Origin of the sequence: Winslowiella toletana (assembly GCF_032164335.1) — a bacterium.
GTDB classification, from domain to species: domain Bacteria; phylum Pseudomonadota; class Gammaproteobacteria; order Enterobacterales; family Enterobacteriaceae; genus Erwinia; species Erwinia toletana_A.
On record NZ_CP134152.1, the window covers coordinates 1724330 to 1782000 of the forward strand.

The window sequence follows — 57671 nt, forward strand, 5'->3', positions numbered from 1 at the left end:
CATCAGCGAGGCGCACGAAGACCATATTGGTATCCTGACGCCTGACATCAACACCGATGGCTTTGAGCTGTTCGGCCAGCCAGCGGGCATTGTCATGATCCTCTTTCAAGCGCGCGATATTATGCTCAAAGGCATACAGCCCGGCCGCTGCCAGAATTCCCGCCTGGCGCATACCGCCACCGGTCATTTTGCGCCAGCGGCGGGCACGTTTGATATAATCTTCACTGCCGCACAGTAGCGATCCTACCGGCGCGCCAAGACCTTTCGACAGGCAGATTGTCAGGCTGTCGCAATAGCCTGCAATTGCTTCCAGCGTGGTATCCAGCTCCACCACCGCGTTGAAAATACGCGCGCCATCAATATGTAGCGCCAGCTGATGCTGACGGGTAAAGGCAAACGCTTCCTGTAAATAGGCCATCGGCAACACTTTGCCGTTATGGGTATTTTCCAGGCTTAATAATTTACTGCGGGCAAAGTGGGCATCATCCGGCTTGATGACCGATGCCACTACATCAAGCGGCAAGCTACCATCGGCGGCAGCAAGAATCGGTTGTGGCTGAATACTGCCCAGTACTGCAGCACCTCCCGCTTCATACTTATAGTTGTGTGCCAGTTGGCCGACGATATACTCATCGCCGCGCTCACAGTGGCTGAGTAACGCCACGAGGTTGGCCTGGGTGCCGGTTGGGAGCAACAGCGCCGCCGCTTTCCCGCTGAGTCGTGCCGCTTCAGCCTCCAGCGCATTGACGGTCGGATCGTCGCCGTAAACATCGTCGCCGGTTTCTGCAGACATCATTGCTGCCAGCATTGCGGCACCCGGGCGGGTGACCGTATCACTGCGTAAATCAATCACTGTTGCTCTCCTGATTAAAAACGGGCGCCGCAGCGCCCGTAACAAGTTCCCACCAATGTTTTACCGCAGCCAGTTGGTTTTCGCCAGTTCAACCACTTCATCACCCCGACCGCTGATGATTGCGCGCAGCATATACAGACTGAAGCCTTTCGCCTGCTCCATTTTAATCTGCGGCGGCATCGCCAGTTCATCGGTGGCGGTGACGACATCCACCAGTACCGGGCCGTCATGGGCAAACGCCTGCTCCAGCGCCGCGTCCACCTCCGAGGCTTTTTCCACCCGGATGCCTTTCACGCCACAGGCATTAGCAATCGCAGCAAAATTCGGATTTTCCAGCTCGGTGCCGTCGGTGAGATAGCCACCGGCTTTCATCTCCATCGCCACAAAACCCAGTACGCTGTTGTTAAATACCACGATTTTGATCGGCAATTTCAGCTGCGCCACTGACAGGAAGTCGCCCATCAGCATGCTAAAGCCACCATCACCGCTCATCGCCACCACCTGACGCTGTTTATTCAGTGATTGCGCACCCAGCGCCTGCGGCATGGCATTCGCCATTGAGCCGTGGCTGAATGAACCGAGCAGGCGGCGTTTGCCGTTCATTTCCAGATATCGCGCCGCCCAGACGGTCGGCGTACCGACATCGCAGGTAAAAATCGCGTCTTCACTGGCGTAATGGCTGATTTGTCGGGCAAGGTATTGCGGATGAATCGCCTGCTTATCATTGGCTGTAGCCAAATCGTCGAGGCTTTTCCGCGCATCCGCGTAGTGTTCCAGCGCCTTATCGAGGAAGTGACGGTCGGTCTTTTCTTCCAGCTGCGGCAGCAGCGCCGTCAGGGTGGATTTGATATCACCCAGCAGCGCCATGTCGACATGACTGTGCGCGCCAATGCTGCCTGGATTGATATCAATCTGAATAATTTTGGCGTCAGCCGGATAAAACGCGCGGTAAGGGAACTGCGTACCGAGCAGCACCAGGGTATCCGCATTCATCATCGCGTGATAACCGGAGGAGAAGCCGATCAGCCCGGTCATGCCAACGCTGTAGGGATTGTCATACTCGATATGTTCTTTGCCGCGCAGCGCGTGAACCACCGGCGCTTTCAACGTGGCGGCCAGTTGCACCACTTCCTGATGCGCACCGGCACAGCCGCTGCCACACATTAAGGTAATATTTTTCGCCTGATTCAGCGCCTCCACCAGCTTGGCCATTTCACCGGCTGGTGGTTGAATCACCGGATGCTGCGGTGGATACCAGTCAGCCGTCGCCCCTTCAGGGGCTGCCTGTAGCGCCACGTCGCCGGGCAACACCACCACAGAGACACCGCGATTGAGGATAGCTTTACGCATCGCGATCCCCAGTACCTGCGGCAGCTGCTCAGGATTTGATACCAGTTCACAGTAATGGCTGCATTCACGGAACAATTCCTGCGGATGGGTTTCCTGAAAATAACCGCTGCCGATTTCGCTGGAAGGAATGTGGGCGGCAATAGCCAGTACCGGTACCTGGTTACGGTGGCAGTCGAACAGGCCGTTTATCAGATGCAGGTTGCCCGGCCCGCAGGAACCGGCGCAAACCGCCAGCTCACCGCTGATTTGCGCTTCGGCACCGGCGGCAAAGGCGGCGACTTCCTCATGGCGCGTCGGCATCCACTCAATGGTGCCCATACGGTTCAGGCTGTCGCTAAGTCCGTTCAGTGAATCCCCGGTCACGCCCCAAATGCGTTTTACGCCGGCGCTTTCTAAAGTTTTTGCCAGCAGAGCGGCAACGCTTTGTTTCATCCTTTTCTCCTCATTATGGTCAACGGCTAACCTGCCAGTGACCTTTATTCACCAGAAAAGCATAGTCGAAGGAAATGAAACGGGAATTGCACCAGCAGGGGGAAAGTGTGAATTGATGTTGTCGCCACGGGGTTAGCAGGCCCCGTGGCAGATAGCGTATTACGAGGAAAACAGCGCGATTAACACCGGAGCCAGCAAACTCAGTGCAAAACCATGCACAATCGCTGCGGGTACAATCTCTGTTCCGCCGCTGCGTTGCAGCACCGGCAGGGTGAAATCCATTGAGGTGGCACCGCACAGACCCAGCGCGGTACTGCGATGGCGGCGAACCAGCGTCGGGATCAGCATAATTGCCAACAGCTCGCGCAGCAGATCATTAAAGAAGGCCGCGCTGCCGATGACGGGCCCAAACGCTTCCGTCATCAAAATTCCTGACAGAGAATACCAGCCGTAGCCGGAAGCCATTGCCAGCCCGGTTTTCAGCGGCAGATCGAGCAGCAGTGCGGCAATCATGCCTCCGACCAGCGCGCTGACCGCCACCACCAGCGCCACGATCATGCCGCGACGATTAAGTATGATCTGACGTAAGCTCATACCGCTGCCGCGCAGCTGGATGCCGACCAGAAACAGCAGCAGGATCAGCGCGTACTCGCTGGCCGCCGCGGCATAGTGCAACGGTGGCCACTCGCTTAATCCCAGAACAAAACCGAAAACCACCACGCCGCACAGCTTCAGTGACTCTAGCGCCATATGCAGACGCGACGGCAGCGCCTGCTGCTTGTGCTGGTGTACCCAAGGTTTACGCCGCTCCAGCAGCCACAGCGCCAGCAGATTACAGGCCATAATGCATACCACGCTGACCGCCGCGTAATGAAAAATCGACAGCAGATTACTGCTCAGGTTGTCGAGAAACGCCAGGCTGATACCCATAAAGAACAGAATGACGTACACCATGCCGCTCAGTAGTCGGTTGATCAGGCGCAACCACACCGGACGCGTTAACCGCAGTAAATATCCCAAAATCAAAGGTACAAGAATAATCAGTAGTCCCGAATACATAACGCCGGCTGGTCCTTATAAAAAAGTGGCAACACGCTATCCAAAAACCACCGTTGAGTAAAGCAATGTTCAGCAGCATCACTTGACCTGTCGCCAGCTGGCGGTCATTCTCAAATAAAAGCGGGATGAGGAGAGCCTATGATTCTGGAAAATATCGAAATTGTTGGATTCCGCGGCCTGAACCGATTATCGCTGGCGCTGGAAAATAATAATGTGCTGATCGGGGAAAATGCCTGGGGTAAATCCAGCCTGCTTGATGCGCTGACGCTATTGCTGTCACCGCAGGCCACGCTTTATCAGTTTGTGCTCAATGACTTTCACTTCCCGCCCGGCAATCTTAACCAGCGCACACGCCATGTACAGGTGACTTTCACCTTTCGTCAGCGGCACTCTTATCCGGCTCATGCGCCGCGCTATCGCTCGCTGCGCGATCTCTGGCAGCGCGGCTCAGACGGCGTACCGCGGCTGGTGTATCAGGTGAGCGGCGAACTTGATGACGATCAGCAGGCCACCACCCGCCGTCAGTTTCTTGACGCTCATCAGCAGGTCATTACCACAACGGATGAGGCCGCAGTGAAGACGCTGATGGCGCTGCATCCGGTGCTGCGGCTGCGTGATGCGCGTTTCAATCGTCGGCTGCGCCACGAGACACCCGCCACGCACACTGAGCCTGATTTGAGTGCGCTGGCCGGTCAGATCGACAGCCTGACGCGCGATTTAAATGTCCGTCCTGAACATCTTAGCGACAGCGCGCTGCGTGACGGGCTGAAAACCATGCAGCAACTGCTGGAACATTACTTTTCCGTTCAGTCGCCGGAGAACAGCGAGCAGCCGGGCAGGGTGCCGCACAGCGCGCGCGAATCTCATCAGGGATGGCGTCATCTGAATAATATTAATCAGCTGATTGCCGATGCTGACAGCCGCAGCCGACGGTTGATTATGCTGCGGATATTTACCTTACTGGCGCAGGCGCGCGGTGCGTGGCAGCTGGATGCCGATGCCCGCCCGTTGCTGCTGGTGGAGGATCCGGAAACCCGCCTGCATCCGATTATGCTGTCGGTGGCCTGGGGATTACTGGAACTGCTGCCACTGCAAAAAATCACCACCACTAACTCTTCAGAACTGCTGTCGCAGGTGCCAATGGAGCAGGTTTGCCGGCTGGTGCGCGAGCCGTCACGCGTTGCTGCCTGGCGGCTGGGCCCAGGCGGTATGAGCGCTGAAGACAGTCGACGCATCGCTTTTCATATTCGTTTCAGCCGCCCCTCGGCGCTGTTCGCACGCTGCTGGCTGCTGGTGGAGGGAGAAACCGAAGTCTGGGTGATGAATGAACTGGCGCGCCAGTGCGGCCATCACTTCGAAGCGGAAGGGGTGAAAGTGATAGAGTTTGCCCAATCCGGGCTGCGCCCGCTGCTGAAATTTGCCCAGCGAATGGGTATTGAATGGCACGTGCTGACTGACGGCGACGATGCCGGGAAAAAGTATGCTGCCACTGCACGCAGTATGTGCAGCGATCATCAGCTGCGCGAGCGCGATCGTCTGACCACGCTACCGGCGCTGGATATGGAGCATTTTCTGTATAAGCAGGGGTTTAACGAGGTTTATCACCGGATAGCACATTTGCCAGCCAATGTGCCGATGAACCTGCGGCGCATTATCGCTAAGGCGATTCAGCGCTCGTCGAAGCCGGAACTGGCGATTGCGGTGGCGATGGACGCCGCCGGGCGCGGAACTGAGTCAATTCCGCCAATCCTGCGGCAGATGTTTGCGCGCGTACTGTGGCTGGCACGCGGGCAGGCGGATTAGTTGCAGGGTTGAAAAGGCCAAAAGCGACCCAATTTTACTGGTAAGCGTGATGAGTCTGAGAAAAAAAAATGCCAGCATCTGTGGCTGGCATTTTTCGGTAGGGTTGTACAAAATACCTGAGAAAATGGTCAGGCACTGACGGTGGCCGCCACTTCTACTGGAACAATAAGGCTGGCATGATTGCCTTTAGGCCCTTCGTGTAAATCAAACTGGACTTGTTGCCCGGCTTTCAGCGTTCTGTAACCATCCATCTGAATCGTCGAGTAGTGCGCGAAAATATCCTCGCCGCCACCGACAGGACAGATAAAGCCGAAGCCTTTGGCGTTATTGAACCATTTAACAGTACCCGTCTCCATGCTTCTACATCCCTCGCAAGACATTTATAAGTAGTGAGGTGATCTGGCTTTCAGCCCAAGCTGCTTAAAACTCAATCAGCTTATGCCTGTACAATGTAGAGAAAACGGACTTAGCGTCAAGCTTATGGCCCTGTGAGACGGCGACCAAATCCTCAAAATTTGAGGCAGTTAACGCTATTGCGAATTTTGTGATGAAGGTCGCGCAACGGCAGTATCAGATAAAATTTCAACCGCGCTGGACAAATCGTCAGGCGTGTTAAACTTAATGCACGGCATGATAATCTGATGCCAGCACGTCACGAACAATAATCACGGATTACTATGGGAAACACTAACGACTGGCTTAACTTTGAACATCTTGCAGAAGATAAACTGCGTGAGGAGCTTAAGCCGCCCTCGATGTATAAAGTGATACTGCACAATGATGACTATACACCGATGGAATTTGTTATTGACGTACTGCAAAAGTTCTTTTCTTATGATGTTGAACGTGCAACGCAACTGATGCTTACGGTTCACTATCATGGTAAAGCTATTTGTGGTGTTTTCACCGCCGAAGTAGCTGAAACCAAGGCCGCACACGTGAACCAGTACGCCAAAGATAACGAGCATCCGTTGCTATGTACGCTGGAAAAAGCCTGATCGGTTTTCTGCTCCATTCGGGAGTGGTCTGTCAGGCGATAATTGGGGGAGGTGCCTAATGCTCAATCAAGAACTGGAACTCAGTTTAAACATGGCTTTCGCCAGAGCGCGCGAGCACCGTCATGAGTTTATGACCGTCGAGCATCTGTTGCTGGCACTGCTCAGCAACCCGTCGGCCAGAGAGGCACTGGAAGCCTGCACGGTGGATATTGTTGCTCTGCGTCTGGAGCTCGAAGCCTTCATCGAACAAACCACACCGGTGCTGCCAGCCAGCGAAGAGGAGCGCGACACTCAGCCGACGCTCAGCTTCCAGCGCGTGTTGCAGCGGGCGGTATTCCATGTTCAGTCATCCGGACGCAGTGAGGTTTCGGGCGCGAACGTGCTGGTGGCGATTTTCAGCGAACAGGAATCACAGGCGGCTTACCTGCTGCGTAAGCACGAAGTCAGCCGACTGGATGTGGTCAACTTTATCTCCCACGGTACGCGCAAAGATGAACCTGGCCAGGCGCCAGGGGCAGAAAATCCGGTTAACGAAGAGCAAGCAGGCGGGGAGGAACGTATGGAAAACTTCACCACCAACCTTAATCAGCTTGCTCGCGTTGGCGGTATCGATCCGCTGATCGGGCGCGATAAAGAGCTGGAACGCGCTATTCAGGTACTGTGCCGTCGCCGCAAAAATAACCCGCTGCTGGTGGGTGAGTCGGGCGTGGGTAAAACCGCCATTGCTGAAGGACTGGCCTGGCGCATTGTGCAGGGCGACGTGCCTGAAGTGATCAAGGACTGCACCATCTATTCGCTGGATATCGGTTCGCTGTTAGCCGGCACCAAATACCGTGGTGACTTTGAAAAACGTTTTAAAGCGTTGCTGAAACAGCTTGAGCAGGATACCAGCAGTATTCTGTTTATCGATGAGATCCACACCATTATTGGTGCGGGCGCGGCGTCAGGCGGGCAGGTCGATGCGGCCAACCTGATTAAACCGCTGCTGTCGAGCGGCAAAATCCGCGTGATGGGTTCGACGACTTATCAGGAATTCAGCAATATCTTCGAAAAAGATCGTGCGCTGGCGCGTCGTTTCCAGAAGATCGATATCACTGAGCCGTCGATCGATGAAACCGTGCAGATCCTCAATGGTCTGAAGCCGAAGTACGAAGCGCACCATGATGTACGCTATACCGCTAAAGCGGTGCGTGCAGCGGTTGAGCTGGCGGTGAAATATATCAATGACCGTCATTTGCCGGACAAAGCGATCGATGTGATCGATGAAGCCGGGGCGCGCAGCCGGTTGATGCCGGTGAGCAAGCGTAAGAAAACCGTTAATGTCGCCGATATCGAGTTAGTAGTGGCGCGCATTGCGCGTATTCCAGAGAAGAGTGTCTCGGCAACCGATCGTGATACGCTGAAAACGCTTGGCGACCGCCTGAAGATGCTGGTGTTCGGTCAGGATAATGCCATTGAGGCGTTAACCGAAGCGATTAAAATGAGTCGTGCTGGCCTGGGTCAGGATCGTAAACCGGTCGGTTCATTCCTGTTTGCTGGCCCAACTGGCGTTGGTAAAACCGAAGTGACCGTGCAGCTGGCGAAAGCGCTGGGGATTGAACTGCTGCGTTTTGATATGTCCGAATATATGGAACGTCACACCGTCAGCCGTTTAATTGGTGCGCCTCCGGGCTATGTCGGTTTCGATCAGGGCGGCCTGCTGACCGATGCGGTGATCAAACATCCGCATGCGGTTCTGCTGCTGGACGAAATTGAGAAAGCGCACCCGGATGTCTTTAACCTGCTGTTGCAGGTAATGGACAACGGTATGCTGACTGATAATAACGGTCGCAAAGCGGATTTCCGCAATGTGATTTTGGTGATGACCACTAACGCCGGCGTGCGTGAGACCGAGCGTAAGTCCATCGGCCTGATCCAGCAGGATAACAGTACCGATGCGATGGAAGAGATCAAAAAGATCTTTACCCCGGAATTCCGCAACCGTCTCGACAATATTATTTGGTTCAAACACCTGTCGGCAGAAGTCATCCATCAGGTGGTCGACAAGTTTATTGTTGAACTGCAGGCGCAGCTGGACGCGAAAGGCGTGTCGCTGGAAGTCAGTGATGAAGCCCGTGAATGGCTGGCAGTGAAGGGTTACGATAAAGCGATGGGCGCTCGTCCGATGGCGCGCACCGTGCAGGAGAGCCTGAAAAAACCGCTGGCTAACGAGCTGCTGTTTGGTTCGCTGGTAGATGGTGGGTCAGTGTCAGTGGCGCTGGATAAAGAGAATAACCAGCTCACTTATCACTTCCTGAGTGCGCAGAAGCGTAAAACCGAAGGTACGGTGCATTAACCGTATCATTATCACAGGGAGCCGTTTTCGGCTCCCACAAATAATAAAGGCCGGATAATAAATTATCCGGCCTTTTTTTACGGGTGTCGCTCGCTTAACGCATCGACACTGAATGGGGCAAATCAGCGACTACGGAAGACAATGCGGCCTTTGCTCAGGTCGTACGGGGTCAGCTCTACAGTGACTTTGTCGCCCGTCAGGATGCGGATATAGTTTTTGCGCATTTTACCGGAGATATGAGCGGTAACCACGTGCCCGTTTTCCAATTCAACGCGGAACATGGTGTTAGGTAACGTATCAAGTACGGTACCTTGCATTTCAATATTGTCTTCTTTGGCCATCGAATCCTCTAGGTAGACTACCTTAGTTTTGAACCGGCAAGATAATGCCGAATTTCAAGTATTATGTAAACAATTGTTGGTGATGTCACCAGCACTTGCTGCGATTGATGCGATTTACATCGTCAGCAGCAGGCGAATAAATATTGGGTGTGATGACGTCAGCGGGGGAATAGCGAGCTAAGAATCTGCTTTAAGTCTGCATCATTCGCACAATTAAAACAGTTCAGAAACGGTGCGTTGAGAGATTCCCAGCCTGGTAATTCCGGCTCGCTGATGGTGCAGCGAACGGCGGACGACATACCAAACGCGCATATTATAGCACTGTTATCTGCAATTGCGTGGAAAACCTCATTTTCAAGTATTAAAAAAGCCGTTGCCCTTGCCAGCAGCCGTTGCTCACCGGCTGTTGTGCCAGCGAATGCAGCCGTGCAAGCCAGTCTGCGCGTGAAATCTCTCTGGCGCCTAATGAGGCAGTGTGCGGATTTAATACCTGACAATCAATCAGTTCCCCGCCATGCTGGCTAAAGTGCTGGCTGAACACCAGTAACGCGGTTTTTGAGGCATTTTCGCTTCGACTGAACATCGATTCGCCGCAGAAAACTTTTCCCAGCGCCATCCCATACAGGCCACCGACTAAGCGATCCTCAAGCCACACCTCGACTGACTGGGCATTGCCCATGGTGAATAATTTCAGCCATGCCTGTTTTACCTGTGGCGTAATCCAGGTTCCCTCATGGCGTTCGCTGGCACAGCCCTCAATCACGGCCTCAAATGCCTGATTCAGGGTGACGTGATAGGGGGAGCGGCGATGAAAGCGTTTCATGCTGCGGCTGAGATGAAACTGCTCGGGAAACATTACCGCGCGCGGATCGGGCGACCACCAGAGAATCGGATCGCCGGGTGAGAACCACGGGAAAATTCCGCGCTGATAAGCATTAAGCAAGCGCGCAGGGCTGAGATCGCCGCCCATTGCCAGCAAGCCATTTGGTTCTTTCAGCGCCATTTCGGCTGGCGGAAAATTCAGCGAGTCACGTGAGAGTTGGATCAGTCGCATAGTCTGTTTTCACCGGGCAAGGAACTTACACTATAGCGCAAAGCGCTGGTGAAAATGCCAGTAACGACCACGTCTGGCAATCAATTCCGCATGATTCCCCTGTTCAAGAATCGCTCCCTGATCCATCACGTAAATACGGTCGAGTTTATCCAGCCCCTGCAAGCGGTGAGTGACCATTATCAGCGTTTTACTGCTGCCCAGTTGCCACAGCAGCTCAAGGATCTGACGCTCGGTTTCGGCATCCAGCCCTTCGGTCGGCTCATCCAGCAGCAGCAAATCGCTGTCATGAAGCAGCGCGCGGGCAATACCGAGACGGCGTAATTCACCGCCGGAGAGCTGACGTCCACCTTCACCAACCCAGGCATTCAGCCCTTCTTCGTTCTCCAGCAGCTTACCGAGGCCAACCTGCTGTAAAACCGCAGTCAGCGCATCATCACTGCTGGCGGGCGCGGCCAACAGCAGGTTATCGCGCAGTGTCTGGCTGAACAGATGCACGCGCTGGCTGACCACGCTGGTGCTGGCTCGCAGCGAGGCTTCATCCCAGTCGCGCAGCGGCAGGCCTGCCAGCAGTATGTCACCGGCTTGTGGATCCCATGCGCGGGTCAGCAGCTGCAACAGCGTCGACTTGCCACATCCGGTGCGGCCCAGTAGCGCAATCTTCTCTCCGCGGGCAACCGACAGCGACACGCCGTTAATCGCCGGACGAGTGGCGGAAGGGTAGCTGAAGCTGACGTTATTCAGCATCACAGACATGCCGTCCGGTCGGGCATGTTGCTGCTGCGGAAAACTGACGGCCGCTGGCTGGTCAATTATCTGGTTGACGCGCACGGCAGAGGCCACCACCTGGCCTAAATGCTGGAAGGCTGCACCTACCGGTGCCAGCGCTTCAAACGACGCCAGCGCGCAGAACACGAAAAGCGCAATCAGCGCGCCGGGCTGGGTCATTTCACCCACTCCGCCGGCGCTGAGCCACAGCAGTAATGTGACGGTCACGCCGCTAATCAGCAGAATCATCGCCTGTGATAATCCACCCAGACTGGCCTGTTGACGCTGCGCTTTTTGCCACTGGCGTTCGGTCTCATCCAGACGCGCACGATAGGTGCTGGCGGCACCGTAGATTTTCAGTTCTGCGCTGCCCTGCAGCCAGCGAATCAGCTGCAGACGATACTGACCGCGCAGCAGCGTAATAGCTTCACCTGCCGGACGACCGGCGCGATAAAATAGCGGCGGCATCACCAGCAGCGTCAGCAGCATAATCAGCCCAAGCGTCGTGGCCAGTTGACTGTCCAGAAAGCTCAGGCCAAAGGTCACCAGCAGGATGACCATCAATGCGCCGACCAGCGGTGAAATGACCCGTAAATAGAGATGATCGAGCGTATCGACGTCCGCGACCAGGAGATTGAGTAATTCCCCCTGACGAAAGCGCGCAATACCGGCAGGGGAGAGCGGCAGCAATTTGCTGAAAGTGAACACCCGCAAATGTTGCAGCACGCGGAAAGTACCGTCGTGACTGACCAGCCGCTCAAAATAACGCGCCGCGGTGCGGGTAATCGCCGCGCCGCGCACGCCAGCAGCCGGCAGCATATAATTAAAGGTGTACAGGCCAGCAAAGCCCGCCAGCGACGAGGCGGCGAGAAACCAGCCCGATAGCGTCAGCAAACCGATGCTTGCCAGCAGGGTGATGATCGCCAGCAGTACGCCCAGCGTTAAGCGAACAAAGTGTCGACGATAGAGCTTCAGAAAAGGCAGAAGGGCTTTCATTATTCAATGGCTCCCTGGCGCTGAGATAACAGTTCGGCAAATGGCCCATTCTGCGCCACCAGCGCATCCCAGCTGCCTTGCTGAATCAGCTGGCCATCGCGCATTACCCAGATTTCATCCCACTGTGACAGCTGATTCAGCTGATGAGTGACCAGCAGCGTGGTTTGTTGTTGTGAAGCCTGCAACAGTGTGCGCATCACCTGATGTTCACTGTCACTGTCGAGGCTGGCGCCTGGCTCATCGAGCAGCATCAGCCTCGACGGTTTCAGCAGTGCACGTGCTACCGCCACGCGCTGCGCCTGTCCCACTGACAGGCGGGCAGCATGATCGCCAATTTCAGTATCCAGCCCCTGCGGCAGTTGCGCCAGAAACTCACCGACGCCAGCCTGCTGGATAGCGTGCTGCAGTTGCGCCGTATCGCCCGACTCACCTGACAGCAGATTGCCGCGCAGCGTCGTTGCCGGTAACTGTGGATTTTGCCCAACCCACGCCAGCTGCTGCTGCCAGTGCCCGGCGCTGAGTTCACGCAGTTCAATACCGTTTACCGTCAACGAACCCTGATAGGGCAGAAAACCAGACAGAACATTCAGCAGCGAGCTTTTACCCGCGCCGCTTTGCCCGACCAGCGCCACCCGCTGCCCGGGTTGCAGGGTAAAAGTAAGCGGCCCGGCCAGCACTGAGCCAGCAGGTGACAGGATAACCAGCTGGCTGGCGATCAGCGTCAGCGCGTCATCGGCGTTAAGCATCCGCTCGCCTTGTGCCACGGTGATTTCATCAGTCTCGCTGAGGAAGGTATGCAGCGAATCGGCAGCCCCTACCGCCTGCGCTTTAGCATGATAAAAAGTACCGAGGTCGCGCAGCGGCTGGAAAAACTCCGGTGCGAGGATCAGCACCAGAAAACCGGCAAACAGCGTAACGCCGGTGCCGTAATGACCGAAGTTAAGTTCACCCAGATAGGAGAAACCAAAGTAGACCGCCACAATAGCAATAGAGAGTGACGCGAAAAATTCCAGAACCGCCGAGGAGAGGAAGGCAAGGCGCAATACTTCCATAGTGCGCTGGCGAAAACTCTCTGAGGCAGTATTAATATTGTCGGTTTCAGCGGCGGCGCGGTGGAACAGGCGTAAAGTTTCCAGACCCCGTAATCGATCAAGAAAATGGCCGCTCAGACGCGATAACGCCAGAAAGTTGCGGCGATTAGCATCCGCTGCCCCCATGCCTACCAGCGCCATAAACAGCGGGATTAGCGGGGCGGTAGCCAACAGAATAACCCCAGATGCCCAGTTGATCGGGAAGATGGCAATCAAAATAAAGCAGGGGATTAATACTGCCAGCGACATCTGCGGCAGATAGCGGGCATAGTAATCCTGCATCTCTTCTATCTGTTCCAGCAGCAGGCTTGCCCAGCTACCGGCCGGTTTACCCTGAATCCACGCCGGGCCTAACTTATCCAGACGATCTAATACCGTTTTACGCAGCGTGCGCCGTATTGCCAGCCCACAGTAAAAGCCAACACGTTCACGCAGCCAGCCAATCGCCGCCCTGACAATAAAGCAGCTTAACAGCAGCATAAAATCGCTGACTAATTCGCTACGCGGAATATTAAGCGCAACCAGCTTATGCAGCAGCGACGCCAATAACCAGGCTTGCGCAATGATTAACAGCGCGCTGATCAGGCCAAGCAGAAAAGAGAGGCGTAACCAACGGCGCGCATGCACGCTCTGTTGTTTCAGCCAGCGGGTAAGTTGTTGTTGACGTGTCTTGTTCATCAGTTACCGTTCTTGCAGAAAAACGAAACTGGCAGCCACCGGGGAGTGCCACATAAATGACCCAACGATAAGTCGCTGGCAATGGTACATGGCAGAATGAAAAAAGGCGACTGATGAGCAGTCGCCGTTGTAAAATTCGATCAGTGTTTTAACAACTTACTTATCGTTCTTAACTAATCCGTCAAGATAGCGTTCAGCGTCGAGCGCTGCCATACAACCGGTACCGGCTGAAGTAATCGCCTGGCGATAAATATGATCCATCACGTCACCGGCGGCAAACACCCCAGGAATACTGGTCTGGGTAGCATTGCCGTGAATACCCGACTGAACCTTGATATAACCGTTTTCCAGCTCCAGCTGACCGTTAAAGATAGCGGTGTTTGGACTGTGACCAATCGCCACAAACAGGCCGGCAACATCCAGCTGTTCAATCTCTTCACTTCCGGAAACCGCACGCAGACGCACACCAGTCACGCCCATCTGATCGCCGACCACTTCTTCCAGCGTCCGATCGGTATGCAGCACGATATTGCCGTTTTTAACTTTTTCCATCAGCCGGTCGATCAGGATTTTTTCAGCACGGAAGCTGTCACGGCGGTGAATCAGATGAACTTCTGCCGCGATATTTGCCAGATAAAGCGCTTCTTCAACGGCAGTATTGCCGCCGCCAATTACCGCCACTTTCTGGTTACGATAGAAAAAGCCGTCACAGGTAGCACAAGCGGAAACGCCTTTGCCTTTGAAGGCTTCTTCCGAAGGCAGACCCAGGTAACGAGCAGACGCGCCGGTTGCGATGATCAGAGCATCCGCGGTGTATTCACCGCTGTCGCCGGTCAGACGGAACGGACGATTCTGCAAATCAACGGTATGAATATGGTCGAAAATAATCTCGGTGTTGAACTTCACCGCATGCTCATGCATGCGTTCCATCAGCAGCGGGCCGGTTAATTCGCTCGGATCGCCTGGCCAGTTCTCCACGTCAGTGGTCGTGGTCAGCTGACCGCCTTTTTCCAGACCGGTAATCAGCACCGGATTCAGGTTAGCGCGCGCTGCGTAAACTGCGGCGGTATAGCCTGCTGGACCAGAGCCCAGAATTAATAATTTACTGTGTTTGGCCGTGCCCATGAGACCCTCGTTTGTTAACTGGCAAACATATTCAGGGATTGTAGGGAATTTAACGCCGCAACAAAAGCATTCTGAAATTTTGTTAACAATCGATGCAACAGTTTTGACCGATGAATCACGGGTGTCACGCTGCCGGGTAAAAAACCAGCAGCGGGCAGCAACAGCGCGCCGTTCAAAGCAAAAATACCTTTTTAAAAACAGTCGTGCAGCACGGCATATGGCATGTTGTACTGATTTTGTTTGTTTTACTTTGACAATCGGCTGCGCTTTTGCGAAAACATTATGGGAAGCAGAGGGTTTTTAGGGCAGCAGAGCAGGGTTTCATACCGTGTTTCGCACATTACTCCGAATAAACTCAGTCTGTCATTTGTCATGACGCATGGTGTGGACAGGCAACATGCGTCATATGGATGGCGCTTATCGAGCAACAGACTCAATGTCTTCACTTCAAACAACTCTGTTACATAGATGTCGTGCAGGGTGTGGCAGGTAAAGGGAAGGAATTAAGAGAGACAATAATAATGGTAGACAATAAAAAACGCCCCGGTAAAGATCTCGACAGAATCGACCGTAATATCCTCAATGAGCTGCAAAAGGATGGTCGAATTTCTAACGTCGAACTTTCCAAACGGGTTGGCTTATCGCCAACGCCGTGTCTTGAGCGCGTGCGTCGCCTGGAGCGTCAGGGTTTTATTCTTGGCTATACCGCGCAGCTGAACCCGCATTATCTTGATGCTTCACTGCTGGTTTTTGTTGAGATTACTCTGAATCGTGGTGCGCCCGACGTGTTTGAGCAATTTAACGCCGCAGTTCAAAAACTTGAGGAAACTCAAGAGTGTCACCTCGTTTCTGGCGATTTCGACTATCTGTTGAAAACGCGTGTTCCTGATATGTCGGCTTATCGTAAATTGCTGGGGGAAACCTTGCTGCGTCTGCCTGGTGTGAATGACACACGCACCTACGTTGTCATGGAAGAAGTGAAACAAAGTAACCGCTTAGTGATTAAAACGCGGTAACACAGGGCAGGTGCAAAACCTGATAGATTTCGGTACACTCCTGTGAATTCATACAGGTTCAGCGTCGGGCTTGCCCGGCGCTGTTGCCTTCCAAGTTTACAGGCACCTGGAGAGTACTCTTGAGCCAGGAATACACAGAAGATAAAGAAGTTACCTTGCAGCCGCTGAGTAGTGGACGTCGTTTACTCGAAGCGCTGTTAATTATTGTTGCTCTTTTCGCCGTTTATTTGATGGCTGCGCTGCTGAGCTTCAATCCTTCCGATCCCAGTTGGTCACAGACCGCCTGGCATGAACCGATTCACAATCTCGGTGGCGCGCCGGGCGCGTGGCTTGCCGATACATTGCTGTTTATTTTTGGCGTAATGGCCTATGCCATTCCTCCGGTTATTCTGGGACTTTGCTGGATCACCTTCCGCCAGCGTGACAGCCAGGATTACATCGACTATTTCGCGGTAGCATTACGCTTGATCGGCGTGCTGGCGCTGGTGATCACCACCTGCGGACTGGCGGCGATTAACGCTGATGACATCTGGTATTTCGCATCGGGCGGCGTAATTGGCAGCCTGGTGAGTAATGCGATGGCACCCTATTTTAATGGTGCGGGCGGAACATTAACCCTGCTGTGCGTTTGGGCGGCGGGACTGACGCTGTATACCGGCTGGTCATGGCTGATGATTGCCGAAAAAATTGGCGGCACGGTGATGGGCGTGCTGACTTTTGCCAGTAACCGCTCCCGCCACGATGAACGGTGGCAGGAAGAGGAAGAGGAAGAGGAAGACGATCAACCCCGCGCTGTTCCGGCACAGAAAGTGGCGGCGCATGATGACGACGACGTATTGCTGTCGGCACCGAAGCTAGTTGCCGCGCAACAGCAGGGCGAAGATGAAGACGCTGAAACGCAGGACCCACTGTTAGCGAAAGCCGCAGCGGCGACCACGGCTGCACTGGCGGCAACCGCGAATGCTGCGCAACGTGCGCCAGCACCTGAAGTGACGGCCCCGGATACGGCGGCAGAGCGTCCGGTTGCCGCAGCGGTTGCCGCACCTGCGATCGGCCAGCCAGCTCCGGCAGACGTCCCTGCGCCACAGCCTGAAGCGCCACCGGTGTATCGTTTTGAAGTACCGGACGAAACACCTGCGCCGAATCATCCGTTGGAGAGTGAAGATGATGGCCCGCGCATGGGCAACTGGCGTGACACGTCAGCATCTACCGCTTCACCGTTTGATTTCTCGGCTCCACAAGCTGAGCCGACGGCGATTGCCGCGAATTCGCCGCAGCCGGGCAGCGTTGCCGATGCCGCGAAGGTTGCAGCCAGTGCAGCGGCATTTATGCCGGGGTTCACTGCGACCAGCGGCAGCGACGGTAATCCACAGGTAAAACAGGGTATTGGCCCTGAACTACCGCGCCCAAATCCGGTGAAACTACCAACGCGTCGTGAACTGGCTTCTTATGGTATTAAGCTGCCATCCCAGCGCATCGCCGAAGAGAAGGCCAAAGAGCAGGAGCAACAGCTAGCGCCGCAGCCTGTAACGGCGGCTGTGCAGCCGGATGAAGATGAACAGGCGATGATGCAGGAGTCGCAGCTGCGTGAAGCCTTTATGACACAGCAGCAACAGCGCTATGGCGAAGAGTTTGCGCCGGAGCAAGAGGATGAAGAGGCGCTACAACAGGCGGTGCTGGCGCGTCAGTTCGCTGAACAGCAGCAACAGCGTTACACGCAAGAGCCGGCTCAGGCTGAACCGGTGCAGAGTTTCTCTTTAGACACGTCGCGTGCCTTTGACTTCTCGCCAATGGACGATCTGGTTGACGACGGCCCGACAGAGCCGCTGTTTACCCTGGATGCAATGCCGGAAGCAGAAGCCCAGCCTGAATATCATGTTGAGCCGCCGCAACCGGCTACGCCAGCCTGGCAGCAACCGGCTCCAGCACCAGCGGCACCACAGTACGCGCCGCAGTCCGCACCAGCGGCACCGCAGTATGCGCCACAGCCCGTTCAGCAGCCGACGGCATCGTCAGCGGCCAGCTGGCAGTCTGCACCCGCAGCTCAGCCAGCCGCTGCCGTGCAGAAACCCGCAGAACCTGCTGTCGACAGTCTGATTCACCCGTTCCTGATGCGTCACGAGCAGCCGCTGCATAAACCTGCCACGCCGCTGCCAACCTTAGATCTGCTGACCTCGCCGCCAGCGGAAGAGGAGCCGGTTGATATGTTTGCGCTGGAGCAGACGGCACGTCTGGTTGAGGCGCGGCTGGCGGATTATCGCGTTAAAGCCGAAGTGGTGGGCATTTCGCCAGGGCCGGTGATTACGCGTTACGAACTGGATTTGGCGCCGGGGGTAAAAGCTGCCCGAATCTCCAACTTGTCCCGTGACCTGGCGCGCTCGTTATCCGCCGTGGCGGTGCGTGTGGTAGAGGTGATTCCAGGTAAGCCTTATGTCGGACTGGAACTGCCAAACAAACGTCGTCAGACGGTTTACCTGCGCGAAGTGCTGGACTGTGCGAAATTCCGCGACAATCCATCGCCGCTTTCCGTGGTGCTGGGTAAAGATATCGCTGGTCAACCGGTGGTGGCAGATTTAGGTAAAATGCCGCACTTGCTGGTGGCGGGTACCACCGGTTCTGGTAAGTCAGTTGGCGTTAACGCCATGATTATCAGTATGTTGTATAAAGCCACGCCGGAAGAAGTGCGCTTTATTATGATCGACCCGAAAATGCTCGAGCTGTCGGTTTACGAGGGTATTCCGCATCTGCTGACGGAAGTGGTAACCGATATGAAAGATGCTGCTAATGCGCTGCGTTGGAGTGTCGGTGAAATGGAGCGTCGTTATAAGCTGATGTCGGCGCTGGGCGTGCGCAATCTGGCCGGTTACAACGAGAAGATTGAGCAGGCTGCGGCGATGGGCCGTCCGATTCCCGATCCATTCTGGAAGCCGGGCGACAGCATGGAAACCACACCGCCGGTGCTGGAGAAACTGCCTTATATCGTGGTGATGGTGGATGAGTTCGCCGACCTGATGATGGCAGTCGGTAAAAAAGTGGAAGAGCTGATTGCGCGTCTGGCTCAAAAAGCCCGTGCGGCAGGTATCCACCTGGTACTGGCGACCCAGCGTCCATCGGTGGATGTGATTACCGGTCTGATTAAGGCCAACATTCCGACCCGTATCGCCTTTACCGTATCGAGTAAAATTGACTCGCGTACCATCCTCGATCAGGCCGGTGCCGAATCGCTGTTGGGAATGGGTGATATGCTGTATATGCCACCGAACTCCTCGATACCGGTACGTGTGCATGGCGCATTCGTCCGTGATGAAGAGGTACATGCGGTGGTGCAGGACTGGAAAGCACGCGGTCGCCCGCAATATATCGACAGCATAACTGCTGGTGAAGAGGGCGAAGGTGGCAGTCTGGGTCTCGATACTGACGAAGAGCTGGATCCACTGTTCGATCAGGCGGTGGCATTTATCGTTGAGAAACGACGTGCGTCGATTTCTGGCGTGCAGCGTCAGTTCCGCATCGGCTACAACCGTGCGGCACGAATTATCGAGCAGATGGAGGCACAGGGGATTGTGTCATCACCGGGTCATAACGGTAATCGTGAAGTACTGGCTCCACCGTCTCATGAGATGTAATAGATCGCCTGGTATTGGCACGGACGGCATTACTGCCGCCCGTGCCAATGTTGTTTACCACACTTAAGGGCGGCGATATTGCTACCCGTGCCGATGATTTTCACGGCTCGTAACGACGGGATATATAAATGAAAAAATTATTACTTTCTTGCTGCCTGCTGGCTACCCTGACTTCGACGGCTGCACTGGCTGATGCTGCCAGTGATTTGCAGCAACGCCTGGGCAAAGTTAAAAGCTTCCATGCCAGCTTTACGCAGAAAGTTACCGATGCCAGCGGCTCTTCGGTACAGGATGGTGAAGGTGAGCTGTGGGTTCAACGGCCGAATCTGTTTAACTGGCATATGACAGCGCCGGATGAAAGCGTGCTGATCTCCGACGGCAAAACTTTGTGGTTTTACAACCCGTTTGTCGAGCAGGTCAGTGCCAGCTGGCTGAAAGATGCTACCAGCAACACGCCATTTATGCTGATTGCACGTAACCAGTCCAGCGACTGGCAGCAGTACAACATTAAGCAGCAGGGCGACAATTTTGCACTGACGCCGAAAAGCGCCGCCGGTAACCTGAAGCAGTTCACCATCAACGTTTCACCTAATGGCACCATTAATCAGTTCAGTGCCATTGAGCAAGACGATCAGCGCAGTTCTTATACGCTGAAAACCCAGCAGAATGGTGCAGTAAGTGCTGACAAGTTTACTTTTACGCCACCTAAAGGCGTGACGGTTGACGATCAGCGTCAGTGAGGTTTAAGTGAGTAATCTGTCCCTGGATTTTTCTCATAACGAGTTTCAGCCGTTGGCCGCGCGTATGCGGCCCAACACGCTGGCGCAATATATCGGCCAACAGCACTTGCTGGCAGCGGGAAAACCGTTGCCGCGCGCCATCGAAGCCGGTCACTTGCACTCGATGATTTTATGGGGGCCGCCAGGGACCGGTAAAACCACACTGGCAGAAATTATTGGCCATTACGGCAAGGCTGATGTTGAGCGCATTTCCGCCGTCACCTCAGGGGTGAAAGAGATCCGTGAGGCGATAGAGCGCGCGCGACAAAATCGTAACGCTGGCCGTCGCACCATCTTGTTTGTTGACGAGGTGCATCGCTTCAATAAAAGCCAGCAGGATGCCTTTCTGCCGCACATCGAAGATGGCACTATCACTTTCATCGGTGCTACTACCGAGAATCCTTCCTTTGAGCTGAACTCGGCGCTGCTGTCGCGGGCGCGTGTCTACTTACTGAAATCACTGACTACCGCTGATATAGAGCAGGTGCTTGAACAGGCGATGAGCGATAGTGAGCGCGGTTATGGCAGCCAGAATATTTTGTTGCCCGATAATACCCGCGCGATGATTGCCGAGCTGGTGAATGGCGATGCGCGCCGTGCGCTGAATACGCTGGAAATGATGGCCGATATGGCCGAAACCAATGCGCAGGGCCAGCGCGAACTGACACCGCAACTGTTGAATGAGGTTTCCGGTGAACGCAGCGCCCGTTTCGATAATAAAGGCGACCGTTTTTACGACTTAATTTCGGCGCTGCACAAGTCGGTGCGTGGTTCAGCACCCGATGCGGCGCTTTACTGGTATGCTCGCATTATTACCGCAGGCGGCGATCCGCTGTATGTCGCCCGACGTTTGCTGGCGATCGCTTCGGAAGACGTCGGCAATGCCGATCCGCGTGGCATGCAGGTCGCCATTTCCGCCTGGGATTGTTTTACCCGCGTCGGCCCGGCAGAGGGTGAACGCGCGATTGCTCAGGCGATTGTCTACCTTGCCTGCGCGCCAAAGAGCAATGCAGTGTATACCGCATTTAAAGCGGCAATGCGCGATGCGCGTGAAAACCCCGATTACGATGTGCCGGAGCACCTTCGTAATGCACCGACAAAACTGATGAAAGAGATGGGGCTGGGTGCCGAGTATCGTTATGCTCACGATGAACCTAATGCCTATGCTGCAGGTGAAAACTACTTCCCGCAACAGATGGCCCAAACGCGCTATTATCAGCCAACTTCTCGCGGTCTTGAGGGTAAAATTGGCGAAAAGCTCGCCTGGTTAACCGGTCAGGATCAAAATAGCCCGACAAAACGCTACCGCTAATTCAGACGTTGCGGTAAGGTTAGCAATGAATTCAACGTATTCGCCGGATATGCGGATGCGTCCCTCTAATTTATTACCCAACGTTATTGGAGTTGCAGCCAGGCAACACGCTCACCAATCACGATAAGCTGACTACGGTCAGGCCTTCGAATCGGTGAATACTGCTGATGCTGCTGCTGAAACTTCAGCAACTCTGGGTGTTACTCAACCATAATAATCACAGGATTAGCATGCTCGATCCCAATCTGCTGCGTAACGAGCCAGACGCAGTCGCTGAAAAACTGGCACGCCGAGGATTTAAACTGGATGTTGACACGCTGCGCTCCCTCGAAGAGCGTCGTAAAGTGTTGCAGGTCGAAACTGAAAATCTGCAGGCAGAGCGTAACTCCCGATCCAAATCCATCGGTCAGGCCAAAGCGCGTGGGGAAGATATCGAGTCGTTGCGTCAGGAAGTGAATACACTGGGCGAACGTCTTGACGCCGCCAAGTCTGAGCTGGATGCACTGCAGAATGAAATTCGCGACTTCGCGCTGACCATGCCTAACCTGCCGTCTGATGAAGTTCCGCTGGGTAAAGATGACAGCGAGAATCTGGAAATCAGCCGCTGGGGCGAACCACGTAAAATTGATTTTACCATTCGTGACCACGTTGAACTGGGCGAGATGGCACAGGGGCTGGATTTTGCCTCTGCGGTTAAACTGACCGGTTCACGTTTTGTGGTGATGAAAGGTCAGATCGCGCGTATGCATCGCGCACTGAGCCAGTTTATGATCGATCTGCACACTGAGCAGCACGGTTATCTGGAAACCTACGTGCCTTACCTGGTTAACCACGCCTCGCTGTACGGCACCGGTCAGCTGCCGAAGTTTGGCGAAGATCTGTTCCATACGCGTCCGCTGGAAGAAGAGTCAGAGAGCAGCAGTTATGCGCTGATTCCGACTTCAGAAGTGCCGTTGACCAACCTCGTGCGTGACGAAATTGTCGAGGAAGAGTCTCTGCCGCTGAAGATGACGGCGCACACGCCATGCTTCCGTTCTGAAGCCGGTTCTTATGGCCGTGACACCCGTGGTCTGATCCGTATGCACCAGTTTGATAAAGTTGAAATGGTGCAGATCGTTCGTCCGGAAGACTCCATGCAGGCGCTGGAAGAACTGACTGGTCACGCTGAGAAAGTGTTGCAACTGCTGAACCTGCCTTATCGTAAAGTGCTGCTGTGTACTGGCGATATGGGTTTCGGTGCGACAAAAACTTACGACCTTGAAGTCTGGCTGCCGGCGCAAGATACCTACCGTGAGATCTCTTCATGTTCGAATATGAGTGATTTCCAGGCGCGCCGTATGCAGGCCCGTTGCCGCAGCAAAACCGAGAAGAAACCGCGTCTGGTCCATACCCTGAACGGTTCCGGCCTGGCTGTTGGTCGCGCGCTGGTTGCGGTACTGGAAAACTATCAGCAAGCTGATGGTCGTATTCAGGTGCCGGAAGTATTGCGTCCTTATATGAAAGGGCTGGAATTTATCGGCTAACAGCGCTGAAAGTTTCATCGCTTCAGAAAGCCCGGCAACGATAAGTTGCCGGGCTTTTTTTACGACTATGAGTAAATTTTATCAGCAATAAAAATGATGGATCTCAACCGGCGATATTTGGCGAAAAATTCGATAAATCATAGAGATATTTCGCTTTGCGGGGGTTACCACATTTATCCGTAAGCCGTTGTAGATAAAAAAATTAAATCGGTCTCAGGCAAATCGTGCGATGGTCGATTTCTGTGCGTTGACATTAGCATTAGTAATGGCAATATGCGCGCCAAATCTCCCTGCTTACTTTGGCCGTTTCATCTATGTCCACCTGGTCTCGCCCTGTCATCTTGCTGCTCTGCGGCTTATTACTGTTGACGGTTTCAATTGCCGTGCTCAATACCTTAGTTCCACTCTGGTTGACGCACGATCGGTTGCCTACCTGGCAGGTCGGGATGGTTAGCTCATCCTTTTTTACCGGTAATCTCGCAGGAACGTTGGTGGCGGGTTGGTTAATCAAACGTCTCGGTTTTAACTACAGCTACTATCTGGCGACGGTAGTGTTTGCCCTTGCGACCGCATGGTTAGGAATGAGCAGTGGCTTTATGGCGTGGAGCCTCGGGCGTTTTGCTGCCGGGATGGGCTGTGCGCTGATCTGGGTGGTGGTTGAGAGCGCATTGATGTGCAGTGGCACGGTGCGCAACCGTGGTCAGCTGCTGGCGGCATATATGATGGTTTACTACCTTGGTACCGTCGTCGGTCAGCTGCTGGTCAGCAAAGTGTCGACAGAGCTGCTGAATGTTTTACCGTGGGTCACCGGCGTGATGATTGCCGCTATTCTGCCGCTGATATTTACTAAAGTGAATACCGGTGGTGAGGAAGAAGAGGCGCCAGGCCGCATGTGGTCGATGCTGCGCCGTCGTAGCGCACGTTTGGGTATCAACGGCTGCATTATCTCTGGCGTGGTTCTGGGGTCATTGTACGGCCTGATGCCGCTGTGGCTGTCACATCATGGCATGAGCGATGCTTCGGTCGGGTACTGGATGGCGCTGCTGGTCAGTGCCGGGATTATCGGACAATGGCCGGTCGGCCGCCTTGCTGACCGCTTTGGCCGCTTGCTGGTGCTGCGCGTGCAGGTATTCGTGATGATTGTCGGTGCAATTGCAATGTTAAGTGATGCTGCAATGGGCCCGGCGCTGTTCGTGCTCGGTTGCGCAGGCTTTACGCTGTATCCGGTGGCGATGTCCTGGGCCTGTGAGAAAGTGACCCGGCATGAATTAGTGGCGATGAATCAGGCGCTGTTGTTAAGTTACACCATTGGCAGCCTGGTGGGGCCTACCATGACGTCAATGCTGATGCAGAATTATTCGGACAATCTGCTGTTTGTGATGATTGCGGCGGTGGCGCTGGTGTATCTGGTGATGCTGCTGCGTAAAGCCGACCAGCACGCGACGCCAATTGCTCACGCCTGAATATGTTCAGGGGCGGCTAAAACGTTAGCCGCCCCTGACTGACAAAGATCTAAGAAGGCGTTTTCGCCGCCGGTATCAATACATTACCTTGTGACCATAGCCTTCAAGAATATGCTTTATGCGATCCATGGTGTCAGCTGTCGGTGGCTTGACGCCGTCCAGCTTGTACTCTTCGCCCATCGCAATCCATTTATGTTTACCCAACTCATGATAAGGCAGTAGCTCGATTTTCTCGACGTTGCCCATGTCGCGGGTAAATTCTCCCAGCTTGTGCGCTGAATCATCATCATCCGAATAGCCTGGAACCACGACATAACGGATCCAGGTCCGGATACCGCGTTTAGCAATATAGCGGGCGAAGTCCAGCGTGCGGTGATTAGAAACGCCGACCAGATTTTGATGGATATCATCATTCATCTGTTTCAGATCCAGCATCACTAAGTCGGTCACATCCAGCAGTTCATCAATTACCGGATCATAGCGGCGCACAAAGCCATTGGTATCGAGACAGGTATGAATACCTTCCGCATGGCAGGCACGAAACCAGTCGCGGACAAACTCCGCCTGCAAAATCGCTTCGCCGCCCGATGCGGTTACGCCGCCGCCGGAGGCATTCATAAAGTGGCGATAGGAAACCACATCCTTCATCAACTCTTCCACGGTGATCTCAGTACCGCCGTGGGTGTCCCAGGTATCACGGTTATGGCAGTACAGGCAGCGCATCAGGCAGCCCTGAAAGAAGGTGATAAAACGGATGCCGGGACCGTCTACGGTTCCGCAGGATTCGAATGAGTGAATACGACCGATAGCTGACATTGCGATGAGTTCTCCATGGTGAACCTGTCAGTGACAGGTTACGCAGTCTTTAAGCGCTGCGTTATGTAAGACTGTTTTGCCAGCGACCTGACGTGCAGATGGCTGGCAAAGCAGGCTTTAACTAAAAAGGCTCCACGGGTGGAGCCTTTGTTAAGCCCTCAGGCGACTAAGATTACAGCGACTTAGTGAAGGTACGGGTAATTACGTCCTTCTGCTGTTCTTTGGTCAGCGAGTTAAAACGCACTGCATAACCTGAAACGCGAATGGTCAGCTGCGGATATTTTTCCGGATTATCCATTGCATCCAGCAGCATCTCACGGTTCATCACGTTGACGTTAAGGTGCTGACCGCCTTCGATGCTGGATTCGTGATGGAAATAGCCATCCATCAGGCCAGCAAGGTTGGTTTTACGCACGTCGTCATCTTTGCCCAGCGCGTTTGGCACGATAGAGAAGGTATAAGAGATACCGTCTTTCGCGTAGGCAAACGGCAGTTTCGCCACTGAAGTCAGTGATGCAACCGCGCCTTTCTGGTCACGACCGTGCATTGGGTTAGCACCTGGTCCGAACGGTGCACCGGCGCGACGACCATCCGGTGTGTTACCGGTTTTCTTACCGTACACCACGTTTGAGGTGATGGTCAGTACTGACTGCGTTGGCACCGCATTGCGATAAGTTTTCAGCTGCTGAATTTTCTTCATGAAGCGTTCAACCAGATCACAGGCCAGATCATCAACGCGCGGGTCGTTGTTACCAAACTGCGGATATTCACCTTCGATTTCAAAGTCAATCGCCAGGCCATCTTCATCACGCACTGGTTTCACTTTAGCGTATTTAATCGCTGACAGTGAGTCAGCCGCAACGGACAGGCCGGCGATACCACATGCCATAGTACGATAAACATCGCGGTCATGCAGAGCCATCAGTGATGCTTCGTAGCTGTATTTGTCATGCATATAGTGAATGACGTTCAGCGCGGTCACATACTGTTTGGCCAGCCAGTCCATAAAGTGATCCAAACGATCCATCACGATATCGAAGTCCAGGACTTCATCCATGATTGGCGCTTCTTTTGGACCAACCTGCATTTTCATTTTTTCATCGATGCCGCCGTTGATGGCGTACAGCATGGTTTTCGCCAGGTTAGCGCGGGCACCAAAGAACTGCATTTGTTTACCGACGATCATTGGGCTGACGCAGCAGGCAATCGCGTAGTCATCGTTGTCAAAATCAGGACGCATCAGATCATCATTTTCGTACTGCACTGATGACGTATCGATGGAAACTTTCGCCGCGTATTTTTTAAAGTTCAGTGGCAGTTTTTCAGACCACAGAATGGTCATGTTTGGCTCAGGAGACGGGCCCATGGTGTACAGCGTATTCAGGAAGCGGAAGCTGGATTTACTGACCAGCGTACGGCCATCAACGCCCATACCTGCCAGTGACTCGGTGGCCCAGATTGGGTCGCCAGAGAACAGCTCATCATACTCAGGAGTACGCAGGAAACGCACCATACGCAGTTTCATTACCAGGTGGTCGATCAGTTCCTGTGCTTCTTGCTCAGTGATCTTGCCGGCTTTCAGATCGCGTTCAATGTAGATATCAAGGAAGGTCGAAACACGACCAAATGACATTGCTGCACCGTTCTGCGATTTAACCGCTGCCAGGTAGCCGAAGTATGTCCACTGTACTGCTTCCAGCGCATTCGTAGCCGGGCCGGAGATATCGCAGCCATATTTTGCTGCCATCTCTTTAATTTGCGCCAGTGCATGGTGCTGGTCAGCAATCTCTTCACGCAGACGGATAGTGGCTTCAAGATCAACGCCATTTTCCATATCGCTCTGCAGCGAAGTGAACTGGGCGAATTTATCTTTCATCAGGAAATCGATACCGTACAGCGCAACGCGGCGGTAGTCACCGATGATGCGTCCACGACCATAAGCATCAGGCAGGCCGGTCAGCACGCCTGATTTACGGCAACGCAGGATATCCGGGGTATACACATCGAATACGCCCTGGTTATGGGTTTTACGATATTCGGTGAAGATTTTTTTCAGGGACGGATCCAGCTCGCGACCATATACTTTACAGGAACCTTCAACCATCTTGATGCCGCCAAACGGAATCAGGCCGCGTTTCAGCGGAGCTTCAGTTTGCAGGCCGACGATTTTTTCCAGTTTCTTGTTGATGAAACCGGCGTCGTGCGAAGTAATAGTTGATGCGAGGTCGGTATCAAAATCGACCGGCGCATGGGTGCGGTTCTCAATTTTGATGCCTTCAAGAACGCTTTCCCACAGCGCGGTGGTGGCTTCAGTGGCACCGGCGAGGAAAGACTCGTCACCTTCATACGGCGTGTAGTTTTTCTGAATAAAGTCGCGCACATCGACGGCATTCTGCCATTCGCCCGCGGTGAAAGTTTCCCAGGCTGAGGCCAATTTTTGATTAAGCTCGGTCATTTGATACCTACCTTATTTGTGGAGTTCTTTCGTCGTTCCGGTCGTCTGAACAGACGGCCGGTTCAGTATGCTTAAGCCCGGCGGCTAGTGTTGATGTTTATCGCCGCCGCGTAAATAGATAACCCAATAAGTGAGTCCGACCAGAATACCGCCACCGATAATGTTGCCGATGGTGACAGGAATCAGGTTGTCGACAATAAAGTTGCTGACGGTCAGGCTGGAGAACTGATCGGCGGTAGCGCCTGCTGCCTGCCAGAACTCGGGTGAAGCGAAATCGCGGATGACGATAGCCATCGGGATCATAAACATATTGGCGATGCTGTGTTCAAAGCCGCAGGCGACAAACATCGCGACGGGCAGCACCATCGCCAGCATTTTATCTGTCAGCGTGCGGCCGGAATAACTCATCCATACCGCCAGGCAAACCATCAGGTTAGCCAATGTGCCCAGACAGACAGCCTCGATAAACGAGTGATGCATTTTATGATCGGCGGTTTGCAGCACGTTAAGGCCCCATGCGCCGTTGGCCAACATATGTTCACCGGAAAACCAAATCAGGGCGACAAAGAACAGTGCGCCAAACAGGTTGCCGATGTAAACGTTAATCCAGTGACGTGCCAGCTGTAACCAGCTGATGCGACCGCTGGCTTTAGCCACCACAATCAGCACGGTAGAAGTAAACAGATCCGCGCCGCAGACCACTACCAGCATTAATCCCAATGAGAAACAGATGCCGCCGACCAGTTTTGCCAGGCCCCAGGGTACTGCGCCTGTACCGGTGGTGACGGTGATATAGAAGACAAAGGCGATGGAAATAAACACGCCAGCGGTGATAGCCAGGAAAAAAGTAGTAAGCGGTTGTTTGGTCGCTTTATATACTCCCGCTTCTTCAGCGACTTTAGCCATCGCGGCGGGTAACAGTAGGTCGAACGGATTGTCAGCTTTCACACTAACGTTCTCCTGAAATTTGTCAGCAACGAGATACTAACAAAGGAGTATAGGGTAGAAATTGATATGGATCATACCGGATAAGATTATCGTCTTAAAAACCCTAAAAAATTGCGGGTTAATTGATCTATATTGTTGATTTTGTTGATAAAAAAATATTTGAAATTGTGCAATAAAAGTTGAAAATAACACGTTTTGCTAAAGTGTCAGTACAAGAATTATCCGCCAGGTTATATAAAAAGGCTATTTCAGGGCGATATTACATACAAAGAATGACAGTTTACTGACTTTTATTTTCAATAATTGCGGCAGGCGGAGTAAATGAGGGACAAAATTAATAAAACGGGCTATTTCATACGATGCTGAAATCGCAGAAATAGCCCGTCAATATTATTTCCAGTACTGGCGTTTAGCGCGCTGTAATTTCTCGTACGCTGCCAGTAAAGACTGGTGTGCCGGGAAAGCGACTAAATCGCTGTCTACCGCTTGCAGGCCGTAGAACGGCGCTTCGCCGCTCAGTGCTGCTGAAGCCGCTTCTACCGCAGCGCTGCCGTACATACGGACAAAAGCGTTGTGGTACTGCAACGGATCGCGCTCGTCTTCCTGCGATAACAGCAGCAGGGTTTGCAGGCAGCGATAGTAGTTGGCGCGTTCCGGGCTAAAGATCGAGCTGTTGAACTCCATGGTCCACTCAGTCCAGATCAGTGCCTGCTCCAGATCGCCACCCGCCAGCGCCAGCATGGCTTTCAGCTCGCCAATGCGCAGGGTGTACCAGCCGTTATCTTTACCGGTTGCCATACCCAGCAGCTCACGCACACGGGTAAAATCATCATGGCCTTCTTCGTCCAGCTGGGCGATCAGCGCAAGATAATCCTCTTTCTGCCATTCGCTTGCTGGCAGTGACAGCAGCGTTTCACGCAGATAAGTGCCCATGCTGTTATTTGCCAGCAGCAGATCTTCCGCCGGATAGATATCCGACATGCCCGGTACGATGATACGGCAGGCGTAAACGTCGAGATGCTGGTAGTCGGCGATATAGACTTCTTTATCTTCCGCCTTGAAGATTGCCATCAGGGTGGCAAACTCTTCTTCAGTGGTGCCGCTGAAGCTCCAGTCAACAAACGGATAATCGGCATCATCTTTAAACATATCCCAGGAGATCAGGCCGCTGGAATCGATAAAGTGGGTTTCGAGGTTGGCATGCTCGGCCACTTCTTCATCATCGAAGGTGGGCGGAGTGAACACGTCGAGATCTTTCAGGCCGCGGCCCTGTAACAGCTCGGTAACGGTACGCTCAAGTGCGACGCCAAAATCAGGATGCGCGCCGAAAGAGGCGAAGCAGGTGCCATTGGCCGGGTTAAACAACACCACGCAGATTACCGGGTATTTGCCGCCCAGTGATGCATCGTAAGAAAGGATCGGGAAACCTTCAGCTTCCAGGCGTGCGATGGCTTCAACCACGCCAGGATAACGGTTCAACACCTCGGCCGGAATTTCTGGCAGGCTGATAGATTCAGCAATAATACGGTTTTTAATGTAGCGCTCGAACACTTCTGACAGGCCCTGCACGCGCGCTTCATTGGCGGTGTTACCGGCAGACATGCCGTTCGACACATACAGGTTGCCGATGATGTTCATCGGAATATAGACGGTCTGGTTATCTGACTGACGGCTGAACGGCAGGGCGCAGATGCCGCGATCGGCATTGCCGGACTGCAGATCGATCAGGTCGCTGGCGCTCAGTTCGTTTTCCGGATCGTAGAATTTACGCAGGCGGTCATCAAGCATGCCTTGCGGTAAGCTCTCATCTTCGGTCAGCGGGAACCATTTCTCGTTAGGGTAGTGAACAAAATCACCGTTGGCGATAGAGTCGCCTAACCAGAAGTCGGCGAAGAAATAGTTGGTTGAGAGACGCTCGAAATACTCACCCAGCGCGGAGGCCAGCGCGGCCTTTTTGCTCGCGCCTTTACCATTGGTAAAACAGAGTGGGCAATCGCGGTCACGAATGTGAACTGACCAGACGTTAGGAACAGGATTCAGCCAGGACGCTTCTTCAATATTGAAGCCCAGATCCTGCAGTTTTTGCTGAAAACGTGCGATGGAATCTTCCAGCGCGGCGTCTTTGCCAGGGATATAAGTTTGAGTCATTTTGCCCACTATTATTGATTGTGCGTATAGCGCGCAATGATACGGGTTTTGCGGGCTAATCGCTATCAGAGGGCAATAATTTCCTGCGGTATGCTGTATGAGGCGTCGGCGCGGGCAATTACCGCTTATCCGCGAGATTTCAGCAAGCCCCGCTGCTGGGGGAGTGTTCCCGCCGCCGGTTTCGAACAAAATATCGCGGTTATTTGCAATTACCCTACAAGCTGTTGCCGCGCTGCGGGTAAAAACGTGATCCAGCCCGGATAAATGATTGCAGCATCAGGGGCGCAGTGATAAAACCGATAGCAGATTCATAACCGATAGATCTGACAGTGGTGAGGGGAAATGACTCAGGTTTTTAATTTTAGCTCCGGACCGGCAATGCTGCCGGTAGAAGTGCTTCGTCGTGCAGAACAGGAATTGTGTAACTGGCAAGGTTTAGGCACCTCCGTAATGGAGATTAGCCATCGCAGTAAAGAGTTTATTCAGGTCGCAGAAGAGGCAGAACAGGATCTGCGCGATCTGATGAAAATCCCCTCCAACTATAAAGTTTTATTCTGCCACGGTGGCGCACGCGCACAATTTGCGGCGGTGCCGTTAAATCTGCTGGGGCAGGCAAAAACCGCCGATTATGTTGACGGTGGCTATTGGGCGCAGAGCGCGATCAAAGAAGCGGTGAAATATTGCACGCCTAATGTGATTGACGCCAAAACCACGGTTGACGGCTTAACCGCAATCACCCCAATGAGCAGCTGGGCGCTCAGCGATGATGCTGCCTATGTACACTACTGCCCGAATGAGACCATTGACGGCATCGCCATCAATGAACAGCCGGACTTTGGCAACAAAGTGGTGGTAGCCGATCTCTCCTCAACCATTCTCTCTCATCCGATTGATGTCAGCCGCTACGGCGTGATTTATGCCGGAGCACAGAAGAACATCGGTCCTGCTGGCATCACGCTGGTGATCGTGCGTGAGGATCTGCTGGGTCAGGCGCGTAAAGAGCTGCCTTCTATTCTCGATTATAAAGTGCTGGCTGATAACGAATCGATGTTTAACACGCCGCCAACTTTTGCCTGGTATCTCTCTGGTCTGGTATTTAAATGGCTGAAAGAGCAGGGTGGCGTGAGCGAAATCGATAAACGCAATCAGGCGAAAGCTGACCTGCTGTACGGCGTGATCGATAACAGTGATTTTTATCGCAATGGCGTGGCGCTGGCGAACCGTTCCCGCATGAACGTTCCCTTCCAGCTGGCGGATGCCAATCTGGATAAACTGTTCCTGGAGGAGTCGTTTGCTGCCGGTCTGCATGCACTGAAAGGTCATCGGGTGGTTGGCGGCATGCGTGCTTCCATCTACAATGCGATGCCGCTGGAAGGGGTGAAAACCCTGACCGACTTTATGGTGGACTTCGAGCGTCGTCACGGTTAATGACCTGCGTGAGTTCGGATCACGATTAATGAGTAAATACTGAAACCTCGCCCCGTCGCGAGGTTTCATTGCAATTGTTTTTTGGAGAATAAGTTTCGCATGCTGGAATCCCTGACGTTACAACCCATCGCACGCGTCGACGGCACCGTTAATTTACCGGGCTCAAAAAGCGTTTCTAACCGCGCTCTGCTGCTGGCTGCACTGGCAAATGGCACCACGCGTCTGACCAATCTGCTGGACAGCGATGACGTCAAACATATGCTCAATGCATTAACCGCGCTGGGTGTGACTTATACGCTTTCTGCCGACCGTACCGTGTGTGAAGTTGTCGGTTGTGCCGGACCGCTGCATGCGGATAACGCGCTGGAACTGTTTCTCGGTAACGCAGGTACCGCGATGCGCCCTTTAGCCGCGGCACTTTGCCTCGGCAGCAATGACATTGTGCTGACCGGCGAACCGCGAATGAAAGAGCGCCCAATCGGTCATCTGGTTGACGCATTACGTCAGGGCGGCGCGCAGATTGACTATCTGGAGCAGCAGGATTATCCACCGGTGCATATCAAAGGCGGTTTTGTCGGCGGTGAAGTTGCCGTTGATGGCAGCGTCTCCAGTCAGTTTCTGACCGCTCTGCTGATGACCGCGCCGCTGGCACCGCAAGATACGCAGATTGTCATTAAAGGCGAGCTGGTTTCTAAGCCTTACATTGATATCACGCTGAATCTGATGAAAACCTTTGGCGTGGTAGTGGAAAACGATCAATACAAAACGTTCCATATTCGCGGCAAGCAGCAGTACCAGGCTCCGGGTGATTATCTGGTTGAAGGTGATGCGTCTTCCGCCTCTTATTTCCTCGCGGCCGCTGCGGTAAAAGGCGGCACCGTGCGCGTGACCGGAATTGGCCGTAACAGCGTACAGGGCGATATTCGTTTTGCGGATGTGCTGGAAAAAATGGGCGCAATCGTGGAATGGGGCGATGATTATATTGCCTGTAGCCGTGGCGAACTCAATGCCATCGATCTCGATATGAATCATATTCCGGATGCGGCGATGACTATTGCCACCGCGGCGCTGTTCGCCAAAGGCACCACCGTGCTGCGCAATATCTACAACTGGCGGGTGAAAGAGACCGATCGCCTGGCGGCAATGGCGACAGAACTGCGTAAAGTCGGCGCGGAAGTGGAGGAGGGGCATGACTATATTCGCATCACGCCGCCGGACACCATTCAGTATGCTGAAATCGGCACCTATAACGATCATCGTATGGCGATGTGTTTCTCGCTGGTGGCGCTCTCATCCACTCCGGTGACCATTCTCGATCCAAAATGCACCGCGAAAACCTTCCCCGACTACTTTGAGCAACTGGCACGCATCAGCCAGCTGGCTTAATCCGGTCCGCCCGTCGCAACACGCCGCGACGGGCGGCGTTTTTCTCTCCATCTTGCCACTGCTGTCTTCACACCTTGCCATCAGCCTGTTGATTATTTTTCCTGGGTCTATGCTTAGGGGTAACGATCGCGACTATTGCAGCGTATAATGCGCGGCGATATTTGTCTGACGTGCAGGCAGTCACGGAAAATTTCCAGCAACAGGAGAGAAAGATGACGGCAACAGCCCCGGTTATCACCATTGATGGGCCAAGTGGTGCGGGTAAAGGCACGCTGTGTAAAGCAATGGCAGAAGCCTTGCAATGGCATCTGTTGGATTCAGGCGCAATTTACCGCGTTTTAGCGCTTGCTGCTCTGCATCATCAAGTGGATATCGAGTCTGAAGAAGCGCTGGTTCCGATTGCCGCCCATCTGGACGTGCGATTTGTGTCGACCAACGGCGAACTGGAAGTGATTCTGGAAGGCGAGGATGTCTCCGCCGAGATTCGAACGCAGGATGTCAGTAACACCGCATCAAAAGTCGCCGCATTTCCGCGCGTGCGTGAGGCGCTGCTGCGCCGCCAGCGGGCATTCCGAGAAGCGCCGGGCTTAATTGCCGATGGCCGCGACATGGGAACCGTGGTATTTGTTGATGCGCCAGTAAAAATCTTTCTTGATGCCAGTTCTGAAGAGCGTGCGCACCGCCGTATGCTACAGTTGCAGGAGAAAGGCTTTAGTGTTAACTTTGAACGCCTTTTATCTGAGATAAAAGAGCGCGATGATCGCGATCGTAATCGGGCAATAGCGCCTTTGGTCCCTGCTAAAGATGCTCTGGTACTGGATTCAACCAGTATGACCATTGAGCAGGTGATTGAAAAAGCGTTACACTATGCCCGGGAAAAGCTCGCATTGCCGAATAATTAATTCGGTAAGTCACGCGCAGATGAATTCCTTAACCCTGTGATATGGACGTCATGGGGCATGTGAAACAACCCCATCCGGCAGGAAGTCAGGTGGACGTTAAATTGAAGAATCCTGAAGATTATCAATATGACTGAATCTTTTGCTCAACTCTTTGAAGAGTCCCTGAAAGAAATCGAAACCCGTCCGGGTTCCATCGTTCGTGGTATCGTTGTCTCTATCGACAAAGATATCGTTCTGGTTGATGCGGGTCTGAAATCTGAATCTGCAATTCCTGCAGAGCAGTTCAAAAACGCAGCCGGCGAACTGGAAATCCAGGTTGGTGACGAAGTTGACGTTGCTCTGGATGCAGTAGAAGACGGCTTCGGTGAAACCCTGCTGTCCCGTGAAAAAGCTAAACGTCATGAAGCTTGGATCACGCTGGAAAAAGCTTACGAAAACGCTGAAACTGTTACCGGTGTTATTAACGGCAAAGTCAAGGGCGGCTTCACTGTTGAGCTGAACGGTATTCGTGCGTTCCTGCCAGGTTCACTGGTAGATGTGCGTCCAGTGCGTGATACTCTGCACCTGGAAGGCAAAGAGCTTGAATTCAAAGTAATCAAGCTGGATCAGAAACGTAACAACGTGGTTGTTTCACGTCGTGCGGTTATCGAATCCGAGAACAGCGCAGAGCGCGATCAGCTGCTGGAAAACCTGCAGGAAGGCATGGAAGTTAAAGGTATCGTTAAGAACCTCACTGACTACGGTGCATTCGTTGATCTGGGCGGCGTTGACGGCCTGCTGCACATCACTGACATGGCATGGAAACGCGTTAAGCATCCAAGCGAAATCGTCAATGTTGGCGATGAAATCAATGTCAAAGTACTGAAATTCGACCGCGAGCGTACCCGTGTATCACTGGGTCTGAAGCAGCTGGGCGAAGATCCATGGGTTGCTATCGCTAAACGTTACCCAGAAGGCACCAAGCTGACTGGTCGCGTGACCAACCTGACTGACTACGGCTGCTTCGTTGAGATCGAAGAAGGCGTTGAAGGTCTGGTTCACGTTTCAGAAATGGACTGGACCAACAAAAACATCCACCCATCCAAAGTTGTTAACGTTGGTGATGTTGTGGAAGTTATGGTTCTGGATATCGACGAAGAACGTCGTCGTATCTCCCTGGGTCTGAAGCAGTGCAAATCTAACCCATGGCAGCAATTCGCAGAAACCCACAACAAGGGCGACCGTGTTGAAGGTAAAATCAAGTCAATCACTGACTTCGGTATCTTCATCGGCCTGGACGGCGGCATCGACGGCCTGGTTCACCTGTCTGACATCTCCTGGAACGCTACCGGAGAAGAAGCAGTTCGTGAATACAAGAAAGGCGACGAAATCGCAGCTGTGGTTCTGCAAGTTGACGCAGAGCGCGAGCGTATCTCCCTGGGCGTTAAGCAGCTGGCAGAAGATCCGTTCAACAACTACATCTCTCTGAACAAGAAAGGTGCAATTGTTAACGGTAAAGTGACTGCAGTTGACGCTAAAGGTGCTACAGTTGAATTAGCAGACGGCGTTGAAGGCTACCTGCGTGCTTCTGAAGCTTCACGTGACCGCGTTGAAGATGCAACTCTGGTTCTGAATGTTGGCGACGATGTTGAAGCTAAATTCACCGGTGTTGATCGTAAAAACCGCGTTGTTAGCCTGTCTGTTCGTGCGAAAGACGAAGCTGACGAGAAAGATGCTATTGCTACTGTTAACAACAAACAGGAAGAAAGCAACTTCTCCAGCGCTATGGCTGAAGCGTTCAAAGCTGCTAAAGGCGAGTAATCGACCTGACTGTCCGGGTGGCGTAAGTCGCCCGGACTCAGTAGTAAGCTGTCAAAACCTTTTCCATTAGGGATTAACCGGAGGATTTATGACCAAGTCAGAACTGATTGAAAGACTTGCAGGCCAGCAGACTCATATTCCGGCGAAAGTCGTTGAGGATGCGGTTAAAGAGATGCTTGAGCATATGGCCACAACGTTGGCTGAAGGCGAACGCATCGAAATCCGGGGATTCGGCAGCTTTTCTTTGCACTACCGTGCACCTCGCACTGGCCGTAACCCGAAAACGGGTGACAAAGTGGATCTGGAAGGTAAATACGTTCCCCACTTCAAACCAGGCAAAGAGCTGCGCGATCGCGCAAATATCTACGGTTAAGCAGCCGCGTAGCGGATACGATAAAACGACACCTCAGGGTGTCGTTTTTTTTTGCCTGTTGCTCGCGTTTGCGTGCAACCTCACAGCGTTTTGTCGTCTGATGTCACGCTGAATGATTTCCTGGAAGCCACTTTCCGCTATCACCCGATCACGGCTGCATTGCCGAGTCACTTCCGTCAAACTCCTGGCTCACCGCACAAGGAATGACGACAGTGAAATCCCTTACTCAGCTCTCCTGGATGATTATCTGCGCGACCCTGCCACTTTGTTGGCTACCGGAGCTGCCGCACAATAATTATCTGTGGCTGGCTGGCATCCTCGCTCTGCTGATGCTGCTCAGCCGCTGGCGAACGGCACGAGTAGTGGCAACCGGGCTGCTGCTGTTTGTCTGGTGCTGTAGTATCGCTCGCCAGACGGTGGATCAGCTGGAGCAGCTTAGCGCGACGCCTGTCGAGGTCAGGGTTAAAATCGACAGTCTGATGAACGGCGGAGAACGGCTGAAAGTGCGCCTGCTTTCAGTTGACCAGCGGCCACTGTTTCCACCGGTATATGCGATTATTACTCCGCCTCAGCAGGCTGAACCTGCCTGCGTTGGTCAGCACTGGCAGATGACCCTGAATTTGAGGCCGGTTCACGCCCGTCTGAATCAGGGGGAATATGACCGGCAACGCCAGGCGCTGGCCAGTCAGACGCTTTTCACCGGCCGCGCGAGCGCTGCCCGGCTGTTGCAGCGCGAATGCAGCTGGCGACAAAAAATTATCGACAGTGCTAAGTCGCATTATCAGCATCTTCGCTGGCAAAGCGTGATGACTGCGCTGGCTTTTGGCGAGCGTGGGGAGATGACTGGCGACATAACCCAGCTATTGCGTGAAACCGGCACTGCACATCTGATGGCGATTTCGGGAATGCATATCGGGCTGGCGGCGATGTCCGGCTGGCTGCTGGCGCGTGGTCTGCAATTTTTTCTGCCCGCGCATTTAATCGGCTACCGGATGCCCCTGGCCGTCAGCCTGCTGGTGGCGCTGCTTTATACCTGGCTGTCGGGCGCTAACCCTCCGGCGGTCAGAGCGATGCTGGCACTGGCGTTGTGGTGTGGCCTGCGGCTGGCCGGGCTGCGCTGTAGCGGCTGGCAGGTGTGGAGCCTCTGCATCGGATTGATTCTGTTTTTTGACCCGTTAACCATCCTCTCCGACAGTTTCTGGCTATCAGCGCTGGCGGTGGCGGCTTTGCTGCTCTGGTATCAGTGGTTTCCACTGCCAGCCCGGTTTATGCGTGATAAACGCTGGTTATTGTTGCAGCTGCTTCATTTGCAGCTGGGAATGATGCTGCTGTTGATGCCGGTTCAGGGGTTTATTTTTCATGGCGTCAGCCTGAGCGCGTTAATCGCTAATGTGATAGCGGTACCGATTGTTTCGTTGATCAGCGTGCCGTTAATTTTGTTCAGTATGCTGACATCATTCAGTAGCTGGAGCTCGCTGAGTTGGTGGCTGGTGGATCGTTCACTGGCGCTGGTTATCAATAGCTTACAGTTATTGCCCTCGGGCTGGTTAATGCTGAGTGAATCACAGGCACTCTGCAGCCTGCTGTGCTGGCTGGGATTAGTGATTTGGCGATTTGGCTGGTGGCACGCTTCTCCGGTTAGCATTGTCAGCTTGCTGCTGGCGCTACTCTGCTGGCGACAGAGCCTTCCGCAACCGGACTGGCGTATTGATATGCTGGACGTCGGGCATGGCCTGGCGGTGGTGATATCCCGACAGGGGAAGGCGGTCATCTATGATACCGGCAATCGCTGGCCTGGCGGCGATGCGGGTGAGCGGATCATTGCGCCCTGGCTGCGCTGGCAGGGAATTGAGCCACAGCAGATTATCCTGAGCCATATTCATCTGGATCATACCGGCGGTACTGCCAGCCTGTTACGCGCCTGGCCACAGCTGACGGTGCGAAGCGCGCTGGGCCAGGCTGACCACTTGCCCTGTTACGCTGGCGAGCAATGGCAGTGGCAACACCTCAATTTCCAGGTGTTGTGGCCGGAACAAGGCAATCAGCGTGGCCAGAATGATGATTCCTGCGTGTTGCTGATTGATGATGGCAGGCACCGTATACTGCTGACGGGCGATCTTGAAGCGGCTGGTGAAAGAGCGCTGGTTGCCCGCTATAAAACCGCATTACAGGCCGATATTATTCAGGTGCCACACCATGGCAGCCGCACATCTTCTGGTGCGTTGTTATTACGTAATGTTAAAGGCACGGCGGCACTGGCATCGGTCGCGCGTTTTAATGCCTGGCGTTTACCCTCGGCAGAAATTATTCAGCGCTATCAGGATAATGGCTATCAATGGCATGACACCGCGCTCTCCGGGCAGTTGAGTGTGCAATTTATCAACGAAAATTGGCAGGTCAAAGGGTTAAGAGAGCAAATAATGCCCCGTTGGTATCATCAGTGGTTTGGCGTCCCCAGGGAATCCAGGTAGAATGAGCGGCTACTTAAGTCTAAAGCTGGTTATATAATGCATCTGGATAAAGATCTCTCGACATGGCAGACATTCCGTCGCCTCTGGCCGATGATCGCGCCGCACAAAGCAGGTTTGATAGTGGCAGCGATTGCACTGATCGTTAACGCGGCTGGCGATACCTTAATGTTGTCACTGCTGAAACCTTTACTCGATGATGGTTTTGGTAAATCAGATAGCTCGGTTCTGCTTTGGATGCCACTGGCCGTGATTGGCCTGATGCTGATGCGCGGTATTTCTGGATTTGTTTCCAGCTACTGCATCTCATGGGTGTCCGGTAACGTAGTGATGAATATGCGTCGTCGCCTGTTCAGTCATATGATGGGGATGCCGGTATCGTTCTTTGACCAACAATCGACCGGCACTTTGCTGTCGCGCATTACCTACGACTCAGAGCAGGTTGCCTCATCCTCTTCCAGCGCACTGGTTACCGTCGTGCGTGAAGGGGCATCGATTATTGGCCTGTTTATCATGATGTTCTACTACAGCTGGCAGCTGTCGCTGATTCTGATTGTGCTGGCACCGATTGTCTCGTTTGCGATTCGTCAGGTTTCCAAACGATTCCGTAATATCAGCAAGAATATGCAGAACACCATGGGTGAAGTGACCACCAGCGCTGAGCAGATGCTGAAAGGGCATAAAGAAGTGCTGATCTTTGGTGGTCAGGAAATCGAAAGCAATCGCTTTGCAGCAGTCAGCAACAAAATGCGCCAGCACGGTATGAAGCTGGTTTCTGCGTCATCGATTTCCGATCCTATCATTCAGTTGATCGCTTCAATGGCGCTGGCGTTTGTGCTGTATGCAGCCAGCTTCCCAAGCGTCATGGAAACCTTAACTGCCGGTACCATCACCGTGGTGTTCTCCTCAATGGTCGCGCTGATGCGCCCACTGAAGTCACTGACCAACGTTAATGCGCAGTTCCAGCGCGGCATGGCGGCCTGTCAGACGCTGTTCTCTATCCTCGACAGCGAGCAGGAAGTGGATTCTGGTAAGCGTCAGATTGAACGCGCTAAAGGTGATATCGAATTCCGTGACGTTACCTTTACCTATCCGGGACGCGAAAACCCGGCGTTACACAACATCAATTTAACCATTCCAGCCGGTAAAACCGTGGCTCTGGTAGGGCGGTCGGGTTCGGGTAAATCGACCATCGCCAGCCTGCTGACGCGTTTTTATGATATTCAGCAGGGCGAAATCCTGATGGATGACCACGATCTGCGCGAATATACCCTGAGTTCGTTGCGTAATCAGGTTGGGCTGGTGTCGCAAAACGTTCATCTGTTTAACGATACTATCGCCAATAATATCGCCTATGCGCGCAGCGAAGAGTACAGTCGTGAACAGATTGAGCAAGCGGCGATTATGGCGCATGCGATGGACTTTATCGGCAAAATGGAAAACGGCCTGGATACGGTGATTGGTGAAAATGGCGTGCTGCTTTCGGGTGGTCAGCGTCAGCGTATTGCCATCGCCCGTGCCTTACTGCGCGACAGCCCGATTCTGATCCTCGATGAAGCAACTTCGGCACTGGATACCGAGTCGGAGCGTGCGATTCAGTCAGCGCTGGATGAGCTGCAGAAAAATCGTACCTCACTGGTGATTGCCCACCGCCTGTCGACCATTGAAAAAGCCGATGAGATTGTGGTGGTGGAAGATGGGCGCATTGTTGAGCGCGGCTCACATGAGCAGTTACTGAGTGAGAGAGGCGCCTACGCCCAGTTGCATAAGATGCAGTTTGGTCAATGATTGAGCGCATCTGGAGCGGACGTTCGCCACTCTGGCTGCTGCTGCTGCCATTCAGCTGGCTATATGGGCTGATCAGCAATGGTATCCGTCTGAGCTATCAGCTTGGCTGGCGCAAAGTGTGGCGTGCGTCTGTCCCGGTGGTGGTGGTCGGTAATCTGACCGCCGGCGGCAATGGTAAAACGCCGGTGGTGATCTGGCTGGTGGAGGCGCTGCAACGTCAGGGCTTGCGCGTCGGCGTGGTATCACGTGGCTATGGCGGTAAGGCGGAACGCTATCCGTTGCTGCTGGATGCCGCGACAACCACGGCGCAAGCCGGTGATGAGCCGGTGTTAATTTATCAGCGCACTCAGGCGCCGGTGGCGGTTTCACCGGTGCGCCGTGAGGCGGTGCAGGCGCTGCAGTCAGGCGGTAATATTGATGTGATCGTCACCGACGATGGCCTGCAGCATTATGCGCTGGCGCGCGATTTTGAAATTGTGGTGGTGGATGGCGAGCGTCGCTTTGGTAACGGCTGGTGGTTACCGGCCGGGCCGATGCGTGAACGTGCCGGACGTCTTAACAGTGTCGATGCGGTGATCGTGAATGGCGGCAGCGCCAGTGGTAATGAAATTGCTATGCAGCTGCAACCGGGCGCGGCAATTAACCTGAAAACCGGCCAGGCGCAACCGCTGTCAGCGTTTGACCAGGTGGTGGCCATGGCCGGTATTGGCCATCCCCCGCGCTTCTTCAATACGCTGGCGCAGCAGGGAGTAATGCCGATCCGACAGCTGGCTTTTGCTGACCATCAGGCGTACAGCGAAGCTGAATTACGTGCGCTGACCACCGGCAGTCAGGCTCTGATTATGACGGAAAAAGATGCGGTAAAATGCCGTCAGTTTGCTCAGGATAACTGGTGGTATCTGCCGGTGGATGCACAGCTTAGCGCGGCGCCCGCTGCGGAACTGATTAATAAAATTGCCTCGCTCTGTCAGTAATAACGCTTAGCGGCGAGTGATTAGCCGCTAAACTTAAGGCATCTGATGATTCAGGATGCCAGAATGTCCGAAACTGAACTCTCGCTTAATACTGCCCGAAAGCTGCATCTGGCAGCGCAGAATCTGCTGAAACCTCCGCCGCGCAAGGCGTTATATGATGACGTGGCGGCGGCAATCCGCCATATGTCACTGCTGCAAATCGATACTATTCATGTGGTCGCGCGCAGTCCTTACCTGGTGCTGTTTAGTCGGCTGGGCGCTTTTCCACCTGAGTGGCTGGAGATGACGCTGGCCGAAGGCAAGCTGTTCGAATACTGGGCGCATGAAGCCTGTTTTATCCCCGTCGAAGATTACAAATTACTGCGCCACCGTATGCTGGCACCGGCCAATATGGGCTGGAAATATAACGCTGGCTGGGTAGAACAGCATCAGCAGGACATTCAACAGTTGATGCGGCATATTGAGCAGCATGGCCCGGTACGTTCGGCAGACTTCAGCGCGTCACCGGCCCAGAAACCCGGCTGGTGGTCATGGAAACCGCATAAGCGCCATCTGGAAAATCTGTTTACCGCTGGTGAAGTGATGGTAACTGAGCGCCGCAACTTTCAGCGTGTATACGATCTTCGGCGGCGAGTGTTGCCAGAGTGGGATGATGATTTGCATAGGCTCAGCGAGCCAGACGCGGTGCAACAAATGGTGCAAAACAGCATGCGGAGCCTCGGTATTTTCCGTGCTGAATGGCTGGCGGATTATTACCGACTGAAACGTGTGCCGGTGAAGCCGCTGTTATCGCAGGCGCTGGAGCGTGGTGAAGTGGTGGCAGTTAAGGTGGAAAAGCTCGGCATCATGTACTTACATCGCGGCTTGCTGCCGCTGCTGGAGCAGCCGTTACTGGCAACCGCCAGCGCGTTGTTATCGCCATTTGATCCGGTGGTCTGGGATCGTCGTCGCGCACTGGAACTGTTTAACTTCGATTATCGTCTTGAGTGTTATACGCCGGAAGCCAGGCGTAAATTTGGCTATTTTGTGTTACCGATTTTACATCGCGGCGCGTTAAAAGGGCGGCTGGACGCCAAAATGCTGCGCAAACAGCAGATACTGCAAATTAAAGCCATATGGCTGGAAGCGGGAGTTAAGGTTAATGCGAGTCTGGTGCGCGATTTGACCCGAACCCTGAACGACTTTGCCCGCTGGCAAGGGGCAGAGCAGGTGATCGTTGACCATGCACCTGCCGAACTCAGCAACTGCTGGGGACACGGCTGGCGATGTCTATAGCGACTTTACGCTGGAACCCGAAGACGGACAATAACTGCTGTCCAGTCGGCTGTGATATGCTTGGATTCCTGATGAAATTGGGTCCATTACGGAGGAACCATGGATCACCGTCTACTCGAAATTGTGGCTTGCCCAGTCTGTAACGGCAAACTCTACTATAACAAAGAACAGCAAGAGCTAATCTGTAAGCCGGATGGTCTGGCCTTCCCGGTACGCGACGGCATTCCGGTGCTGCTGGAAGTCGAAGCGCGCACCATGACGCTGGAAGAGACTAATCCATGAGTTTTGTGGCCATTATACCGGCACGTTTTGCATCGACACGTTTACCGGGTAAACCGTTGGTGGATATTCACGGTAAACCGATGGTAATCCATGTGATGGAGCGGGCGCTGGAATCGGGTGCCGATCGCGTTATCGTTGCCACCGATCATCCCGATGTCGCTGCGGCGGTGCAAGCTGCCGGCGGCGAAGTCTGTATGACGCGTGCCGACCATCAGTCCGGAACCGAACGCCTGGCGGAAGTCATCGATCATTATCAGTTTGCTGATGATACGGTGATCGTTAACGTGCAGGGGGATGAACCGTTAATTCCACCGGTGATTATTCGCCAGGTTGCGGATAACCTGACGCGCTCATCCGCCGGTATGGCGACGCTGGCGGTGCCGATTGACAGCGCCGAAGAAGCGTTTAATCCCAATGCGGTGAAGGTAGTCAGGGATGCGCAGGGCCACGCACTGTATTTCTCTCGTGCGCCGATTCCCTGGGATCGCGAGCAGTTTGCCAAATCGCGTGACACCATCGGTGATACTTTCCTGCGCCATATCGGCCTTTACGCCTATCGCGCCGGTTTTATCCGCCGTTACGTTACCTGGCAGCCGAGCCAGCTGGAGCAAATTGAGCTGTTAGAGCAGCTCAGGGTGCTGTGGTATGGCGAGAAGATCCACGTTGATGTGGCGCAAGCCATTCCCAGCGTTGGCGTTGATACAGCCGAAGATTTACAGCGGGTCCGCGAGGCGATGCAGTAACCTCTTTAGTGGGGCGGCGTTCTCCCGCCGCCCTGGTCAAAACCCTACCTCTTGCCTGCCGGCAGATCGAAGCCGAAAAGTTATCCTGCTACTCCGCAGGTTGAATCTTATCGGCTTTCAGCCACTGCCACACCAGCCCCAACGACTCATACCAGGCGCGATCGCTGTGGCTCAGGTATAGCGGGGAAGGCAGCACTTTTTCCCACCAGTTTAAGGGAGAATCAATTGCCATCTGATTCGCCGGAGCGGCAATCGGCTTCAGCCCTTGCGCATGAAAAAAGTTCATCGCCCGGCGCATATGGTTGGCCGAAGTCACCAGCAGAAACGGCTGGTCGCCAATGGCCCGCTTCACTTCCCGTGCTTCCTCTTCGGTATCGACTGGCTTATTCAGCGTAATGATCGCCTCATCCGGCACGCCTAAGGTCTTTGCCACTCGCGCCCCAGCTTCGGCAGTACTGACAGGATTACCCTGTGCGGCGTAACCGGTAAAAATCATTTTCGATCCCGGATTGTCGCGCCACTGGCGCACTCCTTCAACCAGCCGTGGCAAACTGTTGTTGATCAGATTGGAGCCGGGTGCCCAGTGCGGATTCCAGGTGTAGCCTCCGCCTAACACCACCACATAAGCCACTTTCTGGCCGCCATTCCACGTCGGATAGCGATCTTCAAGCGGTTTCAGCAGGCGATCGGCTACCGGTTGCAGGCTGATTAACAGCAGGATTAACCAGCCAGAAGAGAGTATAATTTTGCCGGTTTTCTGCCAGCGGCCGAACCAGAGCAGAAAAATGCCGATTGCCATCACGGCAAGCAGCAAAGGCAGGGGCAGCAGCAGGCCACCGACGACTTTTTTAGCGGTAAAAAGCATTAAAACGGACTCCTTTTGTCCGAAAAAACATCATCCAGGAGCGAAGCGATGAGTGAAAGGTTCATTCTCTGCCAGTGTATGCCAAAATAGTCGTTTCTATTACGGCAGAATCCGTGGAGCCGAGCTATGCAGGATCGCAACTTTGATGATATCGCTGAGAAATTCTCACAAAACATTTACGGTACCACCAAAGGGCGTATCCGTCAGGCCATCTTGTGGCAGGAGCTTGAGGCGTTATTAACCACGCTGCCAGCGCGCCCGCTTTCGGTTCTGGATGCCGGCGGTGGCGAAGGGCAAACCGGTTGTGGCCTTGCAGCACGCGGACATCAGGTGCTGCTGTGCGATCTCTCCGGCGAAATGTTACAGCGTGCACGAGCTCATGCCGAAGAAAAAGGTGTGAGCGATAACATGCAATTTAAACAAATTAGCGCCCAGCAGGTTGGCCAACATTTGGATAAGCCGGTTGATCTGGTATTGTTTCACGCTGTGCTGGAGTGGGTGGCAGAGCCACAAGAGGTTCTGTCGGCACTGTATGATACGCTGGCACCGGGTGGCGTACTGTCACTGATGTTTTACAATCTGCATGGCCTCACCATGCGCACGCTGACGCTCGGCAACTTTGGCTATCTGCAGGCCGATTTGCGCAAGCGCAAAAGGAAAACGTTATCACCTGATTATCCGCGCGATCCCGAGAGGGTTTATGACTGGCTACAGCAGCTCGGTTTTGTGATTGAGCAGCGGGCGGGAATCCGCGTTTTCCACGACTATATGCGCGATAAAGAGAAGCAGGTTGAAAGATTCGAGGAAGTGCTGGCAATGGAGCAACGTTATTGTCGGCAAGAACCATTTTTAAGTTTGGGGCGTTATATCCACGTCACAGCGCGGAAACCCATTCAGAAGGACGAACTATGAGTGAATTTTCCCAGACTGTACCGGAACTGGTTGCCTGGGCGCGAAAAAATGATTTTTCCGTCTCATTACCGACCGAACGTCTGGCATTTTTGCTGGCCATTGCCACCCTAAACGGCGAGCGCATGGATGGCGAAATGAGTGAAGGCGAACTGATCGACGCTTTTCGCCATGTCAGCAAGGCCTTCGAACAAACCAATGAAACCGTGCTGGTGCGCGCCAATAACGCCATCAATGATATGGTGCGTCAGCGCCTGCTCAATCGTTTTACCAGCGAAATTTCCGAAGGCAATGCAATCTACCGCCTGACGCCGCTGGCGATCGGCATTACCGACTACTATATACGCCAGCGCGAATTCTCCACCTTACGCCTGTCGATGCAGCTGTCAATTGTCGCGCAGGAGCTGAAGCGCGCGGCAGATGCAGCGGATGAAGATGGCGACGAATTCCACTGGCATCGTAACGTTTTCGCTCCGCTAAAATATTCCGTAGCGGAAATTTTCGACAGTATCGATATGACGCAGCGCATCATGGATGAACAGCAGCAGGCGGTGAAAGACGATATCGCACAGCTGCTTAACCAGGACTGGCGTGCGGCGATCTCCAGCTGTGAACTGCTGCTGTCAGAAACCTCCGGCACGTTGCGTGAATTGCAGGATACGCTGGAAGCGGCGGGCGATAAGCTCCAGGCTAACCTGCTGCGTATTCAGGATGCCACCATGAGCAGCCCGGATCTCGGCTTTGTTGATAAGCTGGTATTTGACCTGCAAAACAAACTCGATCGTATTATCAGCTGGGGCCAGCAGGCGATTGACCTGTGGATTGGCTATGACCGCCATGTGCATAAATTTATTCGTACCGCCATCGATATGGATAAAAACCGGGTGTTTGCCCAGCGTTTGCGCCAGTCGGTGCAGAACTATTTTGACGCGCCATGGGCGCTGACCCACGCCAATGCCGATCGTCTGTATGATATGCGTGACGAAGAGTTGACGCTGCGCAGCGAAGAAGTGACCGGCGAGCTGCCTTCTGAGCTGGAATATGAAGAATTTAATGAAATTCGTGAGCAGCTTGCAGCGATGATTGAAGAAGCGCTGCAGATTTACAAAACGCAGCAAAAACCGCTCAACTTAGGTACGGTAATGCGCGATTATCTGGCGCAATATCCACGGGCTCGTCATTTCGACGTGGCGCGTATTGTTGTCGATCAGGCCGTGCGTTTAGGCGTGGCCGAAGCAGATTTCTCAGGTTTGTCAGCAGAATGGCAGGCTATTAATGATTACGGAGCCAAGGTGCAGGCACATGTCATCAACAAATATTGAACAAGTGATGCCGGTTAAGCTGGCCCAGGCCCTGGCTAACCCGATTTTCCCGGCGCTGGATAGCCAGTTACGTGCAGGGCGCCATATCGGCATTGAAGAGCTGGATAATCACGCTTTCCTGATGGATTATCAGGAGTTTCTGGAAGAGTTTTATGCGCGCTATAACGTCGAGTTAATCCGTGCGCCAGAAGGTTTCTTCTATTTGCGTCCGCGTTCCACCACCTTAATCCCACGTTCGGTACTGTCCGAGCTGGATATGATGGTCGGGAAGATTCTCTGCTATCTCTATCTCAGCCCGGAACGCCTGGCGAACGAAGGTATTTTTACTCAGCAGGAGCTGTATGACGAGCTGCTGAGCCTTGCCGACGAAAATAAATTGCTGAAGCTGGTCAACCAGCGCTCCACCGGTTCCGATCTCGATCGGCAGAAACTACAGGAAAAAACCCGTGCCTCATTAAATCGCCTGCGCCGTCTTGGCATGGTGTGGTTTATGGGTAACGACAGCACTAAGTTTCGTATCAACGAATCCGTATTCCGCTTTGGCGCCGATGTGCGCAGCGGTGACGATCCGCGCGAGGCGCAGCTGCGAATGATTCGTGACGGTGAAGCGATGCCGATCGAAACCGGTACGGCGCAAACTGATGAAGCCGATGAAAACGAAAACGAGACAGACGGCACTACGTCAGACAATGCGGAGGATGAACAGGCATGATTGAACGCGGAAAATTTCGCTCGCTGACGCTGATTAACTGGAACGGCTTCTTTGCACGAACCTTCGATCTCGACGAGCTGGTCACGACGCTGTCGGGCGGCAACGGTGCGGGCAAATCAACCACCATGGCGGCATTTATTACGGCTCTGATCCCCGATCTGACCCTGCTGCACTTCCGTAACACCACCGAAGCTGGCGCAACCTCAGGCTCGCGCGATAAAGGTCTGCACGGCAAGCTGCGCGCGGGCGTCTGTTATTCGACGCTGGACGTGGTCAACTCGCGCCATCAGCGCGTGATCGTCGGCGTGCGTCTGCAACAGGTTGCCGGTCGCGATAAAAAGGTCGATATCAAGCCATTCAGTATTCATGGCCTGCCATCGTCGATGAACCCGACGGAAATTCTGACCGAAACGCTGAACGAGCGTCAGGCGCGTGTACTGCCGCTGAACGAACTCAAAGATCGCCTTGAAGCGATTGAAGGCGTCCAGTTTAAGCAGTTTAACTCGATCATTGATTATCACTCGCTGATGTTCGATCTGGGCATCGTGGCGCGTCGTTTACGCTCGGCGGGCGATCGCAGTAAATATTATCGTCTGATTGAGGCCTCACTGTACGGCGGTATCTCCAGCGCGATTACTCGTTCACTGCGCGACTATCTGTTGCCGGAAAACAGCGGCGTGCGTAAAGCCTTCCAGGATATGGAAGCAGCGCTGCGTGAAAACCGCATGACGCTGGAAGCGATTCGCGTCACGCAGTCCGATCGCGATCTGTTTAAGCACTTGATCTCTGAAGCCACTAACTACGTGGCGGCAGACTATATGCGCCATGCTAACGAACGCCGTATCCATCTTGATGGCGCATTGCTGCTGCGTAACGATCTGTTCAGCAGCCGTAAACAGCTGGGCACCGAGCAGTATCGCCATATCGAAATGGCGCGCGAGCTGGCTGAGCATAACGGTGCAGAAAGCGATCTGGAAACGGATTATCAGGGTGCCAGCGATCACCTTAATCTGGTGCAAACCGCGATGCGTCAGCAGGAAAAAATCGAGCGCTATGAAGCCGATCTCGATGAGCTGACTTATCGTCTGGAAGAGCAAAATGAGGTGGTTGCGGAAGCGCGTGAGGTGCAGGAAGAGAATGAAGCCCGTGCTGAAGCCGCTGAACTGGAAGTTGATGAGCTGAAAAGTCAGCTGGCCGATTATCAGCAGGCGCTTGATGTGCAGCAAACCCGTGCCATCCAGTATCAGCAGGCATTGCAGGCGTTGCAACGTGCACAGGAAATCTGTCGCCTGCCTGAGCTTTCGGTCGACAATGCTGAAGAGTGGCTGGAAACCTTCCAGGCGAAAGAGCAGGAAGCGACTGACAAGCTGTTAATGCTGGAACAGAAAATGAGCGTGGCGGCTGCCGCGCACAGCCAGTTTGAGCAGGCTTTCGAGCTGGTCAATAAAATTTCCGGACCGGTAAGCCGCAGCGAAGCCTGGCAAACGGGCCGTGAATTGCTGCGTGATGCGGCAAACCAGCGCCATCATGCAGAGCAACTGCAATCACTGCGCCTGCGTCTGAGCGAGATGGAGCAGCGCCTGCGTGAACAGCAGGATGCCGAACGCTTGCTGAATGAGTTCTGCAAGCGTCAGGGGCAGCAGTACGATGCCCACGAGCTGGAGTCACTGCAGCGCGAGCTGGAAGCGCAGATCGAGCAGCTGTCGCAGAGCGTTTCCGACGCCGGTGAAAGCCGCATGTTAATGCGTCAGGAGCTGGATCAACTGCGTGAACGCATCAACAATCTGACCGCCCGTGCACCGCACTGGCTGGCAGCGCAGGAGATTCTGACCCAGCTCAGCGAGCAGACCGGTCAGACGCTGGAAAACAGCCAGCAGGTCACCGAGTTTATGCAACAGCTGCTGGAGCGTGAACGCGAAACCACCGTGGAGCGCGATGAAGTTGCCGCGCGTAAACGGGATATCGAGAAACAGATCGAAAGGCTGAGCCAGCCTGGCGGTGCAGAAGATGCGCGCCTGAATAATCTTGCTGAGCGTTTCGGTGGGGTACTGCTGTCGGAAATTTATGACGACGTCACGCTCGATGATGCGCCTTACTTCTCGGCGCTGTATGGTCCGTCGCGTCATGCTATCGTGGTGCCGGATCTGTCGCTGGTGCGTGAGCAACTGGATGGACTGGAAGAGTGCCCGGAAGATCTCTACCTGATCGAAGGGGATCCGCAGTCATTTGATGACAGCGTATTCAGCGTTGAAGAGCTGGAAAAAGCCGTTGTGGTGAAGGTTGCCGAGCGCCAGTGGCGTTACTCGCGCTTCCCGAAAGTCCCTCTGTTTGGCCGTGCAGCGCGTGAAAATCAGCTGGAACTGCTGCATGCCGAGCGTGAGCAGCTGGCGGAAAAGTACGCCACGCTTTCATTTGACGTGCAGAAAACTCAGCGTCTGCATCAGTCGTTCAGCCGCTTTATCGGCAGTCACCTCGCGGTGGCTTTTGAGGCCGATCCGGAAGCGCAGATTCGCCAGATGAACGGTCGCCGCATGGAAATAGAGCGCGCGCTGAACAGCCATGAAAATGAGAACCAGCAGCAGCGTCAGCAATATGAACTGGCGAAAGAGGGGGTGGCACAGCTTAACCGCCTGCTGCCACGCGTGACTCTGCTGACGGATGAAACACTGCAGGACCGCTGTGAAGAGATTCGTGAGCGTCTGGATGAAGCGCATGAAGCCTCGCGCTTTATCCAGCAGCATGGCAACAGCCTGACGCGGCTGGAGCCGATTGTCTCGGTGTTGCAGAGCGATCCGGAACAGCACGAACAGCTGAAAGCTGATTATCAACAGGCGCAGCAAATTCAGCGCGATGCGCGCCAGCAGGCCTTTGCTCTGACCGAAGTGACGCAGCGTCGCGCCCACTTTGGCTATGTTGATTCTGCCGGCATGCTGACCGGCAACAGCGATCTAAATGAGAAACTGCGCCAGCGTCTGGAGCATGCGGAGTCTGAACGTGCGCGTGCGCGCGATCAGCTGCGCCAGCATCAGGCGCAGCTGACTCAGTATTCACAGCTGTTAGCCTCGCTGAAAAGCTCTTTCGATGCCAAGCGTGACATGCTGAAAGAGCTGCATCAGGAGATGCAGGATATCGGCGTACAGGCTGATGCCAGTGCCGAAGAACGTGCGCGTATTCGCCGTGATGAGCTGTACAGCGCGTTAAGTAATAACCGTGCCCGCCGTAATCAGCTGGAGAAACAGCTGACCTTTTGCGAAGCGGAAATGGATGCGTTGCAGAAGAAGCTGCGCCGTCTGGAGCGCGACTATCATCAGAATCGTGAGCAGGTGGTGTCGGCGAAAGCCGGATGGTGTGCGGTGATGCGCATGGTAAAAGACAACGGCGTCGAGCGCCGCCTGCATCGCCGCGAACTGGCGTATCTGGGTGGCGACGAGCTGCGTTCAATGTCGGATAAGGCGTTGGGTGCGCTGCGTCTGGCGGTGGCCGATAACGAGCATCTGCGTGACGTGCTGCGCCTGTCGGAAGATCCAAAGCGACCGGAACGTAAAATCCAGTTCTTTATCGCGGTTTACCAGCATCTGCGCGAGCGTATCCGTCAGGATATTATTCGTACTGACGATCCGGTGGAAGCGATCGAGCAGATGGAAATCGAACTGAACCGCCTGACGGAAGAGTTGACCGCGCGTGAGCAAATGCTGGCGATCAGTTCGCGTAGCGTGTCGAATATTATTCGCAAGACCATTCAGCGTGAGCAGAATCGTATTCGTCAGCTGAACCAGGGTTTGCAGGCCGTCAGTTTTGGTCAGGTTCGCAGCGTGCGCCTTAATGTTAACGTGCGCGAGGCGCATTCCACGCTGCTGAATGTGTTGTCAGAGCAGCACGAGCAGCATCAGGATCTGTTTAACAGCAATCGCCTGACCTTCTCTGAAGCGCTGGCGAAACTTTACCAGCGCCTGAATCCGCACATTGATATGGGGCAACGGACGCCGCAGACCATCGGTGAAGAGCTGCTCGACTACCGTAACTATCTGGAGATGGAAGTCGAAGTTAACCGTGGCTCAGACGGCTGGCTGCGTGCAGAAAGTGGCGCGTTGTCAACGGGTGAAGCGATCGGTACCGGCATGTCGATTCTGGTGATGGTGGTGCAGAGCTGGGAAGAGGAGTCGCGTCGTCTGCGCGGCAAAGATATTTCTCCTTGCCGCTTGCTGTTCCTTGATGAGGCAGCGCGTCTGGATGCTAAATCGATCGCCACGCTGTTTGAATTATGTGATCGCCTCGAGATGCAGCTGATTATTGCCGCGCCGGAGAACATCAGCCCGGAAAAAGGCACTACCTATAAGCTGGTGCGTAAAGTGTTCCAGAACACTGAACACGTGCATGTGGTCGGCCTGCGTGGCTTCTCGGCTGAGCCGTCTCCAACCAGTCATTCGCTGACGAACGGTGAGGCTGCTCAAGCCGATACTGAAAAATCTCGGGCGCAAATATAGTAAAAAATTTGCTGTCGGATTAATCTGGTAATGGCATTTGCCCTCGGACGGGCAAATGCCGTTTTAGTTTCTATACTTATAACAACAATTAATAGCCTGGCGGGTAAACATTTTGCCTGTTGCAGCTCAACAGAATTCACAGGGGGCAAAGGATGTTGCTGGCAAATAGAGTTAATTTAAAAAAAGCGACCTTAGGGTGTTGTATCGTGCTTTGCCTTGCCCAGGTGTACAGTGCTGCAGCCGCGATAAACTCCCCACTGCCGGCCTCTTCGGCCAGCAGTATCATGACCGCCGCGCAGAGCCAGTCGCAGATCCTCGCGGCGCTTCCTCATTCCACTAAACCTTTCTATCTCGGATCGCTGGCATCGCTGTATGCGGCGCGTGATATGCAGCCGCTGTGGCAAGATCGCGAGGCGGTACAGCAGTTTCAACAGCAGCTGGCTGAAGTGGCGATTTCGGGCGTTCAGCCACAGTTCACACAGTGGATTCAACAGCTAACCGATCCTGAAGTTACCGGGCTGGCCCGGGATATCGTGTTGTCTGACGCAATGCTGGGCTATTTGCAGTTTGTCTCCAGCGTGCCGGTTCAGGGCGAGACATGGTTATACAGTAATGTGCCGTATAAAATGACGCTGCCGCCGGTTTCAGTCATCAATCAGTGGCAAACAGCCGCTAATGCGGGCGCACTGAAAACTTTTGTGGTGTCGCTGGCTCCTCAGCATCCGCAATATACGCGCATGCATCAGGCGCTAAAAACCCTGCTGGCGGATAATCGTCCGTGGCCGCAACTGAGCGATAAACAGACCCTGCGGCCGGGGCAAATCAGTCAGGATGTTCCGGCACTACGCGAGATTTTACAGCGCACCGGGATGCTGAGCGATGTCGCTGTCGCACCTCAGCCGGCTGATCAGGCTGCAGTTGCCGTGAGTCCATCGGCAACCAGCGTCGCCGATTTGCCAGTGAATACCCCGGAACAGAGCAGCAATATTCTGCCGCAGGCCATCAGCAGCACCTCGGCCAATATTTATACCCCGGAGCTGGTGGAAGGGCTGAAGCGCTTCCAGCAGTGGCAGGGATTAGCGTCTGACGGCGCGATTGGTCCACGCACGCGTGACTGGTTAAACGTCTCGCCGCAGCTGCGTGCTTCGTTGCTGGCACTGAATATTCAACGCCTGCGACTGCTGCCGGATGATATGCATAACGGCATCATGGTGAATATTCCAAACTACTCATTGGTTTACTATTCTGAAGGGAATGAAATTCTTTCATCCCGGGTGATTGTGGGTCGTCCGGATCGTAAAACGCCGTTGATGCGCAGCGCCCTGAATAATGTGGTGTTAAATCCGCCATGGAATGTGCCAACCTCGCTGGTGCGCCAGGATATTATTCCGAAGGTAAAACGCGACCCATCCTACCTTTATAAGCACGGTTACACGCTGTTATCCGGCTGGAGCAATGATGCAGAGGTTATCGATCCCTCCATGATTGACTGGAGTATGGTATCCGCCGCTTCGTTCCCTTACCGCTTACGACAGGCTCCAGGCAGCAGTAACTCGCTGGGTCGCTATAAATTCAATATGCCAAGCTCAGATGCCATCTATCTGCACGATACGCCTAACCATGGCTTGTTTCAGAAAGATATCCGTGCGCTGAGTTCGGGCTGCGTACGGGTGAACAAGGCATCTGATTTAGCCAATTTGCTGTTGCAGGACGCCGGCTGGAACGACAGCCGTATCTCCAGCACCCTGAAAGAGGGCAATACGCGCTTTGTTTCTATTCGCCACCGTATCCCGGTTAACCTCTATTATCTGACTGCCTGGGTGGCCGATGACGGTCAGCCGCAGTTTCGTACAGATATTTACAATTATGATGCCACTGCACGCTCAGGCTCACAGGCGCTGGCGCGTGCCGGACAGCTATTACTCTAATAGTTGAAAATTCAGTAACAAACAGAGCCGGGCAACGTCCCGGCTTTTTAATCCCTGCGCGTTGAGGATCCGACACTGACCGCAGTTTACTGGCTGGTGGGTTGACGGATGGCTACACGGCGGTTATGGTTCGGCTTTGTGTGGTTTTTGCCCGTTTTCGGTCTTTACTTTCAGGTATCAGCATTTCATGGATAAATTCGATTCTCAACGCCGTCGGTTACTGGCAATAGGTGGAGCAGCCTGTGGATTGGCGCTATTGCCCGGTCAGGCATTTGCTACGCTTTCTACCCCTCGTCCTCGCGTTCTTACCCTCAGTAATCTTCATACCGGTGAAACCCTTAAAACTGAGTTTTTTAACGGCAAAAGCTATGACAAAGATGAGCTATCGCGTCTGAATCACTTTTTCCGTGATTATCGGGCGAACAAGGTCAAAAGCATCGATCCCAAACTTTTCGATCAGCTTTTTCGTCTGCAGGCGATGCTGGAAACCCGTAAACCGGTGCAGCTGATTTCCGGTTATCGTTCGCTGGCGACCAATAATGACCTGCGTTCGCACAGCAAAGGGGTGGCGAAACACAGTTACCACACGCTGGGTCAGGCGATGGATTTCCATATTGAAGGCGTTTCTCTCAGCAATGTACGCAAAGCAGCATTAAAAATGCGCGCAGGTGGTGTAGGATATTACCCCCGCAGTGACTTTGTTCACATTGATACCGGGCCGGTAAGAACCTGGTAATTAAGAGAAATTCCGGCAACCCTGTGTTAGCCGGTAACGGAGCGTTATGGACTATCACATTATTCCCGTCACGGCATTTGCCCAGAACTGTTCGTTGATTTGGTGTGCGGAAACGCAAGAAGCCGCCATCGTCGATCCGGGTGGTGACGCTGAGAAGATTAAGCAAGCAGTGGCGGAGAAGGGTGTCAACGTTAAGCAGATTCTGCTGACGCACGGTCATCTCGATCACGTTGGTGCTGCCGCAGAACTTGCCGCGCATTATGCGGTGAAGATTATTGGACCGCAAAAGCTCGATGCTTTCTGGCTGGAAGGCTTACCGGCCCAGAGCCGTATGTTTGGACTGGCAGAGTGCGCGCCACTGACGCCGGATCGCTGGCTGGAAGAGGGCGAAAGTGTTGAGGTCGGTAATGTCAGGCTCGATATCCTGCATTGCCCAGGACACACGCCGGGTCATATTGTGTTCTTTGATGCTGAAGGTCGTCTGCTGGTCTCTGGTGATGTGATTTTCAATGGTGGTGTTGGCCGCAGTGATTTCCCACAGGGCAACCATCAGGCGTTAATTGATTCCATCACAGATAAACTGCTGCCATTGGGCGATGACGTGACTTTTATCCCAGGCCACGGACCGATGTCGACACTCGGTCACGAACGGGTCAGTAATCCTTTCCTGCAGTAGCCGCGTAGGGGAGCCGTTTTCGGGCTCCCGTCCAGCGCTCATCTTCATCAGAGGCGGCGATAACGCCGCCCCAACGGACTATTAAAGCACTGCCACAATCGCTTCACACAGCGGCGCCATGTTATCTGGCGTCATACCGGCCACGTTAACGCGTCCGGAATTCACCGCATAAACACCGAACTCTTCACGCAAGCGCACCACTTGATCTTTGGTCAGGCCGCTAAAAGAGAACATGCCGTTCTGATTGATGATAAAGCTGAAGTCGCGGTTAGCGCCTTTCTCCTGCAAAGTATTCACAAACAGCTGACGCATGCGGTGAATACGCTGGCGCATATCGGTCAGCTCTTGCTCCCACAGCGTGCGCAGAGCCTCATTACCCAGAATAGTGGCAACCACTGCCGCACCGTGAGCCGGTGGGTTAGAGTAGTTGGCACGAATGGTGGCTTTTACCTGGCTGAAAGAGGTATCAGCAATTGCAGCATCAGCAGCAACCAGCGTAAATGCCCCCACGCGCTCGTTATACAGGCCAAAGTTCTTGGAGTAAGAGCTGGCAACGATCAGTTCCTGATGGCTGGCAGCGAAAATACGCAGGCCTTCAGCATCTTCTTCGAGTCCACGGGCAAAACCCTGATAGGCGAAGTCAAACAGCGGTAACCAGCCGCTGGCCTGAGACAGTTCAGAAAGCCGCGCCCACTGTTCTGCGGTTGGGTCGACGCCGGTTGGGTTGTGGCAGCAGCCGTGGAACAGCACTACGTCACCCGCTTTCGCTTCACGCAGGCTGGCAACCATGCCATCGAAATTAAGCTGATGGTTTTCCGCATCGTAGTAATTGTATTCGCACACTTCCAGGCCCGCAGACTCGAACACATTTTTATGGTTAGGCCAGCTTGGGTTACTTACCCAGATGCGTTTTACCGCGGTCTGATTGGCGAGAAAGTCTGCCGCTACGCGCAGTGCACCGGTACCGCCAGGGGTTTGCGCAGTACGCGCACGTTTACTGGTGAGAATCTCGTTGCCTTTACCAAATAACAGCTCCTGCGTACAGTGACCGAAATCCGCCAGGCCATCAATGCTCAGGTAATTTTTAGTGGTTTCGTTTTCCAGCAGATAGTGTTCCGCTTTCTTCACGCTGGTCAGTACAGGTGTTTTACCGGTTTCATCTTTGTAAACACCAATACCGAGATTGATTTTGTTGGGACGGTCATCGGCGCGGAAAAGATCGGCTAAACCAAGAATCGGGTCGGCGGGTGCAGCTGCAATGTTTTCAAACATATGAGAGGGTCCGTAAGCTTATTCTAAAGCGAATTGAACTCTCAGGTTAACGCCAGAACGTGCAAATGCCAACCGTTTGCGACAAAAAGAACTACGCAGATCTCAGACTGATTTGAGCAGGCTAATACCGGCAATACCGGAGCGGCAGAAACCGTAATCAACGCGGCCGGGAAAGGTGAGTGAAAGATAAAATCGGTAAATAAAAACGGAGCCTTTCGGCTCCGTTTATGTTTGCTGCGATACGCTGTATCGCAGGAAATCAGAACTGGTAAACCAGACCCAGTGCGACGATATCGTCGGTAGGCAGGTCTAACGCGTTGTTGTTGTTCAGCAGGTTGATACGGTAATCAACATAGGTAGACATGTTTTTGTTGAAGTAGTA

44 protein-coding genes (2 of these 44 running past the window's edge) are annotated in these 57671 nt (G+C 53.8%); 28 read left to right on the forward strand and 16 right to left on the reverse strand.

Annotated features, from left to right (window positions below; all coding sequences use genetic code 11):
• The 3 genes from ltaE to RIN69_RS08150 all read right to left on the reverse strand — a co-directional run.
• Window positions 1–853: the 5' portion of a low-specificity L-threonine aldolase gene (gene ltaE / locus RIN69_RS08140; protein ID WP_313856727.1), read on the reverse strand. It extends 149 nt beyond the left edge of the window; the window shows 853 of its 1002 coding nt (coding positions 1–853); it begins with the start codon at window positions 851–853; the stop codon falls past the left edge of the window.
• A 60-nt stretch (window positions 854–913) separates the two neighbouring features.
• Complete coding sequence (gene poxB, locus RIN69_RS08145; RefSeq protein WP_313856728.1) at window positions 914–2635, reverse strand: ubiquinone-dependent pyruvate dehydrogenase; 1722 nt, start codon at window positions 2633–2635, stop codon at window positions 914–916.
• Window positions 2636–2794: 159 nt separating this feature from the next.
• Window positions 2795–3694 carry a lysine exporter LysO family protein gene (locus RIN69_RS08150; RefSeq protein WP_313856729.1) on the reverse strand — a complete coding sequence of 300 codons (900 nt, stop codon included), beginning with the start codon at window positions 3692–3694 and terminating at the stop codon, window positions 2795–2797.
• 138 nt (window positions 3695–3832) lie between these two features.
• Between RIN69_RS08150 and RIN69_RS08155 the strand changes: the two genes are divergently transcribed.
• Complete coding sequence (locus tag RIN69_RS08155) at window positions 3833–5497, forward strand: ATP-dependent endonuclease (RefSeq protein ID WP_313856730.1); 1665 nt, start codon at window positions 3833–3835, stop codon at window positions 5495–5497.
• 128 nt (window positions 5498–5625) lie between these two features.
• On the opposite strand, the gene cspD is transcribed toward RIN69_RS08155, so the two are convergent.
• Window positions 5626–5853: a cold shock-like protein CspD gene (gene cspD / locus RIN69_RS08160; RefSeq protein WP_313856732.1), complete on the reverse strand. Its 228-nt coding sequence runs from the start codon at window positions 5851–5853 to the stop codon at window positions 5626–5628.
• Window positions 5854–6174: 321 nt separating this feature from the next.
• Here cspD and clpS point away from each other — a divergent pair, with 321 nt between their 5' ends.
• Both clpS and clpA read left to right on the forward strand, forming a co-directional pair.
• Window positions 6175–6495 (forward strand): ATP-dependent Clp protease adapter ClpS, encoded by a 321-nt coding sequence (gene clpS, locus RIN69_RS08165; protein ID WP_313856734.1) that lies wholly within the window; start codon window positions 6175–6177, stop codon window positions 6493–6495.
• Between the two features lie 58 nt (window positions 6496–6553).
• Window positions 6554–8830, forward strand: a complete 2277-nt coding sequence (clpA, locus tag RIN69_RS08170; RefSeq protein WP_313856735.1) for an ATP-dependent Clp protease ATP-binding subunit ClpA — start codon at window positions 6554–6556, stop codon at window positions 8828–8830.
• Window positions 8831–8952: 122 nt separating this feature from the next.
• Here the strand turns inward: clpA and infA are convergent, their stop codons facing one another.
• From infA to trxB, 5 genes are all read right to left on the reverse strand, one after another.
• Window positions 8953–9171, reverse strand: coding sequence for a translation initiation factor IF-1 (infA, locus tag RIN69_RS08175; protein ID WP_002211347.1), 219 nt, complete (start codon window positions 9169–9171; stop codon window positions 8953–8955).
• A gap of 361 nt (window positions 9172–9532) precedes the next feature.
• Window positions 9533–10225, reverse strand: a complete 693-nt coding sequence (aat, locus tag RIN69_RS08180; protein ID WP_313856736.1) for a leucyl/phenylalanyl-tRNA--protein transferase — start codon at window positions 10223–10225, stop codon at window positions 9533–9535.
• A gap of 30 nt (window positions 10226–10255) precedes the next feature.
• On the reverse strand, window positions 10256–11986 hold the full coding sequence (cydC, locus tag RIN69_RS08185) for a heme ABC transporter ATP-binding protein/permease CydC (RefSeq protein ID WP_313856738.1): 1731 nt from the start codon (window positions 11984–11986) through the stop codon (window positions 10256–10258).
• Window positions 11986–13755, reverse strand: coding sequence for a heme ABC transporter permease/ATP-binding protein CydD (gene cydD / locus RIN69_RS08190; protein ID WP_313856740.1), 1770 nt, complete (start codon window positions 13753–13755; stop codon window positions 11986–11988). The genes cydC and cydD overlap by 1 nt, the downstream gene beginning before the upstream one ends.
• Window positions 13756–13911: 156 nt before the next feature.
• Complete coding sequence (gene trxB, locus RIN69_RS08195; protein WP_313856741.1) at window positions 13912–14880, reverse strand: thioredoxin-disulfide reductase; 969 nt, start codon at window positions 14878–14880, stop codon at window positions 13912–13914.
• Between trxB and RIN69_RS08200 the strand changes: the two genes are divergently transcribed.
• The 7 genes from RIN69_RS08200 (at window position 14879) to RIN69_RS08230 (ending at window position 24599) form a co-directional block, all read left to right on the forward strand.
• Window positions 14879–15184 carry a hypothetical protein gene (locus RIN69_RS08200; RefSeq protein WP_313856742.1) on the forward strand — a complete coding sequence of 102 codons (306 nt, stop codon included), beginning with the start codon at window positions 14879–14881 and terminating at the stop codon, window positions 15182–15184. The two genes, trxB and RIN69_RS08200, sit on opposite strands and share 2 nt — an antisense overlap.
• 217 nt (window positions 15185–15401) lie before the next feature.
• Window positions 15402–15896 carry a leucine-responsive transcriptional regulator Lrp gene (gene lrp / locus RIN69_RS08205; protein WP_006118610.1) on the forward strand — a complete coding sequence of 165 codons (495 nt, stop codon included), beginning with the start codon at window positions 15402–15404 and terminating at the stop codon, window positions 15894–15896.
• Between the two features lie 119 nt (window positions 15897–16015).
• A complete protein-coding gene (locus tag RIN69_RS08210; protein WP_313856743.1) occupies window positions 16016–19522 on the forward strand; it encodes a DNA translocase FtsK 4TM domain-containing protein in 3507 nt (1168 codons plus the stop codon).
• Window positions 19523–19650: 128 nt separating this feature from the next.
• On the forward strand, window positions 19651–20262 hold the full coding sequence (gene lolA, locus RIN69_RS08215) for an outer membrane lipoprotein chaperone LolA (protein ID WP_313856744.1): 612 nt from the start codon (window positions 19651–19653) through the stop codon (window positions 20260–20262).
• A 7-nt stretch (window positions 20263–20269) separates the two neighbouring features.
• Window positions 20270–21613, forward strand: coding sequence for a replication-associated recombination protein A (locus RIN69_RS08220; protein ID WP_313856746.1), 1344 nt, complete (start codon window positions 20270–20272; stop codon window positions 21611–21613).
• 230 nt (window positions 21614–21843) lie between these two features.
• The gene (serS, locus tag RIN69_RS08225) at window positions 21844–23136 is read left to right on the forward strand and encodes a serine--tRNA ligase (RefSeq protein ID WP_313856747.1); all 1293 of its coding nucleotides are present in this window, start codon (window positions 21844–21846) and stop codon (window positions 23134–23136) included.
• 314 nt (window positions 23137–23450) lie between these two features.
• Window positions 23451–24599 (forward strand): MFS transporter, encoded by a 1149-nt coding sequence (locus RIN69_RS08230; RefSeq protein ID WP_313856748.1) that lies wholly within the window; start codon window positions 23451–23453, stop codon window positions 24597–24599.
• A gap of 75 nt (window positions 24600–24674) precedes the next feature.
• On the opposite strand, the gene pflA is transcribed toward RIN69_RS08230, so the two are convergent.
• From pflA to ycaO, 4 genes are all read right to left on the reverse strand, one after another.
• The gene (gene pflA / locus RIN69_RS08235; protein WP_313856749.1) at window positions 24675–25415 is read right to left on the reverse strand and encodes a pyruvate formate lyase 1-activating protein; all 741 of its coding nucleotides are present in this window, start codon (window positions 25413–25415) and stop codon (window positions 24675–24677) included.
• 172 nt (window positions 25416–25587) lie between these two features.
• Window positions 25588–27870 (reverse strand): formate C-acetyltransferase, encoded by a 2283-nt coding sequence (pflB, locus tag RIN69_RS08240; protein ID WP_313856751.1) that lies wholly within the window; start codon window positions 27868–27870, stop codon window positions 25588–25590.
• A gap of 84 nt (window positions 27871–27954) precedes the next feature.
• Window positions 27955–28818 carry a formate transporter FocA gene (gene focA / locus RIN69_RS08245; protein WP_313856752.1) on the reverse strand — a complete coding sequence of 288 codons (864 nt, stop codon included), beginning with the start codon at window positions 28816–28818 and terminating at the stop codon, window positions 27955–27957.
• Between the two features lie 390 nt (window positions 28819–29208).
• Entirely contained in the window at window positions 29209–30966 is a 1758-nt protein-coding gene (gene ycaO, locus RIN69_RS08250) for a 30S ribosomal protein S12 methylthiotransferase accessory factor YcaO (protein ID WP_313856753.1), read from the reverse strand.
• 342 nt (window positions 30967–31308) lie between these two features.
• Between ycaO and serC the strand changes: the two genes are divergently transcribed.
• The 11 genes from serC (at window position 31309) to kdsB (ending at window position 44385) form a co-directional block, all read left to right on the forward strand.
• A complete protein-coding gene (gene serC / locus RIN69_RS08255; RefSeq protein WP_313856754.1) occupies window positions 31309–32394 on the forward strand; it encodes a 3-phosphoserine/phosphohydroxythreonine transaminase in 1086 nt (361 codons plus the stop codon).
• A 102-nt stretch (window positions 32395–32496) separates the two neighbouring features.
• Window positions 32497–33780 carry a 3-phosphoshikimate 1-carboxyvinyltransferase gene (gene aroA, locus RIN69_RS08260; protein ID WP_313857651.1) on the forward strand — a complete coding sequence of 428 codons (1284 nt, stop codon included), beginning with the start codon at window positions 32497–32499 and terminating at the stop codon, window positions 33778–33780.
• 212 nt (window positions 33781–33992) lie between these two features.
• A complete protein-coding gene (gene cmk / locus RIN69_RS08265; protein WP_052896534.1) occupies window positions 33993–34682 on the forward strand; it encodes a (d)CMP kinase in 690 nt (229 codons plus the stop codon).
• A gap of 126 nt (window positions 34683–34808) precedes the next feature.
• Window positions 34809–36482 (forward strand): 30S ribosomal protein S1, encoded by a 1674-nt coding sequence (gene rpsA, locus RIN69_RS08270; protein ID WP_313856755.1) that lies wholly within the window; start codon window positions 34809–34811, stop codon window positions 36480–36482.
• Window positions 36483–36570: 88 nt separating this feature from the next.
• Window positions 36571–36855 (forward strand): integration host factor subunit beta, encoded by a 285-nt coding sequence (gene ihfB, locus RIN69_RS08275; RefSeq protein WP_173633613.1) that lies wholly within the window; start codon window positions 36571–36573, stop codon window positions 36853–36855.
• Window positions 36856–37067: 212 nt separating this feature from the next.
• Window positions 37068–39326, forward strand: coding sequence for a ComEC family protein (locus RIN69_RS08280; protein WP_313856758.1), 2259 nt, complete (start codon window positions 37068–37070; stop codon window positions 39324–39326).
• A gap of 36 nt (window positions 39327–39362) precedes the next feature.
• On the forward strand, window positions 39363–41111 hold the full coding sequence (msbA, locus tag RIN69_RS08285; RefSeq protein ID WP_313856759.1) for a lipid A ABC transporter ATP-binding protein/permease MsbA: 1749 nt from the start codon (window positions 39363–39365) through the stop codon (window positions 41109–41111).
• The gene (gene lpxK / locus RIN69_RS08290; RefSeq protein WP_313856760.1) at window positions 41108–42085 is read left to right on the forward strand and encodes a tetraacyldisaccharide 4'-kinase; all 978 of its coding nucleotides are present in this window, start codon (window positions 41108–41110) and stop codon (window positions 42083–42085) included. Before msbA ends, lpxK begins: the two co-directional genes overlap by 4 nt.
• Window positions 42086–42148: 63 nt before the next feature.
• Complete coding sequence (locus RIN69_RS08295; protein WP_313856762.1) at window positions 42149–43360, forward strand: winged helix-turn-helix domain-containing protein; 1212 nt, start codon at window positions 42149–42151, stop codon at window positions 43358–43360.
• Window positions 43361–43459: 99 nt separating this feature from the next.
• On the forward strand, window positions 43460–43642 hold the full coding sequence (locus RIN69_RS08300) for a Trm112 family protein (protein ID WP_313856763.1): 183 nt from the start codon (window positions 43460–43462) through the stop codon (window positions 43640–43642).
• Window positions 43639–44385: a 3-deoxy-manno-octulosonate cytidylyltransferase gene (kdsB, locus tag RIN69_RS08305; protein WP_313856765.1), complete on the forward strand. Its 747-nt coding sequence runs from the start codon at window positions 43639–43641 to the stop codon at window positions 44383–44385. The genes RIN69_RS08300 and kdsB overlap by 4 nt, the downstream gene beginning before the upstream one ends.
• Before the next feature lie 88 nt (window positions 44386–44473).
• On the opposite strand, the gene elyC is transcribed toward kdsB, so the two are convergent.
• A complete protein-coding gene (gene elyC / locus RIN69_RS08310) occupies window positions 44474–45250 on the reverse strand; it encodes an envelope biogenesis factor ElyC (protein ID WP_313856767.1) in 777 nt (258 codons plus the stop codon).
• A gap of 126 nt (window positions 45251–45376) precedes the next feature.
• On the opposite strand from elyC, the gene cmoM reads away from it, so the two are divergent.
• From cmoM to RIN69_RS08345, 7 genes are all read left to right on the forward strand, one after another.
• Window positions 45377–46162 (forward strand): tRNA uridine 5-oxyacetic acid(34) methyltransferase CmoM, encoded by a 786-nt coding sequence (gene cmoM / locus RIN69_RS08315; RefSeq protein WP_313856768.1) that lies wholly within the window; start codon window positions 45377–45379, stop codon window positions 46160–46162.
• Window positions 46159–47481 (forward strand): chromosome partition protein MukF, encoded by a 1323-nt coding sequence (gene mukF / locus RIN69_RS08320; protein WP_313856769.1) that lies wholly within the window; start codon window positions 46159–46161, stop codon window positions 47479–47481. Before cmoM ends, mukF begins: the two co-directional genes overlap by 4 nt.
• The gene (mukE, locus tag RIN69_RS08325) at window positions 47462–48193 is read left to right on the forward strand and encodes a chromosome partition protein MukE (RefSeq protein WP_313856770.1); all 732 of its coding nucleotides are present in this window, start codon (window positions 47462–47464) and stop codon (window positions 48191–48193) included. Before mukF ends, mukE begins: the two co-directional genes overlap by 20 nt.
• Window positions 48190–52677, forward strand: a complete 4488-nt coding sequence (mukB, locus tag RIN69_RS08330) for a chromosome partition protein MukB (RefSeq protein ID WP_313856771.1) — start codon at window positions 48190–48192, stop codon at window positions 52675–52677. Before mukE ends, mukB begins: the two co-directional genes overlap by 4 nt.
• 152 nt (window positions 52678–52829) lie before the next feature.
• Window positions 52830–54605: a L,D-transpeptidase gene (gene ldtD, locus RIN69_RS08335; protein WP_313856772.1), complete on the forward strand. Its 1776-nt coding sequence runs from the start codon at window positions 52830–52832 to the stop codon at window positions 54603–54605.
• A 187-nt stretch (window positions 54606–54792) separates the two neighbouring features.
• Window positions 54793–55341 (forward strand): YcbK family protein, encoded by a 549-nt coding sequence (locus RIN69_RS08340; RefSeq protein ID WP_313856773.1) that lies wholly within the window; start codon window positions 54793–54795, stop codon window positions 55339–55341.
• Between the two features lie 46 nt (window positions 55342–55387).
• Window positions 55388–56017, forward strand: a complete 630-nt coding sequence (locus tag RIN69_RS08345) for an MBL fold metallo-hydrolase (RefSeq protein ID WP_313856775.1) — start codon at window positions 55388–55390, stop codon at window positions 56015–56017.
• An 81-nt stretch (window positions 56018–56098) separates the two neighbouring features.
• Here the strand turns inward: RIN69_RS08345 and RIN69_RS08350 are convergent, their stop codons facing one another.
• Together RIN69_RS08350 and ompF are read right to left on the reverse strand one after the other, a co-directional pair.
• A complete protein-coding gene (locus tag RIN69_RS08350) occupies window positions 56099–57289 on the reverse strand; it encodes an amino acid aminotransferase (protein ID WP_313856777.1) in 1191 nt (396 codons plus the stop codon).
• 259 nt (window positions 57290–57548) lie between these two features.
• Window positions 57549–57671 carry the final stretch of a porin OmpF gene (ompF, locus tag RIN69_RS08355; protein ID WP_313856778.1) on the reverse strand. Its footprint extends 981 nt past the window's final position, so the window shows 123 of its 1104 coding nt (coding positions 982–1104); its start codon lies beyond the right edge, outside the window; it ends in the stop codon at window positions 57549–57551.

Bases quoted from the DNA above. Each gene is read 5' to 3' on its own strand.
- poxB (WP_313856728.1), bottom strand. From the start codon at position 2,635: ATGAAACAAAGCGTTGCCGCTCTGCTGGCAAAAACTTTAGAAAGCGCC.
- RIN69_RS08150 (WP_313856729.1), bottom strand. From the start codon at position 3,694: ATGTATTCGGGACTACTGATTATTCTTGTACCTTTGATTTTGGGATAT.
- RIN69_RS08155 (WP_313856730.1), top strand. From the start codon at position 3,833: ATGATTCTGGAAAATATCGAAATTGTTGGATTCCGCGGCCTGAACCGA.
- cspD (WP_313856732.1), bottom strand. From the start codon at position 5,853: ATGGAGACGGGTACTGTTAAATGGTTCAATAACGCCAAAGGCTTCGGC.
- clpS (WP_313856734.1), top strand. From the start codon at position 6,175: ATGGGAAACACTAACGACTGGCTTAACTTTGAACATCTTGCAGAAGAT.
- clpA (WP_313856735.1), top strand. From the start codon at position 6,554: ATGCTCAATCAAGAACTGGAACTCAGTTTAAACATGGCTTTCGCCAGA.
- infA (WP_002211347.1), bottom strand. From the start codon at position 9,171: ATGGCCAAAGAAGACAATATTGAAATGCAAGGTACCGTACTTGATACG.
- aat (WP_313856736.1), bottom strand. From the start codon at position 10,225: ATGCGACTGATCCAACTCTCACGTGACTCGCTGAATTTTCCGCCAGCC.
- cydC (WP_313856738.1), bottom strand. From the start codon at position 11,986: ATGAAAGCCCTTCTGCCTTTTCTGAAGCTCTATCGTCGACACTTTGTT.
- cydD (WP_313856740.1), bottom strand. From the start codon at position 13,755: ATGAACAAGACACGTCAACAACAACTTACCCGCTGGCTGAAACAACAG.
- RIN69_RS08200 (WP_313856742.1), top strand. From the start codon at position 14,879: ATGAGACCCTCGTTTGTTAACTGGCAAACATATTCAGGGATTGTAGGG.
- trxB (WP_313856741.1), bottom strand. From the start codon at position 14,880: ATGGGCACGGCCAAACACAGTAAATTATTAATTCTGGGCTCTGGTCCA.
- lrp (WP_006118610.1), top strand. From the start codon at position 15,402: ATGGTAGACAATAAAAAACGCCCCGGTAAAGATCTCGACAGAATCGAC.
- lolA (WP_313856744.1), top strand. From the start codon at position 19,651: ATGAAAAAATTATTACTTTCTTGCTGCCTGCTGGCTACCCTGACTTCG.
- serS (WP_313856747.1), top strand. From the start codon at position 21,844: ATGCTCGATCCCAATCTGCTGCGTAACGAGCCAGACGCAGTCGCTGAA.
- RIN69_RS08230 (WP_313856748.1), top strand. From the start codon at position 23,451: ATGTCCACCTGGTCTCGCCCTGTCATCTTGCTGCTCTGCGGCTTATTA.
- pflA (WP_313856749.1), bottom strand. From the start codon at position 25,415: ATGTCAGCTATCGGTCGTATTCACTCATTCGAATCCTGCGGAACCGTA.
- pflB (WP_313856751.1), bottom strand. From the start codon at position 27,870: ATGACCGAGCTTAATCAAAAATTGGCCTCAGCCTGGGAAACTTTCACC.
- ycaO (WP_313856753.1), bottom strand. From the start codon at position 30,966: ATGACTCAAACTTATATCCCTGGCAAAGACGCCGCGCTGGAAGATTCC.
- serC (WP_313856754.1), top strand. From the start codon at position 31,309: ATGACTCAGGTTTTTAATTTTAGCTCCGGACCGGCAATGCTGCCGGTA.
- cmk (WP_052896534.1), top strand. From the start codon at position 33,993: ATGACGGCAACAGCCCCGGTTATCACCATTGATGGGCCAAGTGGTGCG.
- rpsA (WP_313856755.1), top strand. From the start codon at position 34,809: ATGACTGAATCTTTTGCTCAACTCTTTGAAGAGTCCCTGAAAGAAATC.
- ihfB (WP_173633613.1), top strand. From the start codon at position 36,571: ATGACCAAGTCAGAACTGATTGAAAGACTTGCAGGCCAGCAGACTCAT.
- msbA (WP_313856759.1), top strand. From the start codon at position 39,363: ATGCATCTGGATAAAGATCTCTCGACATGGCAGACATTCCGTCGCCTC.
- lpxK (WP_313856760.1), top strand. From the start codon at position 41,108: ATGATTGAGCGCATCTGGAGCGGACGTTCGCCACTCTGGCTGCTGCTG.
- RIN69_RS08295 (WP_313856762.1), top strand. From the start codon at position 42,149: ATGTCCGAAACTGAACTCTCGCTTAATACTGCCCGAAAGCTGCATCTG.
- RIN69_RS08300 (WP_313856763.1), top strand. From the start codon at position 43,460: ATGGATCACCGTCTACTCGAAATTGTGGCTTGCCCAGTCTGTAACGGC.
- kdsB (WP_313856765.1), top strand. From the start codon at position 43,639: ATGAGTTTTGTGGCCATTATACCGGCACGTTTTGCATCGACACGTTTA.
- elyC (WP_313856767.1), bottom strand. From the start codon at position 45,250: ATGCTTTTTACCGCTAAAAAAGTCGTCGGTGGCCTGCTGCTGCCCCTG.
- cmoM (WP_313856768.1), top strand. From the start codon at position 45,377: ATGCAGGATCGCAACTTTGATGATATCGCTGAGAAATTCTCACAAAAC.
- mukF (WP_313856769.1), top strand. From the start codon at position 46,159: ATGAGTGAATTTTCCCAGACTGTACCGGAACTGGTTGCCTGGGCGCGA.
- mukE (WP_313856770.1), top strand. From the start codon at position 47,462: ATGTCATCAACAAATATTGAACAAGTGATGCCGGTTAAGCTGGCCCAG.
- mukB (WP_313856771.1), top strand. From the start codon at position 48,190: ATGATTGAACGCGGAAAATTTCGCTCGCTGACGCTGATTAACTGGAAC.
- ldtD (WP_313856772.1), top strand. From the start codon at position 52,830: ATGTTGCTGGCAAATAGAGTTAATTTAAAAAAAGCGACCTTAGGGTGT.
- RIN69_RS08340 (WP_313856773.1), top strand. From the start codon at position 54,793: ATGGATAAATTCGATTCTCAACGCCGTCGGTTACTGGCAATAGGTGGA.
- RIN69_RS08345 (WP_313856775.1), top strand. From the start codon at position 55,388: ATGGACTATCACATTATTCCCGTCACGGCATTTGCCCAGAACTGTTCG.
- RIN69_RS08350 (WP_313856777.1), bottom strand. From the start codon at position 57,289: ATGTTTGAAAACATTGCAGCTGCACCCGCCGACCCGATTCTTGGTTTA.